This is a genomic window from Variovorax sp. VRV01 (genome assembly GCF_014852545.1).
Lineage (GTDB): Bacteria > Pseudomonadota > Gammaproteobacteria > Burkholderiales > Burkholderiaceae_C > Variovorax > Variovorax beijingensis_A.
Genome location: NZ_JACVBS010000022.1, coordinates 56,875 through 101,648 on the forward strand (window position 1 = coordinate 56,875; position 44,774 = coordinate 101,648).

Annotated in this window: 50 protein-coding genes (1 of these 50 running past the window's edge); 23 read left to right on the plus strand and 27 right to left on the minus strand. The window is 67.7% G+C overall.

Annotated features, from left to right (window positions below):
• Nucleotides 1-67, minus strand: the 5' end (the start) of a protein-coding gene (locus tag IB278_RS28705; RefSeq protein WP_192327215.1) for an amino acid ABC transporter permease. It extends 587 nt beyond the left edge of the window; only the first 67 of its 654 coding nucleotides appear in the window; the start codon lies at nt 65-67; the stop codon falls past the left edge of the window.
• A gap of 30 nt (nt 68-97) precedes the next feature.
• Nucleotides 98-769: an amino acid ABC transporter permease gene (locus tag IB278_RS28710; protein WP_145747275.1), complete on the minus strand. Its 672-nt coding sequence runs from the start codon at nt 767-769 to the stop codon at nt 98-100.
• 135 nt (nt 770-904) lie between these two features.
• On the opposite strand from IB278_RS28710, the gene IB278_RS28715 reads away from it, so the two are divergent.
• Entirely contained in the window at nt 905-2,605 is a 1,701-nt protein-coding gene (locus IB278_RS28715) for a hypothetical protein (RefSeq protein WP_145747274.1), read from the plus strand.
• Nucleotides 2,606-2,609: 4 nt separating this feature from the next.
• Here the strand turns inward: IB278_RS28715 and IB278_RS28720 are convergent, their stop codons facing one another.
• Nucleotides 2,610-3,140, minus strand: coding sequence for a cysteine hydrolase family protein (locus IB278_RS28720; RefSeq protein ID WP_145747273.1), 531 nt, complete (start codon nt 3,138-3,140; stop codon nt 2,610-2,612).
• Between the two features lie 69 nt (nt 3,141-3,209).
• Nucleotides 3,210-4,802, minus strand: coding sequence for an esterase/lipase family protein (locus tag IB278_RS28725; RefSeq protein ID WP_145747272.1), 1,593 nt, complete (start codon nt 4,800-4,802; stop codon nt 3,210-3,212).
• A 198-nt stretch (nt 4,803-5,000) separates the two neighbouring features.
• On the opposite strand from IB278_RS28725, the gene IB278_RS28730 reads away from it, so the two are divergent.
• Nucleotides 5,001-6,104 carry an MBL fold metallo-hydrolase gene (locus IB278_RS28730; RefSeq protein WP_192327219.1) on the plus strand — a complete coding sequence of 368 codons (1,104 nt, stop codon included), beginning with the start codon at nt 5,001-5,003 and terminating at the stop codon, nt 6,102-6,104.
• A gap of 11 nt (nt 6,105-6,115) precedes the next feature.
• Here IB278_RS28730 and IB278_RS28735 read toward each other — a convergent pair whose 3' ends face one another.
• From IB278_RS28735 to IB278_RS28755, 5 genes are read right to left on the minus strand one after another with little or no spacing between them, the layout of a single operon-like run.
• Complete coding sequence (locus tag IB278_RS28735) at nt 6,116-6,304, minus strand: hypothetical protein (RefSeq protein ID WP_145747270.1); 189 nt, start codon at nt 6,302-6,304, stop codon at nt 6,116-6,118.
• Nucleotides 6,304-8,700, minus strand: a complete 2,397-nt coding sequence (parC, locus tag IB278_RS28740; RefSeq protein ID WP_145747269.1) for a DNA topoisomerase IV subunit A — start codon at nt 8,698-8,700, stop codon at nt 6,304-6,306. The genes IB278_RS28735 and parC overlap by 1 nt, the downstream gene beginning before the upstream one ends.
• A gap of 46 nt (nt 8,701-8,746) precedes the next feature.
• The gene (locus IB278_RS28745) at nt 8,747-9,868 is read right to left on the minus strand and encodes a Kelch repeat-containing protein (RefSeq protein ID WP_145747268.1); all 1,122 of its coding nucleotides are present in this window, start codon (nt 9,866-9,868) and stop codon (nt 8,747-8,749) included.
• A 43-nt stretch (nt 9,869-9,911) separates the two neighbouring features.
• On the minus strand, nt 9,912-10,802 hold the full coding sequence (locus IB278_RS28750) for a lytic transglycosylase domain-containing protein (RefSeq protein ID WP_145747267.1): 891 nt from the start codon (nt 10,800-10,802) through the stop codon (nt 9,912-9,914).
• A gap of 26 nt (nt 10,803-10,828) precedes the next feature.
• On the minus strand, nt 10,829-12,826 hold the full coding sequence (locus IB278_RS28755) for a DNA topoisomerase IV subunit B (RefSeq protein WP_145747266.1): 1,998 nt from the start codon (nt 12,824-12,826) through the stop codon (nt 10,829-10,831).
• A 180-nt stretch (nt 12,827-13,006) separates the two neighbouring features.
• Between IB278_RS28755 and IB278_RS28760 the strand changes: the two genes are divergently transcribed.
• The 6 genes from IB278_RS28760 to IB278_RS28785 all read left to right on the plus strand — a co-directional run bounded on the left by IB278_RS28760 (nt 13,007) and on the right by IB278_RS28785 (nt 17,960).
• Entirely contained in the window at nt 13,007-14,230 is a 1,224-nt protein-coding gene (locus IB278_RS28760) for an MFS transporter (protein ID WP_145747265.1), read from the plus strand.
• A 23-nt stretch (nt 14,231-14,253) separates the two neighbouring features.
• The gene (locus IB278_RS28765) at nt 14,254-14,394 is read left to right on the plus strand and encodes a hypothetical protein (protein WP_186454299.1); all 141 of its coding nucleotides are present in this window, start codon (nt 14,254-14,256) and stop codon (nt 14,392-14,394) included.
• A gap of 8 nt (nt 14,395-14,402) precedes the next feature.
• Nucleotides 14,403-14,972, plus strand: coding sequence for a class I SAM-dependent methyltransferase (locus tag IB278_RS28770; protein ID WP_145747264.1), 570 nt, complete (start codon nt 14,403-14,405; stop codon nt 14,970-14,972).
• Between the two features lie 43 nt (nt 14,973-15,015).
• Nucleotides 15,016-15,942, plus strand: coding sequence for a 4-hydroxy-tetrahydrodipicolinate synthase (dapA, locus tag IB278_RS28775; protein ID WP_370878963.1), 927 nt, complete (start codon nt 15,016-15,018; stop codon nt 15,940-15,942).
• 141 nt (nt 15,943-16,083) lie between these two features.
• Nucleotides 16,084-17,178: an outer membrane protein assembly factor BamC gene (bamC, locus tag IB278_RS28780; protein WP_192327222.1), complete on the plus strand. Its 1,095-nt coding sequence runs from the start codon at nt 16,084-16,086 to the stop codon at nt 17,176-17,178.
• 5 nt (nt 17,179-17,183) lie between these two features.
• Nucleotides 17,184-17,960, plus strand: a complete 777-nt coding sequence (locus tag IB278_RS28785) for an MBL fold metallo-hydrolase (protein WP_145747262.1) — start codon at nt 17,184-17,186, stop codon at nt 17,958-17,960.
• An 81-nt stretch (nt 17,961-18,041) separates the two neighbouring features.
• Here the strand turns inward: IB278_RS28785 and IB278_RS33985 are convergent, their stop codons facing one another.
• The 3 genes from IB278_RS33985 to IB278_RS28800 all read right to left on the minus strand — a co-directional run bounded on the left by IB278_RS33985 (nt 18,042) and on the right by IB278_RS28800 (nt 20,061).
• A complete protein-coding gene (locus IB278_RS33985) occupies nt 18,042-18,317 on the minus strand; it encodes a hypothetical protein (protein WP_145747261.1) in 276 nt (91 codons plus the stop codon).
• Nucleotides 18,318-18,410: 93 nt separating this feature from the next.
• The gene (locus tag IB278_RS28795; protein WP_145747260.1) at nt 18,411-18,926 is read right to left on the minus strand and encodes a hypothetical protein; all 516 of its coding nucleotides are present in this window, start codon (nt 18,924-18,926) and stop codon (nt 18,411-18,413) included.
• Nucleotides 18,916-20,061, minus strand: a complete 1,146-nt coding sequence (locus tag IB278_RS28800) for a JmjC domain-containing protein (RefSeq protein WP_145747259.1) — start codon at nt 20,059-20,061, stop codon at nt 18,916-18,918. The genes IB278_RS28795 and IB278_RS28800 overlap by 11 nt, the downstream gene beginning before the upstream one ends.
• 14 nt (nt 20,062-20,075) lie before the next feature.
• Between IB278_RS28800 and IB278_RS28805 the strand changes: the two genes are divergently transcribed.
• A complete protein-coding gene (locus IB278_RS28805) occupies nt 20,076-20,600 on the plus strand; it encodes an FKBP-type peptidyl-prolyl cis-trans isomerase (RefSeq protein WP_145747258.1) in 525 nt (174 codons plus the stop codon).
• Nucleotides 20,601-20,679: 79 nt separating this feature from the next.
• On the opposite strand, the gene IB278_RS28810 is transcribed toward IB278_RS28805, so the two are convergent.
• The 4 genes from IB278_RS28810 to coaBC form a co-directional block, all read right to left on the minus strand.
• A complete protein-coding gene (locus tag IB278_RS28810; protein ID WP_192327225.1) occupies nt 20,680-21,180 on the minus strand; it encodes a glycine zipper 2TM domain-containing protein in 501 nt (166 codons plus the stop codon).
• A gap of 174 nt (nt 21,181-21,354) precedes the next feature.
• On the minus strand, nt 21,355-21,801 hold the full coding sequence (gene dut / locus IB278_RS28815) for a dUTP diphosphatase (protein WP_145747256.1): 447 nt from the start codon (nt 21,799-21,801) through the stop codon (nt 21,355-21,357).
• A gap of 2 nt (nt 21,802-21,803) precedes the next feature.
• Nucleotides 21,804-22,253: a hypothetical protein gene (locus tag IB278_RS28820; RefSeq protein ID WP_192327228.1), complete on the minus strand. Its 450-nt coding sequence runs from the start codon at nt 22,251-22,253 to the stop codon at nt 21,804-21,806.
• Nucleotides 22,253-23,476, minus strand: a complete 1,224-nt coding sequence (gene coaBC / locus IB278_RS28825; RefSeq protein WP_145747254.1) for a bifunctional phosphopantothenoylcysteine decarboxylase/phosphopantothenate--cysteine ligase CoaBC — start codon at nt 23,474-23,476, stop codon at nt 22,253-22,255. The genes IB278_RS28820 and coaBC overlap by 1 nt, the downstream gene beginning before the upstream one ends.
• 123 nt (nt 23,477-23,599) lie before the next feature.
• Here coaBC and IB278_RS28830 point away from each other — a divergent pair, with 123 nt between their 5' ends.
• Genes IB278_RS28830 through IB278_RS28865 form a run of 8 tightly spaced genes read left to right on the plus strand, consistent with a single transcriptional unit; the run spans nt 23,600 to nt 30,387 of the window.
• A complete protein-coding gene (locus IB278_RS28830; RefSeq protein ID WP_145747253.1) occupies nt 23,600-25,279 on the plus strand; it encodes a CTP synthase in 1,680 nt (559 codons plus the stop codon).
• Complete coding sequence (gene kdsA, locus IB278_RS28835; protein WP_145747252.1) at nt 25,276-26,133, plus strand: 3-deoxy-8-phosphooctulonate synthase; 858 nt, start codon at nt 25,276-25,278, stop codon at nt 26,131-26,133. The genes IB278_RS28830 and kdsA overlap by 4 nt, the downstream gene beginning before the upstream one ends.
• Nucleotides 26,130-26,420, plus strand: a complete 291-nt coding sequence (locus IB278_RS28840) for a DUF1330 domain-containing protein (RefSeq protein WP_192327231.1) — start codon at nt 26,130-26,132, stop codon at nt 26,418-26,420. Before kdsA ends, IB278_RS28840 begins: the two co-directional genes overlap by 4 nt.
• 38 nt (nt 26,421-26,458) lie before the next feature.
• The gene (eno, locus tag IB278_RS28845; RefSeq protein WP_018905898.1) at nt 26,459-27,742 is read left to right on the plus strand and encodes a phosphopyruvate hydratase; all 1,284 of its coding nucleotides are present in this window, start codon (nt 26,459-26,461) and stop codon (nt 27,740-27,742) included.
• A gap of 17 nt (nt 27,743-27,759) precedes the next feature.
• Nucleotides 27,760-28,038: a septum formation initiator family protein gene (locus IB278_RS28850; RefSeq protein ID WP_145747251.1), complete on the plus strand. Its 279-nt coding sequence runs from the start codon at nt 27,760-27,762 to the stop codon at nt 28,036-28,038.
• A 52-nt stretch (nt 28,039-28,090) separates the two neighbouring features.
• Complete coding sequence (pnuC, locus tag IB278_RS28855) at nt 28,091-28,717, plus strand: nicotinamide riboside transporter PnuC (RefSeq protein WP_145747250.1); 627 nt, start codon at nt 28,091-28,093, stop codon at nt 28,715-28,717.
• A complete protein-coding gene (locus IB278_RS28860) occupies nt 28,714-29,418 on the plus strand; it encodes an AAA family ATPase (protein ID WP_145747249.1) in 705 nt (234 codons plus the stop codon). The genes pnuC and IB278_RS28860 overlap by 4 nt, the downstream gene beginning before the upstream one ends.
• A gap of 3 nt (nt 29,419-29,421) precedes the next feature.
• Nucleotides 29,422-30,387, plus strand: coding sequence for a hypothetical protein (locus tag IB278_RS28865; protein WP_145747248.1), 966 nt, complete (start codon nt 29,422-29,424; stop codon nt 30,385-30,387).
• 48 nt (nt 30,388-30,435) lie between these two features.
• Here IB278_RS28865 and IB278_RS28870 read toward each other — a convergent pair whose 3' ends face one another.
• Both IB278_RS28870 and IB278_RS28875 read right to left on the minus strand, forming a co-directional pair.
• Complete coding sequence (locus IB278_RS28870) at nt 30,436-31,434, minus strand: Hsp33 family molecular chaperone HslO (RefSeq protein WP_145747247.1); 999 nt, start codon at nt 31,432-31,434, stop codon at nt 30,436-30,438.
• A gap of 34 nt (nt 31,435-31,468) precedes the next feature.
• The gene (locus IB278_RS28875) at nt 31,469-31,993 is read right to left on the minus strand and encodes a gamma carbonic anhydrase family protein (RefSeq protein ID WP_062366495.1); all 525 of its coding nucleotides are present in this window, start codon (nt 31,991-31,993) and stop codon (nt 31,469-31,471) included.
• A 37-nt stretch (nt 31,994-32,030) separates the two neighbouring features.
• Between IB278_RS28875 and IB278_RS28880 the strand changes: the two genes are divergently transcribed.
• Nucleotides 32,031-32,846 (plus strand): ferritin-like domain-containing protein, encoded by an 816-nt coding sequence (locus IB278_RS28880; RefSeq protein ID WP_192327234.1) that lies wholly within the window; start codon nt 32,031-32,033, stop codon nt 32,844-32,846.
• A 9-nt stretch (nt 32,847-32,855) separates the two neighbouring features.
• Here IB278_RS28880 and IB278_RS28885 read toward each other — a convergent pair whose 3' ends face one another.
• The 7 genes from IB278_RS28885 to IB278_RS28915 all read right to left on the minus strand — a co-directional run bounded on the left by IB278_RS28885 (nt 32,856) and on the right by IB278_RS28915 (nt 38,925).
• Nucleotides 32,856-33,332 carry a MaoC family dehydratase gene (locus IB278_RS28885; RefSeq protein WP_192327237.1) on the minus strand — a complete coding sequence of 159 codons (477 nt, stop codon included), beginning with the start codon at nt 33,330-33,332 and terminating at the stop codon, nt 32,856-32,858.
• A gap of 42 nt (nt 33,333-33,374) precedes the next feature.
• Entirely contained in the window at nt 33,375-34,508 is a 1,134-nt protein-coding gene (locus IB278_RS28890; protein WP_145747244.1) for a thiolase family protein, read from the minus strand.
• Nucleotides 34,509-34,603: 95 nt separating this feature from the next.
• Entirely contained in the window at nt 34,604-35,194 is a 591-nt protein-coding gene (locus tag IB278_RS28895; protein ID WP_145747243.1) for a TetR/AcrR family transcriptional regulator, read from the minus strand.
• A 44-nt stretch (nt 35,195-35,238) separates the two neighbouring features.
• The gene (locus IB278_RS28900; RefSeq protein WP_192327240.1) at nt 35,239-36,210 is read right to left on the minus strand and encodes a Bug family tripartite tricarboxylate transporter substrate binding protein; all 972 of its coding nucleotides are present in this window, start codon (nt 36,208-36,210) and stop codon (nt 35,239-35,241) included.
• 23 nt (nt 36,211-36,233) lie between these two features.
• Nucleotides 36,234-36,998, minus strand: coding sequence for a DUF72 domain-containing protein (locus IB278_RS28905; protein ID WP_192327243.1), 765 nt, complete (start codon nt 36,996-36,998; stop codon nt 36,234-36,236).
• On the minus strand, nt 36,973-37,884 hold the full coding sequence (gene xerD, locus IB278_RS28910; RefSeq protein ID WP_192327246.1) for a site-specific tyrosine recombinase XerD: 912 nt from the start codon (nt 37,882-37,884) through the stop codon (nt 36,973-36,975). The genes IB278_RS28905 and xerD overlap by 26 nt, the downstream gene beginning before the upstream one ends.
• Nucleotides 37,885-37,950: 66 nt before the next feature.
• Nucleotides 37,951-38,925, minus strand: a complete 975-nt coding sequence (locus IB278_RS28915) for a tripartite tricarboxylate transporter substrate binding protein BugE (RefSeq protein ID WP_145747239.1) — start codon at nt 38,923-38,925, stop codon at nt 37,951-37,953.
• Nucleotides 38,926-39,032: 107 nt separating this feature from the next.
• Here IB278_RS28915 and IB278_RS28920 point away from each other — a divergent pair, with 107 nt between their 5' ends.
• Entirely contained in the window at nt 39,033-39,950 is a 918-nt protein-coding gene (locus IB278_RS28920) for an AEC family transporter (protein WP_145747238.1), read from the plus strand.
• A 6-nt stretch (nt 39,951-39,956) separates the two neighbouring features.
• On the opposite strand, the gene queG is transcribed toward IB278_RS28920, so the two are convergent.
• Complete coding sequence (gene queG / locus IB278_RS28925; protein WP_192327249.1) at nt 39,957-41,033, minus strand: tRNA epoxyqueuosine(34) reductase QueG; 1,077 nt, start codon at nt 41,031-41,033, stop codon at nt 39,957-39,959.
• On the opposite strand from queG, the gene tsaE reads away from it, so the two are divergent.
• The 3 genes from tsaE to IB278_RS28940 all read left to right on the plus strand — a co-directional run bounded on the left by tsaE (nt 41,019) and on the right by IB278_RS28940 (nt 43,503).
• Complete coding sequence (gene tsaE / locus IB278_RS28930) at nt 41,019-41,528, plus strand: tRNA (adenosine(37)-N6)-threonylcarbamoyltransferase complex ATPase subunit type 1 TsaE (protein ID WP_192327252.1); 510 nt, start codon at nt 41,019-41,021, stop codon at nt 41,526-41,528. The genes queG and tsaE overlap by 15 nt on opposite strands.
• The gene (locus tag IB278_RS28935) at nt 41,525-43,081 is read left to right on the plus strand and encodes an N-acetylmuramoyl-L-alanine amidase (protein ID WP_192327255.1); all 1,557 of its coding nucleotides are present in this window, start codon (nt 41,525-41,527) and stop codon (nt 43,079-43,081) included. Before tsaE ends, IB278_RS28935 begins: the two co-directional genes overlap by 4 nt.
• Nucleotides 43,082-43,212: 131 nt before the next feature.
• Nucleotides 43,213-43,503 carry a glycine zipper domain-containing protein gene (locus IB278_RS28940; RefSeq protein ID WP_225613234.1) on the plus strand — a complete coding sequence of 97 codons (291 nt, stop codon included), beginning with the start codon at nt 43,213-43,215 and terminating at the stop codon, nt 43,501-43,503.
• Nucleotides 43,504-43,560: 57 nt separating this feature from the next.
• Here IB278_RS28940 and IB278_RS28945 read toward each other — a convergent pair whose 3' ends face one another.
• On the minus strand, nt 43,561-44,229 hold the full coding sequence (locus IB278_RS28945) for a DedA family protein (RefSeq protein WP_012748562.1): 669 nt from the start codon (nt 44,227-44,229) through the stop codon (nt 43,561-43,563).
• Between the two features lie 61 nt (nt 44,230-44,290).
• Between IB278_RS28945 and IB278_RS28950 the strand changes: the two genes are divergently transcribed.
• Nucleotides 44,291-44,774, plus strand: a 484-nt coding sequence (locus IB278_RS28950; RefSeq protein WP_192327258.1) for a dienelactone hydrolase family protein, incomplete at its 3' end; no start/stop codon positions are given.

The window sequence follows — 44,774 nt, forward strand, 5'->3', positions numbered from 1 at the left end:
ACAGCGCAAGCGTCCACTTGGCCGCTTCGAGGATGAAAAGGAATTCGGGAAAGCCGAAGGTACGCATGGTTTTTTTCCTGCTCCGCTCTGGGGCCTGCTACCGGCGGTCCGGGTAGTTGAGCGTGCGCTTGTAGATCAGCTTGAACATCGCCGAGAAGGCCAGCGCCAGCGCCAGGTAGATGGCGGCCACCACGATGTAGATCTCGAAGCTGCGGAAGGTCTGCGACTGCAGGTTGGCGGCCACCGAGGTCAGGTCGTCGGCCGAGATGACCGACACCACGGCCGAGCTCAGCATCAGCAAAATGAACTGGCTCGTGAGCGCCGGGTAGATGGCCTTGAGCGCGGGCTTGATGATCACGAAGCGGAAGATCTCCCAGGGCTTGAGGTTGAGCGCCCGGCCCGCCTCGATCTGCCCCTTGGGGATCGACTCGATGCCCGCGCGGATGATTTCCGTGGCGTAGGCGCCAAGGTTCACCACCATGGCCACCAGCGCCGCCGTCTGCGGCGACCAGCGCAGCCCGATGGCCGGCAGCGCGAAGAAAAAGAAGAACAGCTGCACGAGGAACGGCGTGTTGCGGATCACCTCGATGTAGGCGTTGACGATGAAGCGCAGCCAGCCCGGCCCCGAGGTCTTGCCCCAGGCGCAAAAAATCGCGACCACGAGGCCCAGCAGCGTGGCCACGAGCGAGAGCTGGATCGTGATCCAGGTGCCCTTGAGCAGCAGCGGCCAGGCAGCGAAGACGGCGTCGAATTGAAACTGGTAGTTCATGGGTGGGGCGAGCACGGCATGGCCGCGCGCATGCCTCGAAAGCAATGCTTGCAGCTTATATGAAACCGGTTTCAGGCCAAGCCAGGGATTTCCCTAGGTCAGTGTTTCGACAGCCCTTCTGCCTACACTCGCGCGATGCTGAATACATCCGAGGCCATCGCGTCCGCAGGGACAGTTGCACCCCCTGCCGTGCAGCATTTCCGGCAGGCCCTGCTCTGGCCCTTGCGGCTGGTGCCGGCGCCTGACGCCAAGCCCACGCACCACGGCCCCTGGCACCTGCTGCGCGAGATGGGCGAAGCCTCGCCCTGGCGCGAGGAGATCGACGAATACACCGGCGACAGCAGCCGCTTCCACGAGCGGCACTACAACGAGTTCGTGAGCTTCCTGCCCTACGTGCAGCGCTTTCTCTACGGCGAGGGCCGCTCGAAGAACAAGGACGGCGCGGACACCGGCAGCGACGGCGACTCGCCGATGCGCATCTTCCGCCGCCACGACATCGCGGCCGTGCGCGTGGTGGCACAGCAGGGCGACGCGCCGATCACGCTCGACGTGGTGCATTGCGACCTGTATTTCTTCTTCGACATCGACGTGGTGCTGCTGAACCTGGAGGTCGGCGCCAACCACCTGAGCCTTGCACAGGCGCAGGACCTGCTCTACCGCTTCGGCCGCGCCTACCCCGCGGGCTGGAACGCCGAGGGCGGCGCGCTGCATTGCATGGCCAGCGTCGAATGGCTGGCCGCCGACGGCCGTGTGCTCGCGCGCTCGGATGCGCAGCAGCGCGAAGCCTTTCTCTCGCACGTGGCCCAGCACCGCGCACCGCGCATCTCGGCCCACTGGGCCTACCTGATGCAGCCGCTCGTGAGCGACCATTCCGACGAGCCCGGCGCGCTGCGCTACCGGCAGATCGAGTACTACCGCATGCCGCTGATGGCCTACCTTTCGCTCGACGATCCCAAGCGCCTCTCGCGCAACGACTTCATCCGGCTCGGGCTCGTCACCGGCGCCGCCGAGGCCGATGCAGCGCAACGCGCCCACCTGCCCTACGCGGAGCAGCATCTGGAGGACTTCGAACGCCGCTACTGCTACGACCGCTTCTGGGTCGATGCGGGCGCCGCGCCGAACACGCGCTACCTGTGCAACGGCCATGCGCTGATCGTGGTGGGCGATGCCCGCTCGGAGTTCTTCTGCTGCCGCGACCGCGGCGTGCTCGCGCAGTTCCGCCACCAGCACTTCCTGCTGTTCCTGATTGCGCATTTCCAGAAGGCGGCGCTCTTGATGTTCTCGGACCAGCTGGTCGAGGCGCTCAAGCGGCTCGACATCCACAGCACGCCGAGCGTGAAGCAGTTCAAGCGCGCGATCCGTTCGAGCTTCGAGCGCTTCCTGCGCTTCACGCACCGCTACTGGTTCCACGAGATCTCGGAGCAGGCGCAGGTGCGCGCGCTCTCCCACATGTGCACCGCGCACCTCGGGCTCGACCCGCTCTACGACGAGGTCAAGGCGCGCATCGCCGACATGAACACCTACCTGGACGCCGACAGCCTGCGCCGGCAGGCCAGCACCGTGGTGCGGCTCACGGTGGTCACGCTGTTCGGCCTGATCGGCACGGTGACGACGGGCTTCCTCGGCATGAACCTGCTGGCCGAGGCCGATGCGCCGCTGTGGCGCAAGGCGCTCTGGTTCGGCGTGGTGTTCGTCTTCACGACCTGGCTCACGATCTACACCATGGTGAAGTCGCAGCGGCTGTCGGACTTCATCGACGCGCTGTCGAACGACCGGCTGAGCTTCAGGGGCAAGCTGGCCGCGCTCGCGCGCGTGTGGCGGCGCGGCGCGGATTGAACGGTCAGAACACGATCTTCGCGCTGGGCACCGCGCGGATCGGCACGCCGAAGCTCGTGATGTCCGACAGCGTGGCGTTGTGGTGGGCGCGGATGAAGTCGCCGGTGGCGTGCGGCTTGTCGTGCGAGGTGTGCGCGTCGGCCGCGAGCACGACCTCGTAGCCCAGCGCAGCGGCACGCCGCGCGGTGGTGTCCACGCAGAACTCCGACGAGTAGCCGCAGAGCACCACGCACTGCACCCCATGCCCCGCGAGCCATGCCTGCAGCGGCGTGCGCAGGAACGAATCGGCCGTGGCCTTGCGGATCTTGGTGTCGCCTGGATCGACCTCCAGCGCGCCGGAAAGCTGCCAGCGCTCGGAATCGAATTCGAGGTCGACGGCGTTCTCGTGCTGGATGAAAGCCACCGGCACGCCCGCGGCACGGGCACGCGCGGTGAGGCCATTGATCCGCTGCGCAACCTCGGCGGCCTCGTGGGGACGCGGCAGGTCGTCATAGAGGCCACGCTGCATGTCGATGACGAGAACGGCAGTTTTCATGGGGGAGGAGAAGGCAGGACCCTGGACCGCCCCGAGTATGACGCCGGTGCCCGCCGGAGGGCGCTTTCTTCAACTCCAGGCGCTCACCTCCAGCCGCACCTTGCCGCTGATGCCGGGCGCCGCCGGTGCCGCGCCCAGGCTCGACAGCGGCACGATGAACTGCAGCTTGCCGTCGGCCAGCTGCTTCGGGCTGATCGGCAGCGACGCCTGCCCCGCGGTGTCTGTCTGCCAGCCGTACTTCACGTTCCAGTTCTGCGCCGGGTCGTCGGCCCGGGGCGGCGCGATCTCGATCACCAGCGTGTCGCGGAACAGCGAGCTGCCTTCGTAATGGCCGTCGAGCCAGAACTTCTTGTTCACCTGGTAGTCGGGCACGCGCACGCCGAGCGTCATGGCATAGGCCAGCGTCGGCCGGTCCTGCTTCACGCGCGCCTTGTTGGCGAGGAACACGGTCGAGAGATAGATCGAGCGGCGCTCGGGCTTCTCGGGGTCGGTCAGCTCCTTGTGCGTGCGGCAGGCGGGCGAATCCTCTTCGGCCACGCGCCGGCTCAGGTACCAGCGCTTGCCGCGCGGCGCGGCCAAAAGCTCGACCTGGTAGAGCGCGTCGATATCGGCGTCCTTGGGCAGGTCCGGCGGCAGGGTCACGCCCTCGACCTCGAACCAGAGATCGACGCGCACGTCGCCGAAGAGAAAACGCACCAGGTTCTGGTAGGCCTCCTCGGAATTGACGATGCCGAAGTAGCCCGAGTGCGAACGAAAGGCGTAGGCGGTGGCCACCGGCTTGCTGCGCTTCGCATCGTCGATGGACCAGAGCGAGGCGTTCTCGATGCGCACCAGTCCGTCGCTGCCGTGGCCCGCGAACATGCGCGAGAGGCCCTTGGCGGCCTCGTAATCGCCGCGGTTGGAGCCCACCATGCAGAAGAAGCGCTCGGCCGGAAATGCGGCCGCCGGCAGGTAGTCCATGCGGCCGTCGACCGGCGCCGTGGCCAGGAACTCCGACATCCGCTCGCGGTTGAAGGTGTTCATCTCGTTGGCCGTGAGCCAGGCCGGCACGTTGATGCCGCCCATGTCGATGCCGTTGTGCGGCGTGGCGTAGGTGAACACCTTGTCGACGCAGGCGCGCGCCGCCGCATCGCCGAGCGCCGGGTTCTGCAGGAAGGCACGCACCACCAGCCCGCCCATCGAATGCGCCACCAGGTAGCAGCGGAAATCGGCCGCTGCAAAAGCGGGCCCCTCGCGCAGCGCCACCAGGTCGCGCACGCGAAGGATCAGCTTGCTCAGACCCTGCGCATACACCTTCACGTCGCGCGACTTGCCGTCGCCGAGCAATTCGGATCCGCTGTCGTAGTAGCGGTAGATGACGATCGATGCGGCCGGAATGCCGTCCACGTCCTTGCCGGTTTCATCGGGCGAAGGCTTCCAGTCGTTGTCGAGAATGTCCAGGCCGTTCTGGTAGACGCTCTGGTACTGGAAGTCGGCCAGGAGGCGAACCACCGGCGATTCGAAGACGAACTTCTGCGCCGGCGCATCCTTCTTCACGGTGGCGCGGTAGACCGTGGAGCCCACGTTGAATCCGCAGAACGGATCGGCGGCGGTGTCGTCGCGCTCGGCCTCTGTCATGGCATAGCCGCGCACGTAGATGATGGGATAGCGGTTGCTGCTCATGGTGTGATCGCCTCCTTGAAGCCCGCGGAACGTGGCGCGCTTCAGTGTGCCGCGCGATCCCGCAGGCAGCCATAGAACGCATGGCCTACGACAAGCGGCACGGGAATGCCCCTGTGCGCCGAATGTTTCTGCCGTTGAAACCATTGGCCGCCACGCGGCGGCTAAGCTCGCGCCGCAAAAACCCGACAACACCTCGCCATGATCTCCTTTCTGAAGCACCGTCTTCGCAGTTATGGCACCTCGCTCTTTGCGGCCGGCTGCGCACTGGTCGCGGGCTGTTCCAGCAACAGCGGATGCGAGGCGCGCTACGACGCATCGCCGCAGTTCAAGGGCTGCAGCTTCCAGAACCTGCCGAATCCGGACGTGCTGCCTTCGGCCAGCGGCTGGCGGATCTGGTCACGCTTCATCGTCGGCGACAAGGTGGGCACCGTGCCGGTCGATCCGATTCCGGTGCGCATGCTGGCCACCGCCGACCTGGAAGCGCTCGACCCCAAGGCCAACCACGTGGTGCGGCTCGGCCATTCGTCGCACCTGCTCAAGCTGCAGGGCAAGTACTGGCTGATCGACCCGGTGTTCAGCGAGCGCGCATCGCCGTTCACCTTTGTGGGCCCCAAGCGCTTCCACAAGCCGCCGCTCACGCTCGAGCAGTTGCCGCCGATCGAAGGCCTGATCCTCTCGCACGACCACTACGACCACCTCGACGTGGCCACCATCGAGTACCTCGCGCAGCGCGTGCAGCGCTACTTCGTGCCGCTGGGCGTGCGCGCGCGGCTGGTGGCGATGGGCGTGCCCGCGGAGCGGGTGACGGAGCTCGACTGGTGGCAAGGCGGCGAGCACGGCGGCGTGAAGCTCACCGCCACGCCGGCGCAGCACTTCTCGGGCCGAACGCTGACCGACCGCGACCGCACACTGTGGGCCTCATGGGTGGTGCAAAGCGGCGATCAGCGCATCTTCTACAGCGGCGACTCGGGCTACTTTGCGGGCTTCAAGCAGATCGGCGAGCGCTTCGGCGGCTTCGACCTGGCGCTGATGGAAAACGGCGCCTACGACGCCTACTGGCCCGCCGTCCACATGACGCCCGAGCAGAGCGTGCAGGCCTTCGAGGACCTGCGCGGCAAGGTGCTCTATTCGGTGCACAACAGCACCTTCGACCTCGCCTTCCACACCTGGCACGATCCGCTGGACCGCATTGCCGACCTGTCGCAGGCAAAGAAGATCGAGCTGGCCACGCCGGTGATCGGCGAGGTGCTGACGGTGGGCAAGGCGCGCACCAACGAGCGCTGGTGGCAGGGCCTGCGCTAGGAAAACAGGCGCTAGCCGCGTTCCTTGCGCTCGCGCGCCCGGCGCTGCTGCCGGGTCTCGCTGGCCTGCGCCGCGATGCGATCCTTCTCGCGCTTCCTGGCCCCGCGCTTCAGGCGCATGCGCCGGCCGAACCAGAAGCTGGCAAGGCCCGTGACCAGTGCAACGACGAGGCCGATGACGCTGATGTCGATGCCGCCCATCACAGCACCCGCACGATGCCCGTCGGCTTGAAGCCGAGGTCGGCCGCCTTGCCCTTGCGCGCACGGCTGCCGCGCGCATTGTTGAGCGTGCGGATTTCCAGGGTTTCATCGCGCTCCTTGCCGCCGCGGCCGATGCCTTCGATCTTCACGCTGCGCGTGTAGGCCGCGGCACCCGCCAGCGTGTCCTTGGCGTCGAGGTCGATCAGCGTGAGCCCGCGGCCGCCCTTGGGCAGGCTCTTGAGCTCGGCAATGTCGAAGGTCAGGATGCGGCCGCCGGTCGAGGCGCAGGCCACGTGCGTGGCGGCCGGCATCGGCTCCGCGCCGCTCGCGCCGCCCACCAGCGACGGGCGGCAGAGCTGCTCGCCCTCGCCCACGTCGATGAAGGCCTTGCCGCCGCGCTGGCGCGACATCATGTTCTCGACGGTGGCGATGAAGCCGTAGCCGCCGGTGTTGGCCAGCAGCAGGCTGGCGCCTACCGGGCCCGCGAAGAAATGCGTGACATGCGTGCCGGCATCGAGCTCGATCAGCGTGGTCACGGGCTGGCCGTCGCCGCGCGCGCCGGGCAGCGAAGCCACGGGCACGGTGTAGACGCGCACGCTCTTGTCCTTGGCCGAGCCGAACACCAGCAGCGTGTCGACGCTGCGGCATTCGAAGGCGCCGTAGAGCGCGTCGCCGGACTTGAAGCTGTATTCGGGCGCCGCAGTGCCGTTGGCACCGTTCTTCTCGCTGGCCCAGCCCTTCTGCGCACGCACCCAGCCCTTCTGCGAGACGATCACGGTCACCGGCTCGTCGACCACCTTCAGTTCGGCCACGGCGCGCTTCTCGGCCTGGATCAGCGTGCGGCGCGGGTCCTCGAAGGTCTTGGCATCGGCCTCGATTTCCTTCACCAGCAGGCGGCGCAGCGCCGCCGGGCTGCCGAGGATGTCTTCGAGCTTCTTCTGCTCGTCGCGCAGGCCCTTGAGCTCCTGTTCGATCTTGATGGCTTCGAGCCGCGCGAGCTGGCGCAGCCGGATTTCGAGGATGTCCTCGGCCTGGCGTTCGCTGAGGTTGAAGCGCGCGATGAGCGCGGCCTTCGGGTCTTCCGCCGCGCGGATGATCGCGATCACCTCGTCGATGTTCAGCAGCACCAGCTGCCGGCCCTCGAGGATGTGGATGCGGTCCTGCACCTTGCCCAGCCGGTGCCGCGAGCGCTTCTCGACCGTGACCTCGCGGAACGCGATCCACTCGTTGAGCATCTGGCGCAGCGACTTCTGCGTGGGCTTGCCGTCGATGCCCACCATCGTGAGATTGATCGGCGACGAGGTCTCGAGCGAGGTCTGCGCGAGCAGCGTGGTAATGAACTCTTCCTGGCTGATGCGCGAGGTCTTGGGCTCGAACACCAGGCGCACCGCGGCGTCCTTGCTGGATTCGTCGCGCACCACGTCGAGCACCGAGAGCATCGCGGCCTTGAGCTGGGTCTGGTCGGCGGAGAGCGCCTTCTTGCCGGCCTTGACCTTCGGGTTGGTGATTTCCTCGATTTCCTCGAGCACCTTCTGCGTGCTCACGCCCGGCGGCAGCTCGTTGACCACGAGCTGCCACTGGCCGCGCGCGAGGTCCTCGATCTTCCAGCGCGCGCGCACCTTGAGCGAGCCGCGGCCGGTGCGGTAGGCGTCGGCGATGTCGGCCGGCCCGCTGATGATCTGCGCACCGCCCGGGTAGTCGGGGCCGGGCACGATCTGCAGCAGTTCCTCGTCGCTGAGCTTGCCGTTCGACTTGATCAGCGCCACGCAGGCATCGGCGATCTCGCGCAGGTTGTGGCTCGGGATCTCGGTGGCCAGGCCGACCGCGATGCCGCTCGCGCCATTGAGCAGCGTGAAAGGCAGCCGCGCGGGCAACAGGCGCGGCTCCTCGGTGCTGCCGTCGTAGTTGGGAATGAAGTCGACCGTGCCTTCGTCGATCTCGTCGAGCAGCAGGCTGGTGATGCGGGCCAGGCGCGCTTCGGTGTAGCGCATGGCCGCGGCGCCGTCGCCGTCGCGGCTGCCGAAGTTGCCCTGGCCGTCGACCAGCGGATAGCGCTGCGAAAAGTCTTGCGCCATGCGCACCAGCGCGTCGTAGGCGGCCTGGTCGCTGTGCGGGTGGAAGCGGCCGAGCACGTCGCCGACCACGCGCGCGCTCTTGACCGGCTTGGCGCCCACGGTGCCGTTGGCGCCGCCGAAGCCCAGGCCCATGCGCGACATCGAATACAGGATGCGCCGCTGCACCGGCTTCTGCCCGTCGGACACGTCGGGCAGCGCGCGGCCCTTGACCACGCTGAGCGCGTATTCGAGGTAGGCGGTCTGCGCGTAGTCGGCCAGCGTGAGGGTGGTGTCGCCGTCGGTGGGACCCTGGAGATCGAGCGGAGGTTGGGAGTCGTCCATGGAGAAGAGAGAAAGAGAAACGGTTGCGGGCCGTGCGCTTGCGCGCTCAGCCCAGTGTGAAAGCCTCGTGTACGGCGGACTGCACGGCGCCGCCGAGCACCGCGCCGCCGCCGGCCACGTAGATCCAGTCGCCGATCACCGCGGCGCCCACCGCATGGCGCGGCGTGGGCATCGGCGCATGGCGCTGCCAGCTGTCGGCCACGGGATCGTAGCTTTCCATCTGGCCGAACACCTTGGCCTGCCGCGGCACGCCGCCCACCAGAAAGCCGCCCTCCCCGCCCATCGCGAAGAAGCGGCCGCGGTACACCACGAGGCCATGGCCCGAGCGCGCCGTGGGCAGCGGCGCACGCAGCTCCCAGGTGTCGCGCGCGGACAGGTAGACGTGGTGCAGGTCGGTGTTGTATTCGAAGGTGTTGAAGCGCCCGCCGATCACGTGGATCTGGCCGCCGTGCGCCACGCAGCCCACGTGATCGCGCGCGCCGGGCAGCGGCTTGGCAGAGGACCAGCGATCGGTCTTGGGGTCGTAGACCTCGTGCCAGCCGACGCTCGCGCGTTCGGCGGCAGGCTCGGAGGCGCCGCCGATCAGGTGCAGCACGCCGCCCTGCATCACCGCGGCCGCGGCACCGCGCGGGCGTGGCAGCGGTGCGATGGCACTCCAGCGGTTGGCTGCGATCTCGTAGACGTAGGCGTGGGTGTCGGAGCGGCGGTTCTGCTCGACGAAGCCGCCCAGGGCGTAGACCCGGTCGCCATCGGCCGCCACCGCCACGTGGTTGGCGCCGCGCGGCAGCGGTGCGCCGTCGAGCCAGCGGTCGGCCTTGGGATCGTAGATGTGGTGGTAGTCGCGGTTGACCGCGCCCTCGCCATAGCCGCCGACCACGTGCATGCGCCCTTGCGCCGCGGTGGCCCAGGCCATCTCGCTGCGCGGAATGGGCAGCGCCGCGCGCGGCTCCCAGCGCCCCGCCGGGCCGGCCGGTGCGGGGCTGTCCGTGACGCGCTGGGCTTCCTGCTCGGGCGTCATGTGGTGCGGAACGCCACCCTGCAGCCGCGCGTAGGGCTCCTTCGACGAAGACGCCGGCGGCAGCGTGTCATGCGTGGCCGCGTGCTGCGCGCGCGCGGCACCGGCCACCGCGCAGGCGGCAGTCGCAAGAACGAAGCTTCGGCGGTGCACGAAAAAGGGCTCCTTCATCGGCGAGCAAAGGCGGGGCGGGCCATCAGGACACCGGCGTGTCCGAACCGCCGTCCGGCACCGTCGATGACTCGGGCGCATCGGGCATGGCCGGCATGGCGCCCGGCGAATCGGGCGGCATGTTGCCACGGCCCAGGGCGCCGCCCTTGGGCACCGTGAGCTCCATGCGGATGCGCCCCGGCGTCTTGCCGCCGCGCCCGCTGCCGCCTGCCACGGCCGACGATCCCGCCGCCGACGGCTTCAGGTAGGCATAGAGCTGCAGCACCGTCTGCACGTAGTTCTGCGTTTCCTTGTAGTTGGGAATCTTGTTGCCCGCGCGCTGTACCGCGCCTTCGCCTGCGTTGTAGGCGGCCAGCGCCAGTTCGATCTGGCCCGGGAACATCGCGATCAGGTCGCGCAGGTAGCGCGAGCCCGCGGCAATGTTGACGCGCGGATCGAACAGCTTTTTCTCGATGGTGCTGCGCTTGTCGGCCGCGACGCCATAACGCTGCGCGGTGGCCGGCATGAGCTGCATGAGACCCATCGCGCCCTTGGGCGAAACGGCCTGGGCATCGAAGCCCGATTCGGTGGCGATCAGCGCCTGCAGCAATTCGTAGTCGATCGAATGCTTGTTGGCCGCATCGCGCAGCGCGGCCTTGGCGGTCTTGTAGCTTGGCGAGGCTTCGAACAGCGCCAGCAGGGTCTGCGAGGCCTGCGGCACCTTTCCGTCGAGCTTGCGCCCTCCGCGCGCGAACGGCGCCAGGCCCTGCGCGGTATCGAAGCTCTGGCCGCGGCGAAAGAAGACCTGGTAGCGCTCGTCGATCTTTTCCGACGCGAAGTGCGCCACGCCCTTGCTGTCGATGTAGCCGTAGACGTCAGCGGCGTGCGCGAGCCCCTGCTGCGCACACAGCAGCAGGGCCAGGAGCAACGGACGCATGAGGTCTGGAATTTTCACGAGGGTGGTCAAACATCGATATCGACATCGTCGGCGCGCAGTTCCATCAGTTCGCGCCGGGCGGCTGCCTCGCCCTTGCCCATGAGCTTGGTGATCTCGCCCTGGGTGGAGCTGAAGTCGAAGCGCCCCAATTGGACCTTCATCAGGCGCCGGGTATCGGGATTGAGCGTGGTTTCCCACAATTGTTCCGCGCTCATTTCGCCCAGGCCCTTGAAGCGGCTGATGCTCCAGGCGCCTTCGCGCACGCCGTCCTTGCGCAGTTTATCGAGCGTGGCCGTGAGTTCGCCCTCGTCGAGCGCATAGACCTTGGAAGCCGGCTTCTTGCCGCGCGCGGGCGCATCGACGCGGAACAGCGGCGGCTTTGCGACATACACGTGGCCGGCTTCGATGAGTTTCGGAAAGTGGCGGAAGAACAGCGTGAGCAGCAGCACCTGGATGTGCGAGCCGTCCACGTCGGCATCGGAGAGGATGCAGATCTTGCCGTAGCGCAGGCCGCTCATGTCGGGCGTGTCGGCGGGGCCGTGCGGATCGACGCCCACGGCCACCGAGATGTCGTGGATTTCGGTGTTGGCAAAAAGCCGGTCGCGCTCCACCTCCCAGGTGTTGAGCACCTTTCCGCGCAACGGCAGGATGGCCTGGCTCTCCTTGTCGCGGCCCATCTTGGCGCTGCCGCCGGCCGAATCGCCCTCGACCAGGAAGACTTCGTTGTGGCTGGTGTCCTTGCTCTCGCAATCGGTCAGCTTGCCGGGCAGCACGGCCACGCCGGAGCCCTTGCGCTTCTCGACCTTCTGGCCGGCGCGCTGGCGCGTCTGCGCGGCCTTGATGGCGAGTTCGGCGAGCCTGCGTCCATAGTCGACGTGCTGGTTGAGCCAGAGCTCGAGCGCCGGGCGCACGAAGCTCGACACCAGGCGCACGGCATCGCGCGAATTGAGGCGCTCCTTGATCTGCCCCTGGAACTGGGGGTCGAGCACCTTGGCGCTCAGCACGTACGAGGCGCGCGCGAACACGTCCTCGGGCAGCAGCTTCACGCCCTTGGGCAGCAGCGAATGCAATTCGATGAAGCCCTTCACCGCGGTGAACAGGCCGTCGCGCAGGCCGCTCTCGTGCGTGCCGCCGGCGCTGGTGGGAATCAGGTTGACGTAGCTCTCGCGCACCGGCTGGCCGTCTTCGGTGAAGGCCACGCACCAGTCGGCGCCCTCGCCCTCGGCAAAGTTGTCGGCGTTCTTGTCGGCATGGCCGCTGCCTTCGAACAGCGGGATCACGGGGTCGCCGTTGAGCGTCTGCATGAGGTAGTCGCTCAGGCCGCCCTTGTAGAGCCACTGCTGCGTTTCCTTGGTCTTCTCGACCGTGAGGGTGACGCTCACGCCCGGCATCAGCACGGCCTTGCTGCGCAGCAGGTGGGTGAGCTCGGCCATCGGCAGCGCCGCGGTCTCGAAATACTTGGCGTCGGGCCAGGCGCGCACGGTGGTGCCCTGCTTGCGCTCGCCGGCCTCGAGCTTGCGCACCTGCAGCGGCTCGATCACGTCGCCGCCGCTGAAGGCCAGCCTGGCGACCGAACCCTCGCGGTGCGTCGTCACTTCGAGGCGCTTCGACAGCGCGTTGGTCACCGACACGCCCACGCCGTGCAGGCCGCCCGAGAAGCTGTAGGCGCCGCCCGAACCCTTGTCGAACTTGCCGCCGGCGTGCAGCCGGGTGTAGACCAGTTCGACCACCGGGGCTTTTTCTTCAGGGTGCAGGCCAAAGGGAATGCCGCGGCCGTCGTCCTCGACGCTGACCGAGTTGTCGGCATGCAGCGTGACCTTGATCTTCTTGCCATGGCCCGCCAGCGCCTCGTCGGCGGCGTTGTCGAGCACTTCCTGGATGACGTGCAGCGGGTTGTCGGTCCGGGTGTACATGCCCGGGCGCTGCTTCACGGGCTCGAGGCCCTTGAGCACGCGGATGGAACCTTCCGAGTACCCGGAGGACGCGGACGATGAACTGGGGGGAGTCTTGGGGGGAGTCGCCATGGGGGCGGATTGTAGTCAGTCGCCACCAAACAACTGGATACCCATACAGGCACACTGCGCGTTCACGGCCGGGCCGCCGGCTTTGATGCGCGGCGCGCATCAAAGCCGGCGGCACAAATCATCAATGGCCTTGGCCGCCAGCGCGCCCGCCAAAGTACCCGAGTCGCTACATTCGACGGCATGCAAGCCTCCTCTCCCACTCTCTCGGTCAAGCAGGTGCTGATCTGCGGCGCCATGATCGTCACGCTTTCCATGGGCATCCGCCACGGCTTCGGCCTCTGGCTGCAGCCGATCACGCAGGCGCAGGACTGGAGCCGCCAGACCTTTTCGTTCGCGCTGGCCGTGCAGAACCTGTCGTGGGGCATCTTCGGCGTGTTCGCGGGGATGGTGGCCGATCGCTTCGGCGCCTTCCGGGTGCTTGTCGCCGGCACAGCGTTGTATGCGCTGGGCCTGCTGGGCATGGCGTATTCGCCCACGCCGCTGCTGTTCACGCTGAGCGCCGGCGTGCTGATCGGCGCGGCGCAGGCCGGCACCACCTATGCCGTCGTCTATGGCGTGATCGGGCGCCAGATTCCGGCCGAAAGGCGCTCCTGGGCCATGGGCGTGGCGGCGGCGGCCGGCTCCTTCGGGCAGTTCCTGCTGGCCCCGATCGAGGGGCTGCTCATCAGGCAGCTGGGCTGGCAGAGCGCGCTCGCGGCGGTGGCGATGCTGGCGCTGGTGATCCTGCCGCTGGCCTTCGGCCTGCGCGAGCCGCAGCGCGGCGCGCTCGCGGGGCACCGCGACCAGTCGGTGCTGCAGGCGGTGGGCGAGGCCTTCCGCTATCCGAGCTTCGGGCTACTGATGGCGGGGTACTTCGTCTGCGGCTTCCAGCTCGCCTTCATCGGCATCCACATGCCGACCTACCTGCGCGACCAGCGCCTGCCGGCCGAGGTGGCGGGCTATGCACTCGCGCTGATCGGGCTCTTCAACGTGTTCGGCACCTACACGGTCGGGCTGCTGGGCCAGAAGCTGGCCAAGCGAAAGATCCTGGCGGCCATCTACCTTGCGCGGGCGGTCTCGATCGCGCTGTTCCTGCTGGCGCCGATCTCGCCGCTCAGCGTGTACGTGTTCTCGGCGGCCATGGGCTTCCTGTGGCTGTCGACGGTGCCCGCCACCAACGCGATCATCGCGGGCATCTTCGGCGTGGCGCACCTGTCGATGCTCAGCGGCTTCGTGTTCCTGAGCCACCAGGTCGGCTCGTTCATCGGCGTCTGGCTGGGCGGCTATCTGTACGACACCACGGGCAGCTACGACATCGTCTGGTACATCGCGATCGCGCTGGGCGTGTTCGCGGCGCTGATCAACCTGCCGGTGAAGGAAAGCGCCATTGCGCGCGGCGGCCGGCCGGTCGCCGTGCCCGGCTGATCCTGGCGAAGGACAATGGCCCCATGATTCCGCAGATGCGCCACCGCCTCGTGCAGGCCGGCTGGCTGGCGGCCGCGCTGGCGGCGCTGGGCGGCGTCTTTGCGCTCTACGTGCACCCGGATTTCCTGGTGACGCTGGTCGACCAGGTCTGGTCCTGCTTCTGATGATTGCTATGAAAAATGCAGCACCTCCGCATGGCGGAACAGCGCCGTCGGAATGGATCGTGCGGTGGTCGCACCTGCTCGCCCCCGGGGCTGCCGTGCTCGACGTGGCCTGCGGCCACGGACGGCACATGCGGTGGTTCGCGGCGCGCGGGCATGCGGTGACGGGCGTGGACCGCTCGGTGGAAGCCGCCGAAGCCGCGGGCGCCTTCGGCCGCGTGCTGGCCGCCGACATCGAGGCCGGCCCCTGGCCGTTCGCGGGCCAGGCCTTCGGCGCGGTGGTCGTCACCAACTACCTGTGGCGCCCGCGCATGGCGGACATCGTGGCCGCGGTCGCGCCGGGCGGCGTGCTGCTGTATGAAACCTTTGCGGCCGGCAATGAGACGGTGGGCAAGCCCTCGCGGCCCGACTTCCTGCTGCAGCCCGGCGAACTGCTGGCCGCATGCAAGGATTTGCGCGTGGTGGCCTACGAGGATGGCTTCCTTGCCGAACCGGCGCGCTTCGTGCAGCGCATCGCGGCCATCCGTGCCGGCGATGCCGGCGCGGGCCAGCCCCCACGCCATCTGCTGCAGGGAAACTGAGCCCGCCGGGGCCGCCGTTTCCGGGGACGCCGGAGTAAGTAGAATCGGCGCTTTCGTCCACCCGACAGAGAGATTCCCCTTGGAGCAACTGACAGGCAGCATCGTCGCTCTTGCCACGCCGATGCACGACGACGGCAGTGTCGACTACCCCGCCCTGCGCCGGCTGATCGACTGGCACATCGACGAAGGCACCGATTGCCTTGGCGTAGTCGGCACCACCGGCGAATCGCCCACGGTCGACGTGGAAGAGCATTGCGAAATCATCCGCGTGGCGGTCGAACAGGCCAAGGGCCGCGTGCCCGTGATGGCCGGCTGCGGCGCCAACTCGACCAAGGAAGCGATCGAGCTCGCCAAGTTCGCCAAGGGCGTGGGCGCCGATTCGCAGCTGCAGGTCGTGCCCTACTACAACAAGCCGACGCAGGAAGGCCAGTACCAGCACTTCAAGGCCATCGCCGAAGCCGTGGGCGACCTGCCCACCGTGCTGTACAACGTGCCCGGCCGCACCGTGGCAGATATGGCGCACGACACCGTGCTGCGCCTCGCGCAGGTGCCGGGCATCATCGGCATCAAGGAAGCCACCGGCAACATCGAGCGCGCGCAATGGCTCATCCGCGACCTGCCCAAGCACTTTGCCGTGTACTCGGGTGACGACCCGACCGCGGTGGCACTCATGCTCTGCGGCGGCCAGGGCAACATCAGCGTCACGGCCAACATCGCGCCGCGCAAGATGCACGAGCTGTGCGTCGCGGCCATCGCGGGCGACGTGCGGCGGGCCATGCAGATCCAGTTCGAGCTGATGCCGCTGCACCGCCACCTGTTCGTGGAACCCAATCCGATCCCGCTCAAGTGGGCCATGTCCAGGCTCGGCCTGTGCGGCGGCGCATTGCGGCTGCCGCTCACCGAGCTGGCGGAAACGAACCGGCCCGTGGTCGAAGCCGCCCTGCGCGCCACCGGCCTGCTCAAGGGCTGACCCGGCATTCTTCCCGACACCCCCGATCTCTTTCCCCCTGCCGCATCGAGGTTACGCAACCTTTTGCCTGAACCGCGCTCAGAGAGTGCGGGCAAAGCGGCCCACAGATTGACCGAACCCATTCCAACAAGGAAGACGACGTTGAAGAACCTTTCGCACATTTCGCGAGCTGCACTGCTGGCCACCCTCGTTGTCAGCCTCGCCGCCTGCTCCGTTCTCGAGAGCGACAAGATCGACTACAAGAGCGCCGGCAAGGCCCCGACGCTCGAAGTCCCGCCCGACCTGTCGCAGCTCTCGCGCGAGAACCGCTACGCGGTGCCGGGCGGTGCGGTCACGGCCAACGCCTACCAGGCCGGCGCGGCCAACGCGCCGGGCATTCCCACCGCGGTGGCCAACATCGGCGACGTGCGCATGGAGCGCTCGGGCACGCAGCGCTGGATCGTCATCAACCGCTCGCCCGACCAGCTCTGGGACCCGGTGAAGGACTTCTGGCAGGAAAGCGGCTTCCTCCTGACCACCGAGCAGCGCAACCTCGGCATCATGGAAACCGACTGGGCCGAGAACCGCGCCAAGCTGCCGCAGGACATCATCCGCGGCACGCTGGGCAAGCTGGTCGACTCGGTCTACTCGACCGGCGAACTCGACCGCTTCCGCACGCGCCTGGAGCGCACGCCCACGGGCACCGAGATCTTCATCAGCCACCGCGGCATGCAGGAGGTCTACAACAACAGCCGCCAGGACCAGACCGTGTGGCAGCCCCGTCCGAGCGACCCTGAACTCGAGACCGAGTTCCTGCGCCGCCTGATGGTCAAGCTCGGCGTGACGCAAGAGCAGTCGAAGATCCTGGCCGCCACCACCGCACCGTCCAAGACCGCCGCCGTCGCCAACGTGGGCGGCCAGCCGGTCGTGCAGATCAGCGAAGGCTTCGACCGCGCATGGCGCCGCGTGGGCCTGGCACTCGACCGCACCGGCTTCACCGTGGAAGACCGCGACCGCAGCGCCGGCATCTACTACGTGCGCTACGTGACCCCGAACCCCGACAAGAAGGAGCCCGGCTTCTTCGGCAAGCTGTTCGGCAGCTCCGAGAAGAACGAAGCACCGATCAAGTTCCGTATCCTCGTGAAGGGCGGCCAGGGCGAGAGCACCACGGTCTCGGTGCTGAACGCGAACGGCGCGCCCGAAACCTCGGCCAACGCGCAGCGCATCGTCCAGGTCATTGCCGACGACCTGAAGTAAGCCGCATGCTCCGCTTCCGAAGCCTCGGCAGCGGCAGCACGGGCAATGCCGCGGTGGTGGAATCCACCAGCGGCGGCCGCACCTCGCGGCTGCTGATCGATTGCGGATTCGGCCTGCGGCAACTCGATCTGCGGCTTGCCAGGGCCGGCCTCGCAGCCGGCGACATCGATGCGGTCTTCGTCACCCACGAGCACGGCGACCACATCGGCTGCGCCCACTCGCTGTCGCGGCGCAACCGCATTCCCGTCTGGATGAGCGAAGGCACCTGGCTGGCCACCGGGGCGCGCGACTTCGAAGGCCGGCTCAACCTGGCGCGGGACGATGCCGAGTTTGCGGTCGGCGACATTGCGGTGCGACCCTTCACCGTGCCGCACGATGCGCGCGAGCCGCTGCAGCTTCGCTGCTCCGACGGCGCGCGCACGCTGGGCGTGCTGACCGACCTGGGCCATGCCACCGCACATGTGCTGGCCCGCCTCCACGGCGTGCATGCGCTGCTGCTCGAGTTCAACCACGACAGCGAACTGCTCGCCAATTCGGCCTATCCGGCCTTCCTGAAACTGCGCGTCGGCGGCAGGCACGGGCACCTTTCGAACGATGCGGCTGCGGAAATCGCGCGCGCGGTGCGCCACGACGGTCTGCGCCACGTGGTCGCGGCCCATCTGAGCGAGCAGAACAACCGTCCCGACATCGTGCGGCGCCTGATGGCCGAAGCCCTCGGCGGGCACGAGGCCGAGATGCTCACGGCCAGTGCGTCGGAAGGCTCGCCCTGGCTGGACGTCTGATCGCGGTGCGGCCCTGTTCCGCGCCTCCATGCAAAAAGCCGCCACGAGGCGGCTTTTTGCTGGGGTGAATGAACACCCGGTTTATTGCTTCGGTGCTTCGTTCTTCTTGGCAGCCTCGGTCGCGGCATTGGCGGCGTCCAGCGCCGAGGATGCACCCGGCGAAGGCGTGGTTGCGGCCGACGAATCGGTGCTGGTCGACGGGGCCGGCGCAGCTGCCGGCGGCGGCGGTGCCGGCTCGGTCACCGGAGCGGGCGGGGGTGTCACAACCGCCGGCGCGGCGTCCTCTTTCTTTCCGCAGGCCACGAGCGCGGCAGCGGCGATCAACGAAGCGAGCAGGACGGACGATGACTTCTTCATGGAAACTCCTTTGGCAATGGATGTCAGAACGAAAAAATTCTAGACCCGCATCGCTGCCCGTTTGTGTCTCGTGGCCTCATTCGCGGCATTGGCTTACAAGCCCAGTGTCGACGCCGGAAATGCGGCAACGCCCGCTCGCCACGACTCATCGATGGTTTCACGCAGTTCGCGCCGCGCACGCGGATCGGCGCCGCACAGGCCACGGCTGTACTCGGCATCGGTGCGGTGGGCGAACCATCCGGGCGTCCAGATGGCGCTCGGCAGCGCGGTGCTGCCCGCCTCTGCACGCACCGCGCGGCATTCGATGATGTGATCCCAGGTGCGCCGCCATGCGACGAAGCGCGCATGTGAACGTTCGACCGCATCGAAGCGCTGCGCCAGCAGCACGAAGCGGCGGCCCGTGGCCGACCAGGCCTGGAGCGCCTCGATGCTGGCCCGCTCGCCGAGCGGCCAGTCGGCGAAGTCGGGATCGCAGAAGACCAGCTCCCTCCACCCCTGCCGGGCTGCGCTCGACAGCGCGGCCCGCACCATGCCTGCGAAGGCTTCGGGGCCATCGAAGCGCCCTTCGGGCAAGGCCGGCGCGGCCGCTGCGGAACTCTCACTCGGCATGGGCCCATCCCGCTTCGCACCACTCGGCCAGCAGTGCGAGTGCGCCGTCGCTCGCGCGCGCCAGTTCGCGCGGCCCGAGCGCGCGCCGGTCGGCCAGCCGCCGCATCAGCGTTGCATCGGCGCCGCCTGCGCGAAAGCTCTCGCCATTGATGTAGAGGTGCCGCGCGTCGTAGAGCATGCGCGTGCGGCGGTCGAGCGCCACGGCATGCAGTTCGGCCGGCACCTCGGCGCCTTGCGGATCGAACCAGACATTGGCCTTGGGTTCGGTCAGCGATTCGCCCAGCGCGCGGTCGACGGCGTCCGGATCGCGCAGCGCGGCGTCGACCGCCTTGCGCGCAAAAGCCTGCAGCGCGGCCGGCATGGCGGCCGGCGCCTCGACCGCGGGCTGCGTCGGATCGCGGTAGCGCGCCAGCTCGGCGGGCCCTGCATCTTCCAGGGCCTCCGCATACGCCTGCGCCACGCGCGCCAGCAGGTCGGCGCCAAGCTCGCCGGCCGCGGAGGATCGCAGGCCGATGGAGCAGGTCATGCAGTCGTCGCCGACCGCCACGCCGTCGTGTGCATAGCGCGGCGGCAAATACAGCATGTCGCCCGGTTCGAGCACAAAGCTCTGCTCGGGCTCGAAGTTCTCGAGGATCTTGAGCGGCACGCCCTGCTGCAGGCGCAGGTCGCTCTGCCGGCCGATCGACCAGCGCCGCCTGCCCTGCGCCTGCAGCAGGAACACGTCGTAGCTGTCGAAATGCGCGCCCACGCCGCCCTGGTCGCTCGCATAGCTGATCATGAGGTCGTCCAGCCGCGCATCGGGCAGGAAGCGGAACTGCTGCAGCAGCGCATGCACGCCATCGTGATGCAGGTCGACGCCCTGCACCAGCAGCGTCCAGGCCGGCTGCTTGCGCGGCGGCAGCGCGCGCCGTGCGAGCGGCCCGTGCCTGAGCGTCCAGCCGGCCTTGCCGTGGCGGATGAGGCGCGATTCGACGTCCTCGCGCTCGGCCAGGGCAAAGAGCGCGCTGCGCTCTATCGGTGGCACCATGGCGGGTATGGCCTGGCGCACCAGCAACGGTTTCTTCTGCCAATGCCGCCGCATGAACTGCGCGGCGCTCAGGCCGCCGAGCAACGGCAGCGGTTGTGTAATCTCCATGGGAGAATTCTGCAATGGAAATCTCTGAACAATGCGTGGTCGGCCTGACCTGGACGATGAAAGACACCCTGGGCGAAGTGCTGGACGTGCTCGACGAACCGGTGGAATTCATGGTGGGGGGCGATGACCTCTTCGACGTGATCGAAGCTGCCCTGATGGGCCACGAGCCCGGCGCACGGGTGCAATTGCAGCTCGAGCCCGAACAGGGCTTCGGCGACTTCAACGACCAGCTGCTCTTTCTGGAGCCGCGCTCGCTGTTCCCCGAAGGCACCGAGGAAGGCATGACCTTCGACGGTGCCGCCCTGCCCGCAGGCGTGAGCGACGCCATGCCCAAGGACGTGATCTACACGGTGGCCGAGATCTATCCGGACCACCTGGTGCTCGACGGCAACCATCCGCTCGCCGGCATCGCTGTCCGGCTGGACATCACGGTTCGCTCGGTGCGCGAGGCCACCGAAGAAGAAGTCGGCCGCGGTACGGCGGGCACAGCCTTCTTCAAGGTGCCGCCAACCGCGCCGGGCAACGACCTGCTGCACTGACTGCCGGCTGAGCGAACCACGGCAGCAAGCAAAAAGCCGGGCAGTGCCCGGCTTTTTGCTTGCTGCGGCACACCCGCTGCTACATGCGCGAGATCTGGCCGTTGTCGATGCGCACGCGGTCGCCGATGCGCAGGTCGCCCGGATGCTGCACGTCGAAGGCGCGGTAGCCGCCGCGGTCGGTCTGCACCGAGATGCGGTAGCTCTCGTAGGCGCGCGGCCCGCTGGCCTGTCCCTCGATGGTGTTGCCCAGCAGGGCACCGCCCACGATGCCCAGGGCGGTGGCCGCGGCGCGGCCGCTGCCGTGCCCGAACTGGTTGCCCACCACGCCGCCGATCACACCGCCCGCCACCGCGCCGCCGCCGGTGGTGCCGGTGCCCGCGGTTTCGCTGCGCAGCACCTCGATGTTGGCCACGTGGCCGTATTCGACATAGGCCGCTTCCTGGTACGGAACGGCCTGCGGCGGTGCCTGGTACGGATAGCGCGTGGTGTGATAGACCGGCGCGGGAGCGACGCAGGCCGTGAGCGTGGCAAGCGCCACCACGGAAGCGGCAATGGAAACGAAGCGCGTTGAAATTTTCATGTTGAGAGGCTCCTCGGATAAATCGGCGCATCCCGATGCGCCAAAGCCTGTATCCAACGTCTTGCCCGCTGTGGGGATGACGCAAGACACACACCGAAACGTAAGAGCGCGCCGCGAACCGTCAGTTCCGGTCTTTACGGGCCCGACACCAAGCCGGGCGAGGACGAGGAACGGTCAGTGCTTGCCGGTGGAGCCGTAGCCCCCTTCGCCGCGTTGCGAAGCTGCAAATTCTGTGACCACGCGAAACTGCGCCTGCACCACCGGCACGATCACGAGCTGCGCGAGCCGCTCCATCGGCTGGAGCACGAAAGGCGTGTCGCTGCGGTTCCAGGCGCTGATCTTGAGTTCGCCCTGGTAGTCGCTGTCGATCAGCCCCACGAGGTTGCCGAGCACGATGCCGTGCTTGTGGCCCAGGCCCGAGCGCGGCAGGATCAGCGCCGCATAGGCCGGGTCGGCCAGGTGGATCGCAATGCCGGTGCCCACGAGCTGCCAGGCGTTGGGTTCCAGCGTGACCGGCGCATCGAGGCAGGCCCTGAGGTCGAGCCCTGCGCTGCCGGGGGTGGCATAGGCGGGCAATTGGTCCACCATGCGTGGGTCGAGGATACGAACGTCTACTTTCACTTCTACTTGCCTTGCTTCTGTTGCTGTTCTCTTTGCTTGCGGGCGGCTTCCTCGAGCACCTGCTGCCACTTGGCGACGCCTGGTGAAAGCTTCAGCCCCTTCAACTTGCTGGCGAGCCAGAAAGCCGCGCCCGCCAGGAACACCAGCACGACGAGCGACACGCCGGCCGACCACAGCGCCAGCAGCACCACGGCCCCCACGGCGGCCAGGATCTTGAGCGCCGCGGATGGCAACGCTCCGCCGCCTGGCGCGGAGGTATCGCCGTTCGACGATTCGCGCCGCTGGGCGGCGGCGGCCGCCGCGCCCTGCGCGCCCGGGGCGGGCGTGATGCCCACGTCCAGCCCGTGGTCGCCCTCGTGCGCTGCCCGCTTCGGCAATGCGGCCTGGGCCGACAGCCGCTCGACGTAGCTGGCGAAATCGCCATTGGGCGGCGTGTTCCATTGGGGGTTCATCAGACTCTCCAGTCAGGCAGCCGGGCGGCAATCTCGGTCATGAGTTCGCGTGCCAGGGTGAGCTTGGGCGCACGCGGCAGTTCGCGCGTGCTCGTTGCGTCCACCAGCAGCAGCGCATTGTCGTCCTGCCCGAAGGTCAGCGGACCGATGTTGCCGACCAGCAGCGGAATTCCCTTGCGCTCGCGCTTGGCCTTGGCGTGCTCGGCCAGGTTCTCGCTCTCGGCCGCGAAGCCCACGCAGAACAGCTTGCGGGACTGCGCGCGCTCGCTTTGGGCCACAGCCAGCAGGATGTCGGCGTTCTCGACGAAATTGAGCACCGGCGTCTTGCCGCTGCCGTCCTTCTTGATCTTTTGCTCGCTGTGGGTGGCGGGCCGCCAGTCGGCGACCGCGGCCGTCGCTACAAAAATGCTAGCGGACTGCGCGGCATGAAGGGTGGCTTCAAGCATGTCCTGCGCGGAAAGCACGTCGATGCGGCTCACCCCGCGCGGCGTCGGCAGGTGCACCGGACCGGCCACCAGCGTGACTTCGGCGCCGGCCTCGCGCGCGGCGCGCGCAATGGCAAATCCCATCTTCCCGGACGAATGATTGGTGATGCCGCGTATCGGATCGAGCGGCTCGAAGGTGGGGCCCGCGGTCACCAGCACCTTCTGGCCCGCGAGGAGCTTTGGCACGAAGAAGGCCGTGATGTCCTCGAGCAGTTGCGCCGGCTCGAGCATGCGGCCGTCCCCCGTCTCGCCGCAGGCCTGCCAGCCGCTGCCCACGCCCAGCACCGTGGCACCGTCGGCCGACACCTGCTTCAGGTTGCGCTGGGTGGCAGGATGCGCCCACATCTCCCGGTTCATGGCCGGCGCGATCAAGAGCGGCACGCGGTCCATCGGCCGCGCGAGGCACATCAGGCTCAGCAGGTCGTCGGCCCTGCCCTGCACCAGCCGTGCGATGAAGTCGGCGCTGCAGGGCGCCAGCACGATGGCGTCGGCCTCGCGGCTCAGGTTGATGTGCGGCATGTTGTTGGGCTCGCGCACATCCCACTGCGAGGTGTAGACGGTACGCCCCGAGAGCGCCTGCATCGTGACCGGGGTGATGAACTGCTCGGCCGCCTCGGTCATCACGACCTGGACCGTGGCGCCGGCCTTCACGAACAGTCGGCACAGCTCCGCCGATTTGTAGCAGGCGATACCACCGGTAAGGCCCAGGACGATGTGTTTGCCGGCGAGATCTTGCATGAGTCATATTGTTGCTCACATACCGACAAGATCAGGAACGGGATGCCCTTGGCCCGGAGGGGCGCAAAGGGGACACCTATAATCGCAATTTCCCACTGCCCGGATCTCTGGTCCGGAACTGGCATGACCAAATTTGTCTTCGTCACCGGTGGTGTCGTATCTTCCCTTGGCAAGGGAATCGCCTCCGCCTCCCTCGCCGCGATCCTCGAATCGCGCGGCCTCAAGGTCACCCTCATCAAGCTCGATCCGTACATCAATGTCGACCCCGGCACGATGTCACCGTTCCAGCATGGCGAGGTGTTCGTCACCGACGACGGTGCCGAGACCGACCTCGACCTCGGCCACTACGAGCGCTTCATCACCACGCGGATGCGCAAGGCCAACAACTTCACCACCGGCCAGATCTACAAGACCGTGCTCGAGAAAGAGCGCCGCGGCGACTACCTCGGCAAGACGGTGCAGGTGATTCCGCACATCACCAACGAGATCCAGGAATACATCAAGCGCGGCGCCGGCCTCGGCACCGCGCATGAAGTGGACGTGGCCATCGTCGAGATCGGCGGCACGGTGGGCGACATCGAATCGCTGCCCTTCCTCGAGGCCGTGCGCCAGATGAGCCTGCGCATGGGCCCGAACAACTCGGCCTTCGTGCACCTGAGCTACGTGCCCTGGATCGCCGCCGCCGGCGAGCTCAAGACCAAGCCCACGCAGCACACCGCCAAGGAACTGCGCGCCATCGGCATCCAGGCCGATGCGCTGCTGTGCCGCGCCGACCGCCCGATCCCCGACGACGAGCGGGCCAAGATCTCGCTGTTCTCGAACGTGCCCGAATGGGGCGTGATCTCCATGTGGGACGTCGACACCATCTACAAGGTGCCGCGCATGCTGCATGAGCAGGGCCTGGACGGCCTGATCTGCGACAAGCTGCGCATCAACACGCCGCCGGCCAAGCTGCAGCGCTGGGACGAGCTGGTGTACGAGGTCGAGCATCCGCAGCAGGAAGTCAGCATTGCGATGGTCGGCAAGTACGTCGACCTGTCCGACAGCTACAAGTCGCTCAACGAAGCGCTGCGCCACGCCGGCATGAAGAACCATGCGCGCGTGAAGATCGACTACATCGATTCCGAAACCATCTCCCCGCAAGATGTTTCGCGGCTCGCCAAGTACGACGCGATCCTGGTGCCCGGCGGCTTCGGCCAGCGCGGCGTCGAGGGCAAGATCTCGGCCGCCCGCTTCGCGCGCGAAGGCAAGGTGCCCTACCTCGGCATCTGCCTGGGCATGCAGGTGGCCACCATCGAATACGCGCGCCACGTGGCGGGCCTGAAGAACGCCAACAGCACCGAATTCGACCCCGAGACGCCCTGCCCCGTGATCGCGCTGATCACCGAGTGGAAGGACGCCGACGGCACCGTGAAGACGCGCAACGAGAAGTCCGACCTCGGCGGCACCATGCGCCTGGGCGCGCAAAGCTCCGACGTCTCGGCCGGCACGCTGGCCCACAGCATCTACGGCGACGTGGTGACCGAACGCCACCGCCACCGCTACGAAGCCAACGTCAACTACCTCGACGAACTGCGCGCTGCCGGCCTCGTGATCTCGGCGCTCACCCAGCGCGAGCACCTGACCGAGATCGTCGAGCTGCCGCAGGACGTGCACCCGTGGTACATGGGTGTGCAGTTCCACCCCGAATTCAAATCGACGCCGTGGAGCGGCCATCCGCTCTTCAACGCCTTCATCAAGGCGGCGCTCGACCACAAGGCCCAGAGCGCGGGCGGTGCAAAGAACCTGAAGGCGGTGGCATGAAACTTTGCGGATTCGACATCGGGCTCGACCAGCCCTTTTTCTTAATTGCAGGCCCCTGCGTGGTCGAATCCGAGCAATTGCAGATGGACACGGCCGGCACGCTGAAGGAAATCACTTCCTCGCTCGGCATTCCGTTCATCTTCAAGAGCAGCTTCGACAAGGCCAACCGTTCCTCGGGCACCAGCTTTCGCGGCCCGGGCCGCGAAAAGGGCCTGGAGATCCTGGCCAAGGTGAAGCGCCAGCTCGGCCTGCCCGTGCTGACCGACGTCCACACCGAGGAAGACATCACCGAGGCCGCCAAGGTGGTCGACGTGCTGCAGACACCCGCCTTCCTGTGCCGCCAGACCGACTTCATCCGCGCAGTGGCGCAGTCGGGCAAGCCGGTGAACATCAAGAAGGGCCAGTTCCTTGCGCCGCACGACATGAAGAACGTGATCGACAAGGCGCGCGCTGCCGCCAAGGAAGCCGGCCTGCCCGAAGACAGCTTCATGGCCTGCGAGCGCGGCGCGAGCTTCGGCTACAACAACCTGGTGTCGGACATGCGTTCGCTTGCGATCATGCGCGAGACCGGCGCGCCCGTGGTGTTCGACGCCACCCACTCGGTGCAGCTGCCGGGCGGCCAGGGCACGAGCTCGGGCGGCCAGCGCGAGATGGTGCCGGTGCTCTCGCGCGCGGCCGTGGCCGTGGGCGTGGCCGGCCTCTTCATGGAAACGCACCCCGATCCCGCCAAGGCACTGAGCGACGGCCCCAATGCCGTGCCGCTCAAGCACATGAAGGCCCTGCTCGAAACGCTGCTCGCGCTCGACCAGGTCACCAAGAAGAACGCATTTCTAGAGGACGTCTTTCAATCATGAGCAGTGGTTATGTCATCGCCCACGTCGAGGTCACGAACCCGGCGCAGTACGAGGAATACAAGAAGTGGTCGAGTGCCGCCATGCAGGCGCACGGCGCCGAAGTGTGCGTGCGCGGAGGCCAGGTCGAAGTGCTCGAGGGCGACTGGTCGCCCTCGCGCCTCGTCATCCTGAAATTTCCGAGCTTCGAGAAGGCCAAGGCCTTCTACGAAACGCCCGAATACCTGAAGGCGCGCGAAGCCCGTGCCGGTGCCGCGGTGATGCGCATGATCGCAGTCGAAGGCCTTTGATCAATTGAATAGAGACTGAAAAGAAAGAAGAGAAACGCATGAGTGCAATCGTTGACATCGTCGGCCGCGAAATCCTCGACAGCCGCGGCAATCCCACCGTCGAGTGCGACGTGCTGCTCGAATCGGGCACCATGGGCCGCGCGGCCGTGCCCTCGGGCGCGTCGACCGGCTCGCGCGAAGCCATCGAGCTGCGCGACGGCGACAAGAAGCGCTATCTTGGCAAGGGCGTGCTCAAGGCGGTGGAGAACATCAACACCGAGATCTCGGAATCCGTGCTCGGCCTGGACGCCAGCGAGCAGGCCTTCCTCGATCGCACGATGATCGACCTGGACGGCACCGACAACAAGGGCCGCCTGGGTGCCAATGCCACCCTCGCCGTTTCGATGGCCGTGGCACGCGCCGCGGCCGAAGAGTCGGGCCTGCCGCTGTACCGCTACTTCGGCGGCATGGGCGGCATGCAGCTGCCGGTGCCGATGATGAACGTCATCAACGGCGGCGCGCACGCCAACAACAGCCTCGATCTGCAGGAGTTCATGATCATCCCCGTGGGCGCGCCGAGCTTCCGCGAAGCCGTGCGCTACGGTGCCGAGGTGTTCCATGCGCTCAAGAAGATCCTGGGCGACCGCGGCATCAGCACGGCAGTCGGCGACGAAGGCGGTTTCGCGCCCAGCGTCGAAAGCCATGAAGCGGCCATCCAGCTGATCCTCGAAGCCATCGACAAGGCCGGCTTCGTGGCGGGCGAGCAGATTGCGCTCGGCCTCGACTGCGCCGCCAGCGAGTTCTACAAGGACGGCAACTACGTGCTCTCCGGCGAGAACCTCACGCTGTCGGCCGGCAACTGGGCCGACATGCTGGCCACCTGGGTCGACAAGTACCCGATCATCAGCATCGAGGACGGCATGCACGAAGGCGACTGGGACGGCTGGAAGCTGCTGACCGACCGCCTGGGCAAGCGCGTGCAGCTGGTGGGCGACGACCTGTTCGTCACCAACACCAAGATCCTGCAGGAAGGCATCGACAAGGGCATTGCCAACTCGATCCTGATCAAGATCAACCAGATCGGCACCCTGACCGAGACCTTCGCCGCCATCGAGATGGCCAAGCGCGCGGGCTACACGGCCGTCATTTCGCACCGCTCGGGCGAAACCGAAGACAGCACCATCGCCGACATCGCGGTGGGCACCAACGCGGGCCAGATCAAGACCGGTTCGCTTTCGCGCTCGGACCGCATCGCCAAGTACAACCAGCTGCTGCGCATCGAGGAAGACCTCGGCGACATCGCCAGCTACCCCGGCCGCGGCGCGTTCTACAACCTGAAGTAGCACGCGAAGCCGGCGGCATGCGCTCGCGCCTCGTTCCACCCATCGTGCTGCTGCTGCTGCTGGCCATCCTGCAGTGGCAGCTGTGGAACGGGCGCGGCAGCGTGCGCGACGTGGCGCAGCTGCAGTCCAAGCTGGCGGACCAGAAAGCGGCCAACGCCAAGGCCGTGGTCAACAACGAGCGGCTGGCCTCCGAAGTCAACGATCTCAAGATCGGCCTCGAGATGGTCGAAGAGCGTGCGCGGCAAGAGCTGGGCATGGTCAAGCCCAACGAAGTATTCGTTCAGGTCACCCACTGAACATGACCCCCACACTCGGTATGTTTGCACGGGGCCGACCGCTGGTGCGCTGATGCCCGAGTTCTTCTCGGCCCCCGCATTTGCGCTCTGGGGCTCACCGGTCAGCTGGCTCGAACTCGTGGCCGCGGTGCTGGCGCTCGCGATGGTCGGCTGCAACATGCGCGAGATCCACTGGGGCTGGCCGCTGGCAATCATCAGTTCGCTGCTCTACGTGGCCGTGTTCGCGCAGGCGCGCATCTACGGCGACGCCTCGCTGCAGGTTTTCTTCGCCGTGGTCGCGCTCTGGGGTTGGGCGCAATGGCTGCGCGGCCACCGTGCCGATGGCAGCGCATTGCGGGTCAGCCGGCTTTCGCCGCGCGGCATCGCGCTGGCACTCGCAGCCTGCGCGCTGGCATGGCCCGCGGTCGCCCTCTTCCTGCGCCGCTTCACCGACACCGACGTGCCCTGGTGGGACGGGTTCTCGACCGGGCTCAGCCTCGTCGGCCAATTCCTGCTCGGGCGCAAGTTCATCGAGAACTGGCTGGTGTGGCTGGCGGTGAACGTCGCGAGCGTGGGCCTGTTCATCCACAAGGGCCTGTGGCTCACGGTCGGGCTCTATGCCGTGTTCGCGGTGCTCAGCGTGGCGGGCTTTCTTGCGTGGCGCGCGCGCATGCACGGCCGGGCGGCAGCGCGCGCATGACGCCCACCCTGCCGTCCGGATGCGTGATCGCGCTGCTCGGGGCCGAGAGCACCGGCAAGACCGAACTCGCCGGCGCGCTCGCGCAGCGCCTGCAGGAACGCGGCATTGCCACCACGCTGGTGGGCGAATACCTGCGCGAATGGTGCGAGCGCGAAGGCCGCACGCCGCGCCCTGACGAACAGCAGGCCATCGCGCAGGAGCAGACGCGCCGCATCGAAGCCGCGGCCGTTTCGGGTGTGGTGGTGGTGGCCGACACCACGGCTCTCATGACCGCGGTCTACAGCGAACTGCTGTTCGGCGACACCTCGCTGCACGCCGACGCGCTGGCAGCGCAGGCGCGCTGCGCGATCACCCTGCTGACCGCGCTCGACATCCCGTGGATCGCAGACCCCTTGCGCGATGGCGACCACGCGCGCGAACCCACCGATGCGCTGGTGCGCGCGGCGCTGGCGCGTGCGGGGCTTTCCTTCGCCGTGGTGCATGGCACCGGCAGCGAAAGGCTCTCCAATGCGTGGAACGCCATCAATTCCATCGCCGGCAGCGAAGGCCGGACCCGCGCACGCGGCCGCGCCGAATCGAAACCCGCCTCCTGGTCATGGCCTTGCGAGAAATGCTCCGATCCGGAATGCGAGCATCGGCTTTTTAGCGACCTGATCGGACGCCGCGACGACACGCCTTCAACCCCCAGTTCGGAGACCTGATCGATGTTCCCGCCTCGTTTCTCTCGCCCTTGCGGCTTCCTCCTGGCCGCGCTGCTGGCCACGGCTGCCACGGCCGCGCCCGTCGCGGCCACCGTGGAGAACGCCACCACGGCCACCGCCTGCGCCGAGGAAGACAATGTCTCGCTGGTGCTGCGCGGCGAAGGCATCCGGCGCATGCGCATCGAGGCGCTGCAGCCGGCCTATCTCGACAGCATCGGCAACGACACCACTGCGCCCGATTTCTCGGGCTGCAACTTCGACGGCGGCGCCCATCCCACCGATCCCGCGCACAAGTTCAAGCCGCGCCGCGTGGTGCTGCTCGACGACGCGCAGTGGCGCATCGTCGGCATGACGCTGCCCAGCTTCTGGCGGCCGCAGCAGGTGCCGGTGCGCGTGGGTGCGCGCACGGACCGCGGCTTCCACCTGCTGCAGATCTTCCGCAAGGAAGAAGGCAAGGCGCTCGAAGCGCTGGTGCTCTACCCAGCCGACGGCTATTGGCGCATCAAGCCGCTGCCGCAGGCGCGCTTCGGCGACGGGGTGTATGGCTCGTCGTTCCTGCTCGGCCCGGTCGAACAGGGCAGCCGGCCGGTGGTCGACATCGCGTCGATCCGCATCGTGCCGAAGCCGCTGGCCATCCACCTGCGCTTCGTCGGCGGCGGCAGCGCCGTGGCCAAGGTGTCCGAGATCAGCCGCGAGCGCACCGCGCTCGACGTGACGCTTTCCAAGCCCACGGCCAGCGCGCGGCCCTTTGCCGTGCTGCGCTCGATGTACGTGGCGCCCGACAACGCCGACGTGAGCGAGCTGCGCTGGCAGGAATCGCCCGGGGCCGCGGAACAGGTTCTGCCGCTGCCCGAGGTGAAGACGCTGAACGCCACGCAGGTGCGCTTCGGCCGCAGCCTGCCTTCGCGCCACAACACCAGCGCACCCGACATCGCGTTCAGCGATTTCGACGACAAGGCGCCGCGCTGAGCGAGCGGCCGGCACACCGGCGCGCCGAACCTCGCCCGGCGAAGAGCGTTACTGGACGATCGGGCTGCCCGGAATCTGATCCGTCGGCGGCCTGAAGATCTGCGCTGCATCGACTGCATCGAAGCGGTACTGCTTGCCGCAGAAGTCGCAGCCCACCTCGATGTCGCCGCGCTCGGCCAGGATTTCCTCCGCCTCCTCGACGCCGAGCCCCCGGATCATCTGCGCCACGCGGTCGCGCCCGCAGGTGCACGCGAAGTGCGGGCCCAGCAGGCCCGCCTGCGGCTCGAAGCGCAGCAGCTTTTCTTCCCAGAACAGGCGGCGAAGAATGGTCTCGATGTCGAGCGTGAGCAGTTCGTCGCGCGTGAGGCTCGAGGCGAGGATCGAGATGCGGTTGTAGTCCTCGTTGCGGCCGATCTGGTCCTGGTTGGTCTGGTCGTGGTCCTTGCCGGACGTGCCTTCGAGATTGCCTTCACCCTTCATCGGCAGGCGCTGGATCAGCAGGCCGGCCGCCACCTGGTCGTCGGCCGCGAGCACCAGCGTGGTGTCGAGCTGCTCGCTCTGCAGCATGTAATGCTGCAGCACGTCGCTGAGCCGGCCGAGCTTCTCGCCCTCGTCGTCGAACAGCGGCACCACGCCCTGATAGGGCGTCGTGCCCGGCAGCTTGTCCTTGGGGTCGAGCGTGATGGCGCAGCGGCCCTTGTTGCCGACGTTGACCATCTCGGGCAGGCGCGCATCGGCCGGCAGGTCGCCGATCACCTTGGCGGTGGCGCGCAGGCTCAGGTCGGGCTTGGCCTCGGCTACGGCCACCTTGACCGGGCCGTCGCCGAAGATCTGCAGGATCAGCGCACCGTTGAACTTGATGTTGGCCTGCATCAGCGTGGCCGCGGCCGTCATCTCGCCGAGCAGTTCGGCCACCGGCGGCGGGTAGGCGCCGGTGGCGGTGTTGGAGGCGCGCCGCGCCAGGATTTCCTGCCACGCATCTGTCAGGCGCACGATCATGCCGCGCACCGGCAGGCCATCGAACAGGAATTTGTGCAGCTCGCTCAAAACGGATTCTTCTTTCTGTTGGGCCTGCGCAGTGTCAGGCGATTTTCTTCAAGCCCTTCGCATAGCGAATGGCATTTGCTACGTAATGGTCGGAGCCGTGCCGCAGTCGGGCAGCGTCTTCGTCGCTGATCGTGCGCATCACCTTGGCGGGCGAGCCGAAGATCAGGGAATTGTCGGGAAACTCCTTGCCCTCGGTCACGACGCTGCCGGCGCCAACAATCGAATTGCGGCCGATCTTCGCGTTATTCAAGACCACGGCCTGGATGCCGATCAGCGAGTTGTCGCCGATGGTGCAGCCATGCAGCATGACCTGGTGGCCGATGGTGACGTTCTCGCCGATGGTGAGCGGGCTGCCGGGGTCGGAATGCAGCATCGACATGTCCTGCACGTTGCTGTTGCGCCCGATGGTCATCTTCTCGTTGTCGCCGCGCAGCACCGCGCCGAACCAGATGCTCGCGTTGTCGCCCAACTGCACGTTGCCGATCACCTCCGCGCTGTCGGCGACCCATGCACCGGTGCCGAGTTGCGGCGCAACGCCGTCGAGTTCATAGAGGGCCATCGTGGAGTCTCCGGGGGCAAAACCTAGAATTGTAGGGATGCACCCCCGATTGAGCGCGCTGGCCGCGCTGCGACTCACCGACCCTGAACAGAAGGTGGCCGCAACGCGCGCCACCGCTGCCCTCGCCGCTACCGATTCCATAGCAACCGACCCTCTGCGCGTCGTGGGCGATGACATCGGCGTGCCGGGCCGCCCCGAACGGCCGCTGCGCGTGGCCGCCACCGCCGTGCAAAAGCGCTCGCCTTTCACGCCCGAAGGCCGCGCCGCGCTGATCCATTCGATCTGCCACATCGAGTTCAACGCCATCAACCTCGCGCTCGACGCCGTCTGGCGCTACGACGGCATGCCCGAGGCCTACTACCGCGACTGGCTGCGCGTGGCCGACGAGGAAGCGCAGCACTTCACGCTGCTGCATGCGCACCTGCAAGACATGGGCTGGCGCTACGGTGACTTCCCGGGCCACGACGGGCTCTGGAGCATGTGCGAGAAGACGAAAGACGACGTGCTCGCGCGCATGGCGCTGGTGCCGCGCACGCTCGAAGCGCGCGGGCTCGACGCCACGCCGCTCATCCAGGCCAAGCTCAGGCGCGTCGACACGCCCGATGCGCTGCGCGCGGTCGAGATCCTCGACATCATCCTGCGCGACGAGGTGGGCCATGTGGCCATCGGCAATCGCTGGTACCGCTGGCTCTGCGAGCGCGCGGGCCGCGACCCCGAGACGACCTATCCCGAACTCGTGGCGCGCTACGAAGCGCCGCGCCTGAAGCCACCCTTCAACCTCGAAGCCCGCGGCCGGGCGGGCTTCAGTGCCGAGGAGCTGCGCGCGCTCTCGGCCGCCGCCGCCAAGGACTGAACGGGAGGCCTACGCGGGCCTGGCGTGCACCACCAGCTTGGGCGTGAAGTACTGGAGCACCTCGCCGCGCTGGTTGAGCGTGCGGCAGCGCATCGTCACCATCGCGCGGCCGGGCTTGGAGCGCGAGGGCGTGATGTCCAGCACCTCGCTCACCACGTGCAGCACGTCGCCGGGCCGCGTCGGCTTGGGCCACTGCAGTTCGCCGCCCGAGCCGATGATGCCTTCGGCCAGCGGAATGCCGCTTTCCACCATCAGCTTCATGGTGAGCGCCGCCGTGTGCCAGCCGCTGGCCGCAAGGCCGCCGAAGAAGGTGTCCTTCGCGGCCTCTTCGTCGGTGTGGAAAGGCTGCGGATCGAACTGCGATGCAAAGGCCTTGATCTGCGCCGCGTCCAGCGCGTGTTCGCCGCTCTGGAAGCGGTCGCCGACCGACAGGTCTTCGAGATACAGCGCGCGCTTGGCGCCCGTGTCGTCAGGGAGTGCCGCCATGGGAGTTCCTTGTAGTGCCTGCGCGCATTCTCGAACAAGCGCTCAGACGCGCTCGAGAATCGTGGCAATGCCCTGCCCGCCCCCGATGCATTGCGTGGCCAGCGCATAGCGGCCCTTCTCGCGCGCGAGCAGCGACGCCGCCTTGCCCGTGATGCGCGCACCGGTCGCGCCCAGCGGGTGGCCGATGGCAAGGCCGCCGCCGTCGAGATTGATCTTGGCCGCATCGAGGCCGAGATCGCGGATGCAGGCCAGCGCCTGCGACGAGAAGGCCTCGTTCAGTTCGATCACGTCGAGGTCGGCGGCCCCGAGCCCGGCGCGCGCCAGCGCCTTGCGCGTTGCGGGAATCGGGCCGATGCCCATGACGGCCGGATCGACGCCCACGGTCGCGAACGACCGGATGCGCGCCAGCGGCTGCAGGCCGTGCTTCGCGGCGAAGGCATCGCTGGTCACGAGCACGGCGGCGGCGCCGTCGGTGAGCGGCGAAGAGGTGCCGGCCGTCACCACGCCATCGGCACGGAACGCCGGCTTGAGGCCCGCCAGCGCCTCGGCCGAGGTGGCCGGGCGGATGCAGCCATCGACATCGACCACCTCGCCCGAAGCCAGGCGCACCGGCACGATCTCGCCCGCCAGGCGCCCTTGCGCGCGCGCGGCGGCGGCCTTGCGGTGCGACTCGACGGCGAAGGCCTCCTGGTCGGCACGGCTCACGTTCCAGCGCTGCGCGACGTTCTCGGCGGTGTCACCCATCGAGATGTAGGCATCGGTGCTTTCCTTCAGCTCCGGGTTCGGCGAGAAGTTGAAGCCGCCCTGCGGCACCATCGTCATCGACTCCACGCCCACGCACAGGAAGGCCTCGCCCATGCCCGCCTCGATCTGCGCCGCGGCAATGTGCACCGCCTGCATCGACGAGCCGCAGAAGCGGTTCACCGTCATGCCGCCCACCTCGTGCGGCAGGCCGGCCAACAGGCCGACGATGCGCGCGAGGTTGTTGCCCTGCGAGGCCTCGGGGTAGGCGCAGCCCAGGATGATGTCTTCGAGCAGCGCGGGATCGAGGTCGGTGCGCTGCAGCAGGCCGCGAACCACGCCGGCGGCCAGCGTGTCGGGGCGCACCTCGGCGAGCACGCCCTTCTTCGCGAAGTGGAAAGGCGAGCGCGCATAGGCGGAAATGACGGCTTTCATGGGAACACTCCTTGATCAAAACCCTACCATCCAATCGGTAGGCAATGAGGTCAAAAAATAGGCACGCGCTGCGTGCCCGCGATGCCGCCCGGCGATCAGCCAGGCAATGAACTCCTGAGCTGCGCAATGGCCTCGTCGAAGTCCTCGACGCGTCCCGTCATGCGCGATGCGAGCAGCGCGCCCTGGCACACCGCAAACACATAGGCCGCCTGCGATGCAAGCGATGCACCCTTCTTCTGCCGGGTCGGCGCCAGCGTGCCCAGCACGCCGGTGAGCCACAACACCTGCGTGTTGCGCAGTTCCTGCACGGCCTGGCGCAGTTCCTTGTCGATGCAGTCCCAGCCGGGCGTCAGTGCCCCCGCGGGACACATGCCCGAGCCCGCCTTGAGCGTGTCGCGGTACATGCGGAAATAGGATTCGAGCGCGTCCTTCGGCGTGCGCACCCGCACCGCGTCCCAGTCCTTGAAGAGCTGCGTGGCCTGGCGGATCACCGCGATGCCGAGCGCTTCCTTGGTCGGAAAGTGGTGGTACAGGCTCGCCTTGCGGATGCCGACCGCATCGGCCACGTCCTGGAAACTGAAACCCAGGTAGGAGCGCGTTTCGATCAGGTGCCGCGCCACCCCGAGGATCTGCTCCCGGGTGCTGCCGGCGGCGAGTGCAGTCGAGGAGGCGATGGCGCTGCTCATCTACCTACTATAAGGTAGGGAAATTGAGCGCGCAAGCCGCAGGGTCAATCGGCCTTGATGTTCGCGGCCTTCACGATGCGCGCATTGCCTTCGAACTCCGAGGCGATCTCCGCGGCGAAGGCCGAGGGGCTGCCTCCGGTCGGCACGTTGTCGGTGGCCGTGAGCTTGGCGCGCAGCTCGGGGCTGGCCAGGGCCTTGTTGATCTCGGCGTTGTACTTCTCGATCAATATGGGCGGCGTGGCCGCGGGCGCAAAGACGCCGAACACCGAATTGATGTTCGCCGCCTTGAAGCCCAGCTCGCCCAGCGTGGGCACCTGCGGCAGGCTCTCGAGCCGCGCCGGCGCACCCACGGCCAGCGGACGCAGCTTGCTCGACCGGATGTGCGAAGTGAGCGTGGGGCTCGCGTTGCTCGAGAGAATCTCGAACTGGCCGCCAAGCGCATCATTGAGTTGCTGGCCGCCGCCCTTGTAGGGCACGTGCGTGATGTCCACGCCCGCGGCCGCCTTCACCTGCTCGAGCACGATGTGGCCGAGCGATGCCGGCCCCGAGGTGGCCCAGCGCACCGCGCCGGGCTGTGCCTTGGCATCGGCGATCAGCGCGCGGAAGTCGCGCGCCCTGCTGGCCGGCGTGGCGATCAACAACACCGGCGAATACATCACGCTCGCCACCGGTGCGATGTCCTTCAGCGGATCGAAAGGCAGCTTGCCGAGGTGCGGACTCAGCACCAGCGGGCTGATGGCCGAGAAGCCCAGCGTGGCACCGTCGGGTGCCGCCTTGGCGACGGCATCCATGCCGATGGCGCCACTGGCGCCGGCGCGGTTGTCGACCACCACCGTGGTGCCCATCTGCGCGGCGAGCCTGTCGCCGAGCGCACGCGCGACCACGTCGCTGACGCCGCCTGCGGGATACGCCACGATGAGGCGGATGGTCTTGGGAACGGCCTGGGCCTGGGCCACGGCGGCAGTGCAGAGCGTCGCGGCGGCGAAGAGCCACGAAGGCTTGAACGGAAAATACATGATCTCGAAAAAAGCTGAACGGATCAGCCATTCTGAACCAGGCGCGCGAGCGTCATCGCATTGCCCACCGCCGCGCCGCCCGCGGTGTTGTCGAGGATGCACCAGCACGCGGCGCCCTCCTCCCGCGCTTGCATCAAGCGCTGTGCGAGCCGCGCGAGCAGCGCATTGTCGTAGGCCGACCAGTAGCGCCGCGGCGATCCGTGCAGCCGCAGATAGACGAGGCCGGGCCATCCGCCGGGCGCGGCCGCTTCGTCGAACAGCACCGGATCGGCCAGCACCCGCCCGATGCGCCAGCGCGCCAGCAGCGACTCTGCCGCGGGCACGAACCAGCTGCGGTGCCGCGGCTCCAGCGCCACCGCCCCGCCGTGCCTTCGCCGCAGGTCGGCAAGGAACCGGCGGACCACGCGCTCGTCGAAGACCAGGCTCGGCGGCAGCTGCACGACCAGGCAGCCGAGCCTCTCGGCCAGCCCCATGGCCTGCGCCAGGAATTCATCGAAGGCCGGCATTGCGCCGGCCAGCCGCCGTTCATGCGTGATGGCCTTGGGCAGCTTGACCGCGAAGCGGAAGTCCGGGGGCGTGCTCGCGGCCCAGCGCGCGTAGGTCTCGCGCCGATGCGGGCGGTAGAACGAGGTGTCGATCTCGGCCGCGCCAAAGCGCTGTGCATAACGCTGCAGGTGCGAGCCCTCGGGCGGGAACTCGCTCCACAGCGCGCGCGGCAGGCTCCAGCCCGCGCAACCGATGCGCAGCGATGCGGACAGCGGCTCAGCCGCGTGGATGGTGTGCGGCATGCAGTTGCTTGAGCCGTTCGCGCGCCACGTGGGTGTAGATGGTGGTCGTGGAAATGTCGGCATGGCCGAGCAGCAGCTGCACCGCGCGCAGGTCCACGCCGTGGTTCAGCAGGTGCGTGGCGAAGGCATGGCGCAGCGTGTGCGGCGACAGCGGCACGTGGATGCCGGCCGCGGCGGCCTGCTTCTTCACGATGATCCAGAACATCACGCGCGTCATGCCCGCGCCGCGCGCGGTCACGAACAGGTCGGGCGTCTGCTGCCCATCGAGGATGGCGGGGCGCGACTCTTCCAGGTAGCGCTCGATCCAGCGCCGCGCCTCGCCGCCGAAGGGCACGAGGCGCTCCTTGCTGCCCTTGCCGAGCACGCGCAGCACGCCGTCGTTCAAACTCATGTCGATGACCTTGAGCGCCACCAGCTCGCTCACGCGCAGGCCGCTCGCATACATCAGCTCGAGCATCGCGCGGTCGCGCAGGCCGAGCGGGGTTTCCACGTCGGGTGCGGCCAGCAGGTCGTCCACCTGTTTTTCCGACAACGTCTTGATGGCCCGCGGCATCTGCCGCGCGGGCGCAAGCCGGATGCTCGGATCGGCCGCGATGCGGCGCTCGCGCAGCGCCCAACGGTAGTAGCGCTTGAACACCGTGAGCCGCCGATTGGCCGAGGTGGCCTTGCCCTTGGTCGACAGGCGCGCACCCATGTAGGCCTGCAGGTCGGACTCCTGCGCCGTATCGAGCGCGCCGCCGCTGCGCTGTCTGCCAAGCCACTGCGCGAACAGCGCGAGGTCGCGGCGGTAGGCGGCCAGCGTGTTCTTCGACAGCCCGTCCTCGAGCCAGAGGGCATCGATGAAGTCGTCGATCTCGGGGGTTTGTGTGGCGGCGGCCTCGGTCATGCGCTGCAAGATAACAAAAAGAAAAGCCGCCCGTGGCGCGGGCGGCTTCGGCAGGGTTGGCGAGGCTCAGTCCAGCTTGAGCTTCTGCTTGGCGACGACCTGCTTGTAGACCTCGTATTCGGCCTTGATCTGCGCGGCGAACTGCTCGGGCGTGTTGGCCACGATCAGCGAACCCGTGTCTTCGATGCGCTTCTTCACGGCCGGGTCTTCCACCGCCTTCTTCACGCCGGCGCTGATCTTGTCGACCACTTCCTTCGGCAGGCCCTTGGGGCCGAGGATGCCGTAGTACGCCATGCGGTTGACCGGCTCGAGCCCTACTTCCTTGAAGGTCGGCACGTTGGGCAGCGCGGCCAGGCGCTGCGGCGCCGACACCACGATGGGCACCAGCCGGCCGCTCTGGATGAAAGGCATGGCCGAGGGGATGTTGTCGAACATGATCGGCACCTGGCCGGCCACCACGTCGTTGAGCGCAGGGCCCGCGCCGCGGTAGGGAATGTGCGTGACGAAGGTGTTGGTGAGGCTCTTGTAGAGCTCCATCAGCAGGTGGCCGATGCCGCCCGTGCCCGACGAGGCATACGAGTACTTGCCGGGGTTCTTCTTGAGCTCGGCCACGAACTCCGCGTAGTTCTTGGCCGGGAAGCTCGGGTTGACCGCAATGATGTTGGGTGTGGCCGCGATGTTGATGATCGGCGTGAAGTCGTTGATCGGGTCGTACGGCACCTTGGGGTTGATGGCCGGGTTGGCGGCCGTGCTCGATACCGTGGCCACGCCCAGCTTGTAGCCGTCGGGCGTGGCGCGCGCCGTTTCGGCCGCGCCCACGATGCCGCCGCCGCCCGCGCGGTTGATCACCACCACCGGCTGGCCCAGCACCTTGCCGAGCGGGTCGGAAATCACGCGCGCCACGATGTCGGTCGTGCCGCCCGGAGCAAAGGGCACGCTCAGTTCGACCGGCTTGTTCGGGTAGCCCTGCGCGAAGCTCTGGCCCGCAGCCGCGACCAGCGCGGCGGCTCCCACCATGGCGCCCCATTGACGACGTTGCATCTATAACTCCTTGATTGACTGATTGATTGTCGAAAAACCAAAGCCCCGGATGCTAGCGGCTTCGCACCTCGCCGGTGCTGTGGATTACCCATGGTCCGCCGCGGTTTATGCTCGAGGCGGTGAACTTCGCACAGCTGCTCTTTCCGGATTTTTCGCTCATTGCCATCGGCTGGCTGCTTTGCCGCTACACGGCGCTCGACCGCCGCGTCTGGGACCAGGTCGAAAGCCTGGTCTACTACTTTCTATTTCCGGTGCTGCTGTTCCACTCCATCGTGCGCAGCCCGCTCGATTTTGCCGCCACCTCGAGCCTGCTCACTGCGGGCGTGGGCATCGGCCTCAGCGGCATCGCGATGGCCTACGCGCTGCCCCATGTGCCCGGCCTGCGCTCTCACATCGACCGCCGCGACCATGCGGCCAGCGCGCAGATCGGGTTCCGCTTCAACTCCTTCATCTGCCTTGCGCTCGCCGAGCGGCTGGCCGGTGCGCAGGGCCTGTTGCTGATCGCGGTGCTGATCGGCGTGTGCGTGCCGATGTTCAACATCGCGGCCGTCTGGCCGATGGCGCGGCATGCGCAGAGCGGCTTCGCGCGACAGCTGGTGCGCAATCCGCTGATCGTCGCCACGCTGGCCGGTCTGCTGGCCAACGTGCTGGGCTTCACCGTTCCGAACTGGGCCACGCCCACGCTCGCGCGCATCGGCGCCGCATCGCTCGCGCTCGGCCTGCTGGCCGCCGGCGCGGGCATGCAGTTCGCGAGCCTGGGGCGCGGCAAGGTGCTTGCGGTGTCGGTGCTGTCCATACGGCACCTGCTGCTGCCGCTGGTGGCGTGGGGCCTGTCTCTCGCGCTGCGGCTGGACGCAACACAGGCCGCCGTGCTGATGGCGTTTTCCGCCGTGCCCACGGCCTCGAGCGCCTATGTGCTGGCGGCGCGCATGGGCTACAACGGTCCGTACGTGGCGGGTCTCGTGACCCTGTCCACGCTGCTGGGCGTGGCGAGCCTGCCGTTTGCGCTGGCGCTGCCGCGCTGAGTTGGTTCAGCGCCCGGGGCGCTGCGCCAGCGCCCACGCCACGTGCTCGCGCACCAGTTCGCTCGGGTCCGATGCCCGCGTGGCCAGTGCCTCTGCGGCGCCGCTCTCGCCCGCGCGCAGTGCGTTTCCGAGGGCCACGGCGATGTTGCGCAGCCAGCGTTCATGCCCGATGCGGCGGATCGGGCTGCCCTCGGTGAAGCGCAGGAAATCTTCCTCGCTCCAGGCAAAGAGCGCGGCCAGCGACTGGCCGGTCAGCCCTTCGCGCGCATCGAAGTCGGGCAGCGCGCTCTTCTTCGCGAACTTGTTCCAGGGGCAGATCAGCTGGCAGTCGTCGCAGCCGTAGATGCGGTTGCCCATCAGGGGCCGAAGCTCCAGCGGGATCGGGCCGCCGTGCTCGATGGTGAGATACGAAATGCAGCGCCGCGCATCGAGCCGGTATGGCGCGACGATGGCCTTTGTCGGGCACACGTCGATGCAGGCGCTGCAACTGCCGCAGTGCGCGCTGACCGGCTCGCTCTCGGGCAGCGCCATGTCGACGTAGATCTCGCCCAGGAAGAACATCGAGCCCGCGCTGCGGTCCAGCACCAGCGTGTGCTTGCCGCGCCAGCCCTGGCCGCTGCGCGAGGCAAGCTCGGCTTCGAGCACCGGCGCCGAATCGGTGAAGGCGCGATGGCCGAACGGGCCCACTTCCTCGGCGATGCGCGCAGCCAGTTTGGCCAGCCGCGCACGCATCACCTTGTGATAGTCGCGGCCGCGCGCATAGACCGAGACGATGGCTTCGCCGGGGCGCGCGAGGCGATCGAACTCCACGGCCTGCCAGTCACCCGGCGGCGTGCCGCGCGGCAGGTAGTCCATGCGCGCCGTGATGACGCTCACCGTGCCCGGCACCAGCTCGGCCGGCCTGGCGCGGCGCGTGCCGTGCGTTGCCATGTATTTCATCTCGCCATGGAACCCATGGGCCAGCCATTGCATCAGACCTTCCTCGGCGCTCGATAAATCGACGCCCGCGATTCCGATTTGGGAGAATCCGAGTTCCCGGGCCAATGCCTGAATACGAGCAACGAGTGGATGGCTGACGATCACTTGCCGATTGTAGAAACGCCGAAGAATGCCGGCCGCACGCTGCACTGGCGCAGCGAGGACGACACCGGCGCCTTCGCGCGCGCGCTGGCGGCCTCGCCCGCGCTGCGCGATGCCTTCATCGCGCTGCACGGCGACCTCGGCGCCGGCAAGACCACCTTCGTGCGGCACCTGCTGCGCGCGCTCGGCATCGAGGGCCGCATCAAGAGCCCGACCTATGCCGTGGTCGAGCCGCACGAAGCGCCCGACGGCCTTGCCATCTTCCATTTCGACTTCTACCGCTTCAACGATCCGCGCGAGTGGGACGACGCCGGCTTCCGTGACATTTTCGCGGGACCGGGCCTCAAGCTCGCGGAGTGGCCAGAAAACGCTGCCGGCCGCACACCAATTGCCGACCTCGCTATTAAAATAGAAGCAATGACAGACGACACACGCAGCGTGACCCTCCTGGCGAACACTCCCCGCGGCAGCGACCTGCTGACGCAGCTCGGCGCATGAAGGCCAGCGGCCTCAAACGGCGTGTGCTGCTGCAGGGCGGCAGCATCGCGCTGATGCTCGGCGTGCACCAGATCGCGCGCGGCGCCACCATCCTCGCGGTGCGCGTGTGGCCCGCGGCCGACTACACGCGCGTGACCATCGAATCCGACGCGCGGCTGCATTCGCAACAGCTGGTCGTGGGCAGTCCGCCGCGGCTGGCGGTGGACATCGAAGGCATCGACCTCAACCCCGAGCTGCGCGACCTGGTCGGCAAGATCAAGCCGGGCGACCCGTACATCAACGGCCTGCGCGTCGGCCAGAACGCACCCAAGGTGGTGCGCATCGTGTTCGATCTCAAGCAGGCCGTGGTGCCGCAGGTGTTCTCGCTGGCGCCCATTGCCGCGTACAAGCACCGGCTGGTGCTCGACCTCTACCCCGAAAAAGCCATCGACCCGATGGAAGCGCTGATCACCGAGCGCCTGCGCGAAGCACCGCGCGGCAGCAGCTCCGGCGGCAACAACGGTGCCGTGGCGAGCGCGCCCGCGGTGCCGCCGCCGGCCGCGCCCTCCTCGGGCCTCGCACCCGACGGCGGGCCACCGATCCTCGTGCGGCCTTCGCCCAGCGTGCCCGCGCCGCGCCCTGTGCCCGACAGCATCGCACCATCTCCGGCCCGCCCGCCGGCCACGGCGGCCGGGCCCGCACCCGACCCGCTGGGCGAGCTGATGGCGCAGCAGTCGACGCGGCCCGGCCCCGTCGTGCCGCCCGCACCGCCCATTGCGGCTGCCGTACCTGCGGCACCTCCCGCGCCCGTCGCGTCCGCGCGCAGCGGCGCCACCGCAAGTCGCACCGACCGCATCATCATCGTGGCGCTCGATCCCGGCCACGGCGGCGAAGATCCGGGCGCCATCGGCCCCAACGGCACGCGCGAAAAAGACATCGTGCTGCAGATCGCGCACCGCCTGCGCGACCGCATCAACGCCAGCAGCGTCAACGGCAACCCGATGCGCGCGTTTCTCACGCGTGACGCCGATTTTTTTGTGCCGCTGGGTGTGCGCGTGCAGAAGGCGCGGCGCGTGCAGGCCGACCTCTTCGTGAGCATCCACGCCGATGCGTTCACCACGCCCGCCGCGCGCGGCGCGAGCGTCTTTGCGCTCAGCCAGAGCGGTGCCTCGAGCAGCGCCGCGCGCTGGCTCGCCAACAAGGAAAACGAAGCCGACAAAGTGGGCGGCGTGAACGTCGGCAACCATGAAGTGCAGGTGCAGCGCGCGCTGCTCGACATGAGCACCACGGCGCAGATCAACGACAGCCTCAAGCTCGGCGGCGCCATGCTCGGCGAGATCCGCGGCATCGGTGCCCGGCTGCACAAGCCCGCGGTCGAGCAGGCCGGCTTCGCGGTGCTCAAGGCGCCCGACATTCCCAGTGTGCTGGTCGAAACGGCATTCATCAGCAACCCCGAAGAAGAAGCGAACCTGCGCAGCGTCAGCTACCAGGAGAGCCTTTCCGATGCGCTGATGCGCGGCATCCAGCGCTACTTTGCGCAGAACCCGCCGCTCGCGCGCAGCCGCCAGCTCTAGGCTCGCTCGCCCTGCTGTCCCACGCCGAGCGGCCCGTGGCAACGCACAGCCAGGCGCGGCAGGCTCCTACACGGCGGGGTGGTGCCTTTTGTCCATCATGGCTGCATCACTCTAGAAAGGTGGACACCATGATGATGAAGGCACGAATCTGGATGACCGCGGCAGCGGCAACCGCGGTCATGGCGCTGGCGGGTTGCGCATCCGGTCCCAACCAGAACCTGGGCACCGGCATTGGCGCGCTTGGCGGTGCGGCGGTGGGCCACGCCATCGGCGGCAACACCGGCAGCACGCTGGGTGGTGCAGCCATTGGTGGTGTGATCGGCAATCAAGTGGGTCGCAGTGTGGACGAACGCAACTACTACGAGAGCCAGCGCGCTTATCCGCCGAGCGGCTATTACCCCTACAACGGGCCGAGATACTGATCCGATTCCACTCTCATCGGAGCGCGCCACGGGCGCGCTTTTTTTTTCCGGTACCGATCAAGCCTTCGAAGGCAATTGCGCGCGCGCCTTCTCTGCGCGCGATGCACGCCAGGCACCGAAGATCGCGATCAGGCCCGGCACGAAGATCAGCGCCCAGATGATCTTGTCCAGATGCTCGCGCACGAACGGCAGGTTGCCGAAGAAGTAGCCCGCCGTCGCGATGCCCAGCACCCAGATCAGCCCGCCCACCACATTGAACATGGTGAACTTCGCGCGGCTCATCTCCGCCACGCCGGCCACGAAGGGTGCGAAGGTGCGAATGAAGGGCATGAAGCGCGCAAGGATGATCGTGATGCCGCCATAGCGCTCGTAGAACGCGTGGGCCTGGTCGAAGGCCTTGCGGTTGAAGAAGCGCGAGTCCTCCCACTTGAAGACCTTGGGCCCGAAGTAGCGGCCGATGCTGTAGTTGCACTGATCGCCCAGGATGGCCGCGGCAATGAGCACCGCGCAAGCCAGCGGAAAGCTCATGAGCCCCACGCCGCACAGAGCGCCCACGATGAACAGCAGCGAATCGCCGGGCAGGAAGGGCATCACCACCGCGCCGGTCTCCACGAACACGATCAGGAAGAGCAGCGCATAGACCCAGGGGCCGTAGGCCACGACGAAGGCCTCGAGGTGTTTGTCGACGTGCAGGATGAAGTCGACGAGAAAGCTGATGATTTCCATGGTCGCGGATTATCCTTGCTGCGCGCCGCATGGCGTCCCATGACGAATTCGGAGATCCAACATGACAGGTCGATACATCCAGATCGAGGCCACCGACGGCAGCGGCACGTTTCGCGGCTACCTGGCCTTGCCACGCTCGGGCAGCGGCCCCGGCCTCGTGATTGCGCAGGAGATCTTCGGCATCAACCACACGATGCGCGAGGTGGCCGACTACTACGCCGAGGAAGGTTACGTGACGCTCGTGCCCGACCTGTTCTGGCGCCAGCAGCCCGACGTGGAGCTCGGCTACAGCGAGGCCGACTGGCAGCGCGCCTTCGGCTTCTACCAGGGCTTCGACGAGGCCAAGGGCATGGAAGACATGCAGGCCTCCATCAGCGCGCTGCGTGCCCGGCCCGAAGTGAGCGGCGCCAAGGTCGGCGTGCTCGGCTTCTGCCTGGGCGGCAAGCTGGCCTACCTGGCGGCCTGCCGCACCGACGCGGACGTGTCGGTGGGCTACTACGGCGTGGGCATCGAGGCCGCACTCGACGAGGCCGACCAGATCAAGC

Coding starts and splice junctions, on each gene's coding strand:
- IB278_RS28760 (WP_145747265.1), top strand. CDS start 13,007: ATGCAAGCCTCCTCTCCCACTCTCTCGGTCAAGCAGGTGCTGATCTGC.
- IB278_RS28895 (WP_145747243.1), bottom strand. CDS start 35,194: ATGAGCAGCGCCATCGCCTCCTCGACTGCACTCGCCGCCGGCAGCACC.
- coaBC (WP_145747254.1), bottom strand. CDS start 23,476: ATGCAAGATCTCGCCGGCAAACACATCGTCCTGGGCCTTACCGGTGGT.
- IB278_RS28725 (WP_145747272.1), bottom strand. CDS start 4,802: ATGAGCAGCAACCGCTATCCCATCATCTACGTGCGCGGCTATGCCATG.
- IB278_RS28900 (WP_192327240.1), bottom strand. CDS start 36,210: ATGTATTTTCCGTTCAAGCCTTCGTGGCTCTTCGCCGCCGCGACGCTC.
- IB278_RS28820 (WP_192327228.1), bottom strand. CDS start 22,253: ATGAACCCCCAATGGAACACGCCGCCCAATGGCGATTTCGCCAGCTAC.
- IB278_RS28840 (WP_192327231.1), top strand. CDS start 26,130: ATGAGCAGTGGTTATGTCATCGCCCACGTCGAGGTCACGAACCCGGCG.
- IB278_RS28875 (WP_062366495.1), bottom strand. CDS start 31,993: ATGGCCCTCTATGAACTCGACGGCGTTGCGCCGCAACTCGGCACCGGT.
- IB278_RS28715 (WP_145747274.1), top strand. CDS start 905: ATGCTGAATACATCCGAGGCCATCGCGTCCGCAGGGACAGTTGCACCC.
- IB278_RS28915 (WP_145747239.1), bottom strand. CDS start 38,925: ATGCAACGTCGTCAATGGGGCGCCATGGTGGGAGCCGCCGCGCTGGTC.
- IB278_RS28860 (WP_145747249.1), top strand. CDS start 28,714: ATGACGCCCACCCTGCCGTCCGGATGCGTGATCGCGCTGCTCGGGGCC.
- IB278_RS28795 (WP_145747260.1), bottom strand. CDS start 18,926: ATGCCGAGTGAGAGTTCCGCAGCGGCCGCGCCGGCCTTGCCCGAAGGG.
- IB278_RS28865 (WP_145747248.1), top strand. CDS start 29,422: ATGTTCCCGCCTCGTTTCTCTCGCCCTTGCGGCTTCCTCCTGGCCGCG.
- pnuC (WP_145747250.1), top strand. CDS start 28,091: ATGCCCGAGTTCTTCTCGGCCCCCGCATTTGCGCTCTGGGGCTCACCG.
- eno (WP_018905898.1), top strand. CDS start 26,459: ATGAGTGCAATCGTTGACATCGTCGGCCGCGAAATCCTCGACAGCCGC.
- IB278_RS28945 (WP_012748562.1), bottom strand. CDS start 44,229: ATGGAAATCATCAGCTTTCTCGTCGACTTCATCCTGCACGTCGACAAA.
- kdsA (WP_145747252.1), top strand. CDS start 25,276: ATGAAACTTTGCGGATTCGACATCGGGCTCGACCAGCCCTTTTTCTTA.
- IB278_RS28765 (WP_186454299.1), top strand. CDS start 14,254: ATGATTCCGCAGATGCGCCACCGCCTCGTGCAGGCCGGCTGGCTGGCG.
- IB278_RS28905 (WP_192327243.1), bottom strand. CDS start 36,998: ATGCCGCACACCATCCACGCGGCTGAGCCGCTGTCCGCATCGCTGCGC.
- IB278_RS28890 (WP_145747244.1), bottom strand. CDS start 34,508: ATGAAAGCCGTCATTTCCGCCTATGCGCGCTCGCCTTTCCACTTCGCG.
- IB278_RS28940 (WP_225613234.1), top strand. CDS start 43,213: ATGATGAAGGCACGAATCTGGATGACCGCGGCAGCGGCAACCGCGGTC.
- IB278_RS28850 (WP_145747251.1), top strand. CDS start 27,760: ATGCGCTCGCGCCTCGTTCCACCCATCGTGCTGCTGCTGCTGCTGGCC.
- IB278_RS33985 (WP_145747261.1), bottom strand. CDS start 18,317: ATGAAGAAGTCATCGTCCGTCCTGCTCGCTTCGTTGATCGCCGCTGCC.
- parC (WP_145747269.1), bottom strand. CDS start 8,700: ATGGACGACTCCCAACCTCCGCTCGATCTCCAGGGTCCCACCGACGGC.
- IB278_RS28810 (WP_192327225.1), bottom strand. CDS start 21,180: ATGAAAATTTCAACGCGCTTCGTTTCCATTGCCGCTTCCGTGGTGGCG.
- tsaE (WP_192327252.1), top strand. CDS start 41,019: ATGGCTGACGATCACTTGCCGATTGTAGAAACGCCGAAGAATGCCGGC.
- IB278_RS28735 (WP_145747270.1), bottom strand. CDS start 6,304: ATGGGCGGCATCGACATCAGCGTCATCGGCCTCGTCGTTGCACTGGTC.
- xerD (WP_192327246.1), bottom strand. CDS start 37,884: ATGACCGAGGCCGCCGCCACACAAACCCCCGAGATCGACGACTTCATC.
- IB278_RS28750 (WP_145747267.1), bottom strand. CDS start 10,802: ATGCGTCCGTTGCTCCTGGCCCTGCTGCTGTGTGCGCAGCAGGGGCTC.
- IB278_RS28805 (WP_145747258.1), top strand. CDS start 20,076: ATGGAAATCTCTGAACAATGCGTGGTCGGCCTGACCTGGACGATGAAA.
- IB278_RS28755 (WP_145747266.1), bottom strand. CDS start 12,826: ATGGCGACTCCCCCCAAGACTCCCCCCAGTTCATCGTCCGCGTCCTCC.
- IB278_RS28730 (WP_192327219.1), top strand. CDS start 5,001: ATGATCTCCTTTCTGAAGCACCGTCTTCGCAGTTATGGCACCTCGCTC.
- IB278_RS28885 (WP_192327237.1), bottom strand. CDS start 33,332: ATGGCGGCACTCCCTGACGACACGGGCGCCAAGCGCGCGCTGTATCTC.
- IB278_RS28935 (WP_192327255.1), top strand. CDS start 41,525: ATGAAGGCCAGCGGCCTCAAACGGCGTGTGCTGCTGCAGGGCGGCAGC.
- IB278_RS28800 (WP_145747259.1), bottom strand. CDS start 20,061: ATGGAGATTACACAACCGCTGCCGTTGCTCGGCGGCCTGAGCGCCGCG.
- IB278_RS28830 (WP_145747253.1), top strand. CDS start 23,600: ATGACCAAATTTGTCTTCGTCACCGGTGGTGTCGTATCTTCCCTTGGC.
- IB278_RS28770 (WP_145747264.1), top strand. CDS start 14,403: ATGAAAAATGCAGCACCTCCGCATGGCGGAACAGCGCCGTCGGAATGG.
- IB278_RS28710 (WP_145747275.1), bottom strand. CDS start 769: ATGAACTACCAGTTTCAATTCGACGCCGTCTTCGCTGCCTGGCCGCTG.
- IB278_RS28785 (WP_145747262.1), top strand. CDS start 17,184: ATGCTCCGCTTCCGAAGCCTCGGCAGCGGCAGCACGGGCAATGCCGCG.
- IB278_RS28920 (WP_145747238.1), top strand. CDS start 39,033: ATGCTCGAGGCGGTGAACTTCGCACAGCTGCTCTTTCCGGATTTTTCG.
- IB278_RS28720 (WP_145747273.1), bottom strand. CDS start 3,140: ATGAAAACTGCCGTTCTCGTCATCGACATGCAGCGTGGCCTCTATGAC.
- IB278_RS28880 (WP_192327234.1), top strand. CDS start 32,031: ATGCACCCCCGATTGAGCGCGCTGGCCGCGCTGCGACTCACCGACCCT.